Below are 43,488 nucleotides of genomic sequence, written 5' to 3' on the forward strand. Positions count from 1 at the left end.
GACGTCGGGGGTGTTGATCCGGTTGCTGGCGCACACCGGGATCGACACGACCTGCTTGAGGCGCAGCGTGCTGTCGACCCAGGCGCCGCGGGGCACGCTGGTGACGATCGTGGGCACCCGCGCCTCGTGCCAGCCGATGCCCGTGTTGATGACGCTCGCGCCGGCCTCCTCGATGCGGTGCGCGAGGTCGACCGTCTCCGCCCACGTCTGCCCGTCGGGGACCAGGTCGAGCAGGGACATCCGGTACATCACGAAGAGGTCCGGCAGCTCCTGCCGGACCCGGCGCACGATCTCGACCGGGAAGCGCATCCGGTTCTCGGCGGAGCCGCCCCACCTGTCGGTACGACGATTGGTGCGCGCCGCCAGGAACTGGTTGATCAGGTAGCCCTCGGACCCCATGATCTCGATGCCGTCGTAGCCGGCCTTGCGGGCCAGCTTGGCGGAGGCGACGAAGTCGTCGATCGTCCGCTCGACCGCGCGGGTCGACAGTGCGGAGGCCTTGAACGGCGTGATCGGCGACTTGGTCGCGCTCGCGGAGACGCTGAACGGCGTGTAGCCGTAGCGGCCCGCGTGCAGGATCTGCAGCGCGATCCTCCCGCCGTTCTCGTGGACGGCGTCGGTCACCCGCTGGTGGCGGTGCGCGTTGAGGCGGGTGGTCATCTGCGACCCGAAGGGCAGCAGCCAGCCGCGGATGTTGGGGGAGTAGCCGCCGGTGACGATGAGCCCGACGCCGCCACGGGCGCGCTCGGCGAAGTACGCCGCCAGCTCGTCGATGTGCCACGGCCGGTCCTCGAGACCGGTGTGCATGGAGCCCATCACCGCACGGGACTGGAGCTCGAGGCCGCCGACGACGGCGGGCGTGGTGAGGAGGGGATAGGCGGTCATCGGAGCGTCTCCTTGCCGGTGCTGGGGGCGGGGCGGGTGTGGGCGTCGAGGTACTCGGTCAGCCAGCGGATCCAGAACTCCTCCATGAGGAGGCCGCCGCGCAGCACCAGGTAGATGTCGAGGTCGGCATCGGCCAGCGCGTCGGGATCGGGGAAGTCGCGCGTGGCGAGGAACTCGTAGAGCGAGAGCCGTTTGGTGTGCTCGTCGAGCTGGCGGCGCAGGTCGTCGAGCAGCGCGGCGCGGTCGCCGTACGACGCCCCGCGCATCTTGACGCTGACGCTGCTGCGCATCGCGTCGGGTGTCGTCGGCTCGCCGATCCAGCGGGCCAGCTCGGCGCGGCCGGCGTCCGTGACGGCGTACAGCTTCTTGGTGGGCCGGTCGGCCTGGGCGATCGACGCGGACGAGATCCAGCCGTCGCCCTCCATCCGGCCGAGGACGCGGTAGATCTGCTGGTGCGTCGCGGACCAGAAGAAGCCGATCGACGCGTCGAAGCGCCGCACCAGGTCGGAGCCCGACGCGGCGCGCTCGCTCAGGGAAACGAGGATCGCGTGCTCGAGGGCCATGCCCCTCAGGATGCCCCAGCGACCGGGACTATGCAACTAGTTGCGCAACTCGTTTCAAGTGGCGGCGCTCACGCCGAATCCCATGCCGCGCCGTGGGATCAGTACGCGCGGAACTCCTTCATCCGCGCCAGGTAGCGGCGCAGCCGCACCGCCGGCACCGGCCGCGGCCAGTCGCCGGCCCGGAACCAGGCGTCGGAGCCGCCGTCGACGAACACCACGCTGCCGCACAGGAAGTCCGCGGCGTCGGACAGCATGAGCACCACCCACGCGGCGAGCTGGTCGGGGTCGCCGAAGCCGCCGACGGGGACGGGGAACGCCCTGATCCGCCGCGCCTCGGTGGGCGTCGCGAGCTGCTGCTCGAGCAGGGGCGTGCGGATCGCGCCCGGCGCGATGGCGTTGAGCCGGATGCCGGCACCCGCCCACTCCCGGGTCACCGCCTCGCGGCGGACCCACTGGCTGACAGCGATCTTGCTGGCGCCGTACGCGAAGGACGGTGCCATCCTCCCGAACCGGTCGAGGGTGCCGAGCGCCCTCGCGACGTCGCGGTCGAGGAGGGCGCGGACCGTGCGGCGCGGCACCATCGGCATCGTCGTGGTCGCGTTGCTGGAGAAGACGACGACCTTCGCCCGCTCGGCCGCGGCCAGGGCGGGGCGCCAGGCCTCGAGGAGCTCGACGACACCGAGGTAGTTGACCTCGGCGATCAGCCGGGAGCGCTCGCGCCCGGGAGCCGGCCCCAGGCCCGCCGCCAGGACGGCGCCGTCGAGCGTGCCGCCGGCCCGCGCGAGGACCGCGGCGGCCGCCGTACGCCGGCCGTCGGGGGTGGCGAGGTCGGCGACGACGTCGGCCTCCTTGAGGTCGACGCCGATGACGGTGTGGCCGTCGCCGACCAGCCGGCCGACGACCGCCGCGCCCATGCCGGAGGCGGAGCCGGTCACTGCGTAGGTACCCACGCCGCCGACTCTAGAACAGGTTCTATCTGGTGGGCGTGCGATCCGCCCGCTCCCGGGTGACGGCCGCCCACGGGCTCCACAGGAACCAGCGCGGCAGCGCGTCGAGGAGGCGGGGGAGGCCGGCGACCTGGATCCGGCCGGCATCGACCGCCTCGTGCCACGAGCAGTAGCCCTGGAACACGTCGGCCAGGGCCGGTGTCGTCGCGGTGACGGTCACGTCGATGTCGAAGCCGGGATGCTGCAGGCAGACCGAGGCCTCGCCCCGGCCCATCACCAGGTGCCGATCACCGAGTGAGCCCGGGCCGGCTGCTGCGTGGCCGGTCCCCGCCGGATCGGGCCCTGGACGATCGACCTGGATCCGATCAAAGGGGTTCATCGGATCGATGTCGATCACGCCTGCGCGGGGCTTGTCGGCAGATGCACCGGGTGCGGTCCTCCCCGTTCCCATTCCGGACGCCGCCGCCAGGCCGCGAGACTCGCGCCGGCCGGACGCTGCCCACGGACGGGGTGGGGCTTGCGGTACGCTGGCCGCACCACTGGATGCCGTCCTCCCGACGGGAACCGGTGACGTACGCCCGGTCGGCGCCCTCCCGCAGCAGCGCGAGCCGCCGGCGGAACCAGCCGAGGAAACCTGCGCCGCCGTCCGTCGGTGGCCGCTGGGAAGGACGCTTGTGGCTCGAGGAGGCCAGCGGGGCGCGACGCAGCAGCGTCGCAACCCGCAGTCGACGCGGACGCGTCGCAATGAAGAGGGCATCATCCCGCAGCTGGCGCGCGCCGTGCGCGAGGTCGAGGCGGCGGTCGCCCGCCGCTCGGCGATGCCGGAGGTGCGCGCGAAGTTCCAGGTCGTCGCGCTGCTGGCGCGTGAGGAGCGGGCCCGGGTCAAGACCGACCCGGCCCTCTCCGACAGCCGCCGTGGGGAGGAGCTCAAGCGACTCGACGGGATCGCGACGATCCTCGCCCAGACCGCGGCACGGGACAGCACGCTGTTCACGCTGCTCGACGAGAACGCCGAGGTCACGGAGTCGGCGAAGGCGATGCGGCGCGAGCTGCTGCGCAAGGCGGGCGTCGACGAGCCCGAGCCGGAGCCCGAGCCGGTCGTCGTCGACCCGGAGCTGGCCGCCCTCGCCGAGAAGCGGGTGGTGCCGATGTCGGTGCAGTCCTACCAGCTCTCGCACCCGTTCCTGACGCCCGACTTCACCCACGCCCAGGTCGTCGTGCCGCCGCGCCGGCTGGCCGGGTGGGAGCTGCTCGAGCCGTTGTTCCGCTCGTTCGAGCGGGCCGCGGCGGACACGCCGGCGTGCATGCCGCTGCCGGACGCCGACCAGCTGACCGCGCTCACCGGCCGGCATGCGCCGGTCGGCCGCGAGCTGATGGCCCACCAGGCACAGCTCATCGCCTCGGCAGCCGAGGGGCACCGGACCTATCTGCTCGCCGACGAGCCCGGCCTCGGCAAGACCGCCCAGGCGCTGCTCGCCGCCGAGGCGGCCGGCGCCTTCCCGCTGCTCGCCGTGGTCCCCAATGTCGTCAAGACCAACTGGGCCCGCGAGGTCGAGATCTGGACGCCCCACCGTCGCGCCACCGTGCTGCACGGCGACGGTGACGACGCCGACGGCTACGCCGACGTGTTCGTCGTCAACTACGAGATCCTCGACCGCCACGTCGGCTGGCTCGGCACTCACGGGTTCCGCGGGATGATCGTCGACGAGGCGCACTACATCAAGAACAAGACCTCGCAGCGCTCGCAGAACGTATTGGAGATCGCCGCGCGGATCCGCTCCCGGATCGCGCGGCCGCTGATGATGGCGCTGACCGGCACCCCGCTGATCAACGACATCGAGGACTTCCGTGCCATCTGGCAGTTCCTCGGCTGGATCGACGAGGTGGTGCCGCGCGGCGCGCTGATGGAGGCCCTGGAGGAGACCGGCCTGACGCCGGCCGACCCGGCGTTCTACCCGGCCGCCCGTCGCGCCGTCATCGAGCAGGGCATCGCGCGGCGCCGCAAGATCGACGTCGCCGCCGACATCCCCGCCCGGCGGATCGCCGACATCCCGGTCGAGCTCGAGGGCGAGGCCGGCCGCTCCATCCGCAAGGCCGAGCAGGAGCTGGCCCGCCGGATGGTGGAGCGGTACGACGCCGCGATCGCCACCCGCCGTACCGGAGCCGAGGTCGAGGGCATCGACCACCGCCTGGTCCGCCAGGTCGCCGGCTGGGAGCGTGAGGACAACTCGACCAAGACGGGCGAGAACGTCTTCACGATGATGCGCCGGATCGGCCAGGCCAAGGCCGGTCTCGCCGCGGACTACACCGCCCAGCTGGCCCGCAACGTCGGCAAGGTCGTGTTCTTCGCCAAGCACATCGACGTCATGGACACCGCCGAGCGGACCTTCGCCGAGCGCGGCATCCGCTACAGCTCGGTGCGTGGGGACCAGAGCTCGACGACCCGGCAGAAGGAGATCGACGCCTTCGTCAACGACCCCGACGTCCAGGTCGCGGTCTGCTCGCTCACCGCCGCCGGAGTCGGCCTCAACCTGCAGGTCGCCTCCAACCTGGTGCTCGCCGAGCTCTCCTGGACCGACGCCGAGCAGACCCAGGCGATCGACCGGGTGCACCGGATCGGCCAGGCCGAGCCGGTCACCGCCTGGCGGGTCATCGCGACCCAGACCCTCGACACTCGTATCGCGGAGCTGATCGACAAGAAGGCCGGGCTCGCCGCCCGCGCCCTCGACGGCGCCGGCGAGCAGGCCGAGGGCGGTGCCATCGACCTCCAGACCGAGGCGCTGGTCGCGCTGCTCACGGCGGCGCTGGAGGCCCGCGGGGACTGATGTCACATTCCGCCGACCCGTCTCGTCCTCCTGGCATGGAGATGAAGATCGCCGTGGCAGGCGGCACGGGACTGGTCGGCGCGATGGTGGTCGAGGAGGTACGCCGAGCGGGCGCGACGCCGGTCGTCATCGCCCGCTCCGCCGGGGTCGACCTCACCACCGGAGCGGGCCTGGCGACCGCGCTCGAGGGCGTGCACGCCGTCATCGACGCGAGCAATGTCGACACGATGAGGGCGAAGCGGTCGGTCGCCTTCTTCGGGGCGGCGACGGGGCACCTGCTGGCGGCCGGCGCGGTCGTCGGGGTGCGCCACCACGTCGCGCTCTCGATCGTGGGCTGCGACCGGGTCGACCTGCCCTACTACCTCGGCAAGCGCCGCCAGGAGGATCTCGTCGCGGCCGGACCGCTGCCCTGGACGGTGCTGCGCGCGACCCAGTTCCACGAGTTCGCCGGTCAGGTCATCGACCGCAGCCCGCGACCGCTCGCGCTGGGACTGCGGATGCGCACCCAGCCGATCGCCGCCCGCGAGGTCGCCGTCGAGCTCGTCGCGGCCGCCGTCGACCGGCCCTCCGGCCTGCTGCCCGACCTCGCCGGACCGCGGCCCGAGGCGATGGACGTCATGGTGCGGCGCGTGCTCCGTGCGCGCGGGTCACGGCGCCTCGTCGTCCCGGTGCCGATGGCCGGAAGGGCCGGGCGCCAGGCCAAGGCCGGCGGCCTGCTGCCGGGCGAGGGCGCCACGCTCGGCAGGGAGACCTTCGACGAGTGGCTCGCTCGTGCCTGACCCGCGCGAGGGGCTCGCCGAGGCGTACGACGCCCTCCGCCCGCGGATGGTGCGCGTCGCCTATGCCATCCTCGGCAGCCGCGCCGAGGCCGAGGACGTCGTCGCCGACTGCTGGCCCCGGCTGGTCGACGCCGACGCCCGTGGGCCGGTCCGCGACCTCACCGGCTGGCTGACCGTCGCCGTCGCCCGCGCCGCCACCGACGTGCTGCGCTCGGCGCGGGTGCGCCGCGAGGAGTACGTCGGCCCGTGGCTGCCCGAGCCCTATGTCGACGCCGCCCCCGACCCGGCCGACCGGGTCACCCTCGACGAGACCGTCAGCTACGCGCTGGCCGTCGTCCTCGAGTCGCTCTCCCCGGCCGAGCGCACCGCCTGGGTGCTGCACGACGTCTTCGGCATGGGCTTCCCCGAGGTCGCCTCCGTCGTCGGCCGCACGCCGGCGGCCGTCCGCCGGCTGGCCTCCCGCGCCCGCGCCCATCTCGCCGCCCAGCCGGCCCGGTTCGAGGTCGACCGGAGCGAGCACGAGGCCGTCCTCGGGCGCTTCCTCGCCGCCGCGGCCGGCGGCGACCTGGACGCACTCGTCGCCACCCTCGACCCCGACGTCGTCGTCACCTCCGACGGCGGTGGCGCCGTCAGCGCGGCCCGCCGTCCGGTGCACGGCGCCGAGCGGTCGGCGCGCTTCCTCGCCGGGCTCGTCGCCAAGTACGTCGGCGAGGTCGAGATCGAGCTGCTCGGCGTCAACGGGGCTCCCGCGATCGGGCTGCGCGAGCACGGCCTGCTGACCTCGCTGATCGTGCTCACCGTCGCCGGCGACCGGGCCACGCGCGTGGACATCCTGCGGGCGCCGGCGAAGCTGGCGGCCGTCGACCGCTGAGCGCCTAGGGTGAGGAGCCGCGCCCTACCGCTCCGGCACCGCGCCGGTCGTCGAGGGGGTGCCGGAGGGCGTGAGTCGCCGGTCGGCGTACCGGAGGCCGAGGATGACGGCACCGAACAGCGCGGTGATGCCGACGCAGACCACCGCCACCGAGCCCCAGCCCTCCTCGCGGAAGTCGAGGAACGGGTAGGGCACCCACCGGGTCAGCCCGGCGACGGCGAGGGTCACCGCGAGCCAGGCGATCGGCCAGCCGAACGCCACCCCGACGGCGCGCCCGTCGACTCGCGGCCGCGGCCCGAAGGCGAGCCAGCCGACGACCGCCACCAGCGGCACGACCATGTGCAGCATCTTGTCGGCGAGCCAGTCGGCGCCGTGCAGCTCGAGCAGCGGGCGGAGCAGGAAGAAGTGGACAAGGCCGGTGACCGTGATGCCCACGGTCGCGGCCAGGCGCAGGACGCGGAAGCCGGCGCCGTCGCGGAGCGGGTCGCGGGCCAGCATCGCCGCCGCGACGGCGACCAGCAGGTTGCTCTGGATCGTGAAGTAGGCGACGAACCGGGCCAGCCGCAGCCCGAGGCCCGGCGGCTGCGTCTCGTCGAGGACCCGGCCGCCCTGGACGACCAGGACGAGCTGGAGGACGAGCGCGGCGATCGCGATCGCCGCGGTCAGGGTGTGCCAGCCGCGGGCGCCGCGCATCAGGCCTCCTCGGGATCGGGTGGGGTGAGCAGCCGCTGGATCGCGTCGCCGTACGTCGCGATGACGACGTCGGGATCGGCGGCGGCGACGATGGGGTCGCGCTGGAGGAAGAGCAGGTTGAGCAGGCCGGCGAGCTGGGCGACGGCGAGCGCCACCCGCAGCTCGGGGTCCGCACCGCTCAGGCGGGGGGCCAGCGGGGCGACGTACGTCTCAGCGGTGTGCCGGTTCATCTCGTCGCGGACCTGGTCGTGCTGCGCCGCCTGGGCCAGCGCCACGTAGCGCTTGCGGATCACCGGCCGCGCGGGATCCATGAAGTAGGCCACCAGGCGGCGCCCGACGCTCTCGAGCGGTCCGTCGAGGACCGAGCCGATGCCCAGGGAGGTGTCGACGGTGCGCAGGAACAGGGCCTCCTTGGACCCGAAGTGGCGGATCACCAGGGCCGGGTCGACCCCCGCCTCCGCGGCGATCCCGCGCACCGATGCGCCGTCGAAGCCTCGCTCGGCGAACAGGGTGCGCGCGGCGTCCTCGATCGCGGCGCGAGTGGCCAGGCCCGCCGGCCGGAGCCGGCTCGCGTCGGGAGAGGGGTGCGTCACACCGCAACCGTAGGGCATGACCGAGATCCGTCAACGGTGTTGACACAGCCGCGTCAACGCCGTTGACTCAGCGGTCGTGACTGCGTCCTCCTCCGCTCCGACGACCGGCGCCCTCGGCACGACGGGCGCGGGTACGCCGGGCTCACCCCTCCTCACGGTGGCGGTCCTCTGCCTCGGCGGCCTCGTCGCCTCGCTCACCCAGACCATGGTCATCCCGATCCAGGGAGAGCTCGGCCGCCTGCTCCACACCTCCGAGGCCAACGCCTCGTGGGTGGTGACCGCGACCCTGGTCGCGGGCGCGGTCGCGATGCCGATCTCCGGACGGCTCGGCGACCTGTACGGCAAGCAGCGGATCCTGGTCGTCAGCGCCGTCCTGCTTGTGCTCGGATCCCTCGTCTGCGCGCTCAGCGGCACATTGGTGCCGATGCTGGCCGGGCGTCTGCTCCAGGGCTTCGCGATGGGCTTCATCCCCGTCGGCATCGCGCTGCTGCGTGAGGTCACCCCGCCGCGCCTGACCGCCACCGCGATGGCCGCCATGAGCGCGACCCTCGGCGTCGGCGGCGCGATCGGCCTGCCGCTGTCGGCCTGGATCGTCGAGGACTTCAGCTGGCACGCCCTGTTCTGGGTGTCGACCGGCCTCGCGGTCCTGGTCGCCCTGGCCGTCGTCCTGCTGGTGCCGCACGTGCGGGACGCCACGCCCGGTCGGTTCGACGCCGTCGGGGCCCTGGGACTGGCCGTCGGCCTGGTGGCCGTCCTGGTCGCCGTCTCCAAGGGCAACGAGTGGGGCTGGGGCCACGGCCGCACCCTTGGCCTGCTGATCACCGGCGTGCTGGTGCTCCTCGCCTGGGGCAGCTACGAGCTGCGCGTCTCCGACCCGCTGTGCGACCTCCGCGTCTCGGCCCGCCGCCCGGTGCTGCTCACCAACGTCGCCGCGATCGCGATCGGCTTCGGCATGATGGCCCAGGCGATCGTCGTACCCCGGTTGCTGCAGTCGCCCACCGCGACCGGCTACGGGCTGGGGCAGAGCCTGCTCGAGACCGGTCTGTGGATGGCGCCGGGAGGCCTCGTGATGATGGTGTTCTCGCCGGTCTCGGGGCGACTGATCCGGGTGGTCGGGGCGCGGGTGACGCTGATGGTCGGCGGCACCGTGCTCGGCCTCGGCTACCTCTTCGCGCTCTTCCTCACCGACGCGCCCTGGCAGCTGATGGTCGCCAGCTGCATCACCTCGGCCGGCGTCGGCATCGGGTACGCCGCCATGCCGACCCTGATCCTGGAGTCGGTCCCGCTCGCCGAGGCGGGCTCGGCCGTGGGCGTCAACGGGCTGATGCGATCCATCGGCACGAGCGCCTCCGCCGCGGTGATGGCCGCCGTCCTGACCGCCTCGACCATCGAGGTCGGCGGCTACGCCCTGCCGACCGAGAACGCCTTCGCGGTGTGCTTCGGGGTGGGTGCGGCCGCTGCCTTCCTCGGGGTGCTGCTCGCCGCGCTGGTGCCGCGGGCCCGGACTGCCGCGGCGTCCCGCTGAGCACCGGCCGATAGCCGTGACCACCCATCACAGGCAGGTCCGGAACCTCTCCGGAGCCCGATCGTTGAGCCGGGCGAACGAGGCACCGCGGTGACTGGGGGGTTCCGCCCGGCCTGGTGACGGCCCCGGGGCCTCGTGCCCCGGGGCCGTGATGCGTCCGCCGACCGAAGGGGCTCGCCCCGGTAGGCAAGGATGGGTGCGTGTCCGGCCCGCTGATCCCCTCCGACCCGACGGCCGACGCCGTCCGGCGCAGTGCACTGCGCCGGATGCGCACCGTCGCGGTGTCGCTGCTCCTGCTCGCCGCCGCCGTCTACGTCGCCACCCTCGGCCAGGAGGGTGCCTGGGGTTTCGTCAACGCGGGCGCGGAGGCGTCCATGGTGGGCGCCATCGCGGACTGGTTCGCGGTGACCGCGCTGTTCAAGCACCCCCTGGGCCTGCCGATCCCGCACACCGCGCTGATCCCGAAGCGCAAGGACGACCTCGGCAAGGGGCTCGAGGAGTTCGTGGGGGAGAACTTCCTCCAGGAGGACATCATCCGCGAGCGGGTGCTGGGTGTGCAGATCTCCCGGCGGGTGGGGGACTGGCTCGCCGTTCCCGCCAACGCGGAGCGGGTGGTCGCCGAAGGCTCCGAGCTCGCCGCCCTCGCGCTCGGCAAGGTCCGCGACGACCACATCGAGGCGCTGGTGACCGAGGCGCTGGTGCCCCGGTTCCGCGAGGAGCCGATCGCCCCGCTGCTGGGCGGGCTGCTCGCCGAGGCGATCCGCGACGACCTCCATCACGGGCTGGTCGACCTCATGCTCGAGGAGATGCACGGCTGGCTGCTCGCCAACCCCGACACCGTCCACGAGGTGCTGGGGGAGCGGGCGCCCTGGTGGGCGCCGGACTCGGTCAACACCTACGTCATCAACCGGCTGCACCTCGAGATGGTGCGGTGGGTGGGCGAGATCCGCGAGAAGCCCGACCACCGCGCCCGGCGGGCCCTCGACTCCATGCTCGAGCAGCTCGCCGACGACCTGCTCGCCAACCCCGCCACCCAGGAGCGGGCCGAGCGGCTCAAGGACCGCGTCCTCGACCACCCGGCCGTGATCGCCAGCGCGATCTCGCTGTGGCAGGCGCTGCGCAAGGCACTGCTCTCCTCGCTCGGCGACCCCCGGGGCGCCGTACGCCGCCGGCTGCTGGTCGAGATCGAGGGCGCCTCCGCCCGGCTCCGCTCCGACGCCGCTCTCCGTGAGCGCCTCGACGGGCTCGCCGCCGACGCCGCGGTGTTCGCCGTCGACAGGTACGGCGCCGAGCTGACCACCGTCATCACCCACACCATCGAGCGTTGGGACGGGAAGGAGGCCGCTCGCCGCATCGAGCTCCACGTCGGCCGCGACCTGCAGTTCATCCGGATCAACGGCACCATCGTCGGTGGCCTGGTCGGCGTCCTGATCCACACCGTGTCGGTCACGATCCACTGACCCGGCTCAGTTTGAACCCCAGGAGACGCCGACCCGGCTCAGACTGAACCGGATAGGGCGCCGACCCGGCTCAGATTGAACCGGATAGGGCGCCGACCCGGCGCAGACTGAACCGGATAGGGCGCCGACCCGGCTCAGACTGAACCGCAGCCGATGCGTAGGGTGAGGAGGTGCCCGAGCCGATGGACGTCCCGATCCGCGACCAGTCGATCCGGCTCGGCCAGTTCCTCAAGCTCGCCAACCTGGTGGAGTCGGGCGCCGAGGCCAAGCCGGCGATCGCCGACGGCCTGGTCCGGGTCAACGGTGAGGTCGAGACCCGCCGCGGCCGTCAGCTCGCCCTCGGCGATGTCGTGGAGCTGCAGGGACAGGCCGCCCGGGTGTCCGACGAGGACGTCCCGGACAACCTGCCCTGGTGAACTGGTGCGAGCGCGTCGCTCCTTCGTCGCGCCGCGCTGCCGCACGCGCGGTTGGCCTCCGTAGGCCCGCCCTCCGCCTGGCGGCAAGCCGCCGGCACGCAGAGCAGCGCCTCCCTCCGCCTCCGGTCGCTCGTTCCTCGCTCCCTTCGGCTCCGGGCCGACGCTGCTCTGCGGCGGCCGGGGCCGGGGCAGGGGCTGGCCGGAGCGACGTCAGCGGACCTCGAGCAGGTCGACGACGAAGATCAGGGACTCGCCCGGCTTGATGACGCCACCGGCACCGCGGTCGCCGTACCCGAGGTGCGGCGGGATGACGAGCTGGCGGCGCCCGCCGACCTTCATGCCCTGCACGCCGGTGTCCCAGCCCTGGATGACCTGGCCGATGCCGAGGCGGAACTGCAGCGGCGTGCCGCGGTTGTAGGACGCGTCGAACTCCTCGCCGCTGGACAGTGCCACGCCGACGTAGTGGACCGACACGGTGCTCCCGGCGGTGGCCTCGGCGCCGTCGCCGACGGTGAGGTCGGTGATGACGAGGTCGGTGGGCGGGGTGGGGTCGACGAAGTCGATCTCGGGCTTCTCGCTCATCCCGTCAGCCTAATGGGAGGCGTCCCTGGCGTCGGTCACGAGTGTCCCGTGGATAGGGTTACGACGCCCTGTGGCGGGTTAGGCTGCCCTCCAGCGTCCCAGCCGGTGGGTGGATGGGGCATGGGACGGTCTCCGGGGGTTCGAGCGGTGCGGGTCAGTGTGACGGGTGCCGAGTCCTGGTCGTCGCCGGGCCGAGCGACACGCCTGGTCCACGCGGCGGGCACCCATCCGGGGCGGGTTCGCAGCGTCAACGAGGACTCCTCGCTGGTCGCACCTCCGGTGTTCCTCGTCGCGGACGGCATGGGCGGGTATGCCCGCGGCGACGTCGCGAGCCGGCTGGTGGTCGAGTCGTTCGAGTCCCTGGCCTCGCTCCACGAGGTGCAGCCGGCCGACGTCGAGGCGGCGATCGTCACCGCGCAGCACCGGGTCGCGTCGCTGGCCGCCCAGTTCAGCTCCGCCCCCGGCTCGACGCTGGTGACGGCGGCCTACGTCCTGGAGGACGACCGCGGCTACTGGCTGCTCGCCAACATCGGCGACTCCCGCGCCTACACGTACGCCGACGGCGTTCTCGAGCAGATCTCCACCGATCACTCGGTGGTCCAGGAGCTCATCGACGCGGGCCACCTCACCCGCGACCAGGCGCTCGGCCACCCGGAGCGGCACGTGATCACCCGGGCGATCGGTGCGCTGACCCGGTCGGAGGCCGACTTCGCGCTGGTCCCCGCCGAGCCCGGCTCGCGGCTGCTGCTGTGCTCCGACGGCCTCACCTCGGAGCTGTCCGACACCGCCATCCTGCACATCCTCTCGGAGGGGATGTCGCCCGACCTCACCGTCCACACCCTCGTCGACGCCGCGGTGGCCGCGGGCGGGCACGACAATGTGACGGTGGTCCTCGTCGACGTCGTGGCCGAGGGCGGCGTCGCCCCCGCGTCCGAGAACACCGAGCCCTGTCCGCGGGGGATCGGATGAGCGGGGCGGCGATGACCTCCACCTACGTCGCGGGCGATCTCGCGACCCTCGTCACCGGCGAGGGCGTGGTCGTCAGCACGCCCGACCGGCTCGCCGAGGTCGCGTTGCTCCTCGACCGCGATCTCGAGGCGCCGACGATCGTCGAGGTGCTCTCCCGCGGCGACCTGCGCGCCCTTCCCGAGTTCGCCGCCGTGCGGGTCGACGGCGCCGAGGCGCGGATCCTCGTCCGCGGCGGGCTCGTCGTCCGCGTCGACGGGTTCTCGGTCGACGGTCGCGACGCGACGATGTGGACCGAGGCCTCCGCGACCCTGGCTCCGGGCGCGGTGGTCGAGGTCGTGCCCCTCGGTACGCCGGCTGTCGGCCCCGTGCTCCCCCTCACCGCGGGTGTGGTCCGCAGCGCCGGCGTGACCTGGCGTCCCGTCGTGCGTCCCACCAGCGCACCCACACCCGCGTCCGCGCCGGTGGCGGTGGCAGCGGCGCCCCGGGCTCCCGCACCTCCGGCGGCAGCGCTGCCGATGTCGCCGGCGTCCGACTACACGGTGGTCCGCGGCAGCCGGGCCACGCCGCCGACCCCGCCGAGTCCGCCGGCTCCGCCCCCGCCGTCCGCGCCCCTGCCGGCCACGCCGCCGCCGTCCGCGCCGCCGCCCGGCTGGCAGGCACCTGTCGCCGACCTGCTGCCCGAGTCCGCCGAGCACGACGGACGGACCATCACGCCCGCGCAGCTGCAGGCGCTGCGCGCGGCCACGGCCGCCCCACCGGCCGCCCCTCCGCCGGTCGTGCCCGAGCGGCCGGCGGTCGCCCTGGCGCTCTCGACCGGTCGGACCGTCCCGGTACGACGCCGGGTGCTCATCGGCCGCAGCCCCCGCATCCAGCAGGTAGGTGGCAGCCAGAACCTCCCGGCGCTGGTCACCCTGGACGACCCGTACGTCTCCAGCACCCACCTGGAGGTGTCCGCCGACGGCACCCGGGTCACCGTGACCGACAGGTCCACGAACGGCACGCTGCTGACCCGCCAGGGCCGGGTCCCCGTGCCGCTGGACCGCGGCGTGGCGACGGAGGTCGCGATCGGTGACGTCCTCACGCTCTCGAAGGGGCTGACAGCCACGGTCGTGCCCGCGCCGGAGGAGGTCTGAGTTGACGATGCACGCCCCGCAGATCCCGGGCTTCGCCTTCGTCGACCTCGTCGGCGAGGGCGGCTTCGCCGACGTCTTCCGCTACCAGCAGGAGCTGCCGACCCGGCAGGTCGCGATCAAGGTGCTGCGCAGTGGCAGCGACGTGGCCTCCATCGAGCTGTTCCGCGCCGAGGCGAACGTGATGGCGCAGCTGTCGAGTCACCCCTCGATCGTGCCGATCTACCAGGCCGGGGTGAGCTCCGACGGCCGGGCCTTCCTGGTCATGGAGTACTGCCCGCCGCCGCACGTCGCGCAGCGCTACCGGAGCCAGCCCCTGTCGGTCGCGGAGGTGCTCGACATCGGTGTGAAGATCGCCAGCGCCGTCGAGACCGCCCACCGGGCGGGGATCCTGCACCGCGACATCAAGCCGCACAACATCCTCACCAGCACGTTCGGCGTCCCGCTGCTCACCGACTTCGGCATCGCGTCGGTCGTGGGAGAGACCGGTGCGGGCGCCCAGGGCCTGTCGATCCCGTGGTCGCCGCCGGAGTCGTTGAGTGCCGACAGCCACGACGTGCGCAGCGACGTCTACTCACTCGCCGCGACCCTCTACTCGCTGCTCATCGGCCACCCACCCTTCGAGCGGCGCGACGCGCCCAACGACAACGCGAGCCTGATGACGCGGATCGAGCGCGGTCAGCTGACCCCGCTGCGCCGGCCGGACGTCCCGGCCTCGCTGGTCGACGTCCTGCGCCGCTCGATGTCGGTCGAGGTCGACAAGCGACCGGTGTCCGCGATGGTGCTCGGCCGTCAGCTCCAGGACGTCCAGATCGAGCTGCGGCAGTCCCCGACCCGGCTCGAGGTCATGGACGCCTCGCCGTCGGCGCTGGGCGAGGAGCACCCCAACGACGCCCGGACCCTGGTCCGCCCGGTCTCGGTCATCATCCCGGCCGCGGTCCAGGACCGGCCGGGACAGGTCCGGCCGGACCCCGGCGAGCACACGCTCGGTCCCGGTCGCGGGGGGCACAGGGCTCACGCGGACACGGGGGGCACGGGCGCGACCGGCGGCAGCTCCTCGCGGCGGCAGGGGCCGCGGCGTCCCGCCCCCCAACGCTCGGTCGAGCGCAGGCTCGGCCTGCCCGCCCGGATCGGCGTCGGTCTGGTCGCGGCCGCGCTGGTCGGTGGCGTCGGGTACGCCCTCATGGCCGGCGCCGCCGGCGACGACGGTCCCGAGGACGGCCCCCTGCGCGGCGAGGAGCCGCCGGATCCGGTCGAGCTGATCGACGTACCGCCTGCGCCGGTGGTGGCGAAGGCCGGCAAGGGCAAGCGCCTGACCTTCACCTGGACCCAGCAGGATCCCCGCGCGGGCGACGAGTTCAAGGTCCTGCTGACCGGCGACGGCGCCCAGCAGACCGAGCCCGAGTACACCGAGGCCACCAGCAAGACGCTCACCGTCGAGCGCGGCGCGACGGTGTGCATCCAGGTGGTCCTGTCCCGCGAGGGCAGCCCGCCGTCGGCTCCCTCCGACCAGGTCTGCGCGGTGGGCGGATGAGCACCTTCCGGAAGTGGCGCAAGACGGCGTCCGCGACGGCGCTGGCGCTGGGTCTCGGCACGCTCGTGGTGCTGGCCTACCAGCACGACGGCAAGCCCTTCACCGAGGTCGAGCTCAACGACGGCGGGGTGTGGGTCACCAACCGCGACCTCGGCCTCGTCGCCCGGCTGAACCCGCAGATCAAGGAGCTCGACCTCGGCGTCGAGTCCGGGAGCGTCGACTTCGACATCTTCCAGCGGGCGACCAGCCTGTACGTCGACGACGCGTCCGCCGACCGTGCGGTCAAGCAGGTCGACATCCCGCACGCCGCGGCGCTCGAGCCGACGAGCCTGCCGACCGGTGCCGTCGTCGCCAACGGCGGCTCCACCTTCGCGGTCGTCGACCCCGTCACCGGAAAGGCCTGGGTCCGCTCGGCCGAGCGGTTCCGTGGGTTCTCGGCGAAGACCACCCCGCCGGACCTGAAGGGCGCCCTGCGCGCGGCCGTCGGGGCCGACGGTCGTGCCTACGTGCTGGGGCGCGACGGCAAGGTCACGCCCTACACCCTCGACGAGACCGGCAACGCCGTGGCCGGTGACGAGATCGAGCTCGGCGAGAAGGTCGGCACCGACCCCGCGATGGTGGCGATGACCGTCGTCGGCGACACTCCGGTGCTCTACAACCGCAACAGCCTCGAGCTGAGCCGTCCCGGCACCGACCCGGTGGTCGTCGAGACCTCGGATCCGTCCCGACTCCAGCTCCAGCAGCCCTCCGGCGAGAGCGAGGACCTCTACCTCGCGACCGTCGAGGGCCTGCAGGTCACGCCGGTCCGCGGCGGCGACCTGGCCCGGGCGGGTCGCGGCGAGGTGTCCGGGGCGCCGGCCGCGCCGGTGCAGATGACCAACACCGGCTGCGTGTACGCCGCCTGGTCGGACCCGCAGTCGCCGAACAACTACCTGCGCGACTGCCCGGGCACGGCCGACGACGACAGCTCGCCGATCCCGGGGATGCAGGAGGGCGCCGACCTCCTGTTCCGGGTCAACCGCGACGTCGTGGTCCTCAACGACAGCCGCACCGGCGACAGCTGGCTCGTCCAGGACCCCGGCAAGGCCAAGATCGACAACTGGCCCGCGGTCGATCCGCAGAACCAGAACAAGTCGAAGCTCAAGGAGACGACCGAGGAGGTTCCCGACCAGGAGAACCGCCCTCCCGAGCCGCAGGACGACGACCTCGGCGCCCGCCCCGGCCGCTCGACCGTGCTGCCCGTCGTCGCACTCAACGACCACGACCCCGACGGCGACATCATCAGCATCGCCAAGACCCAGCACGTGAGCGGTCCGGAGCTCGAGGTGCGGATCGTCGGAGGCGGCACCCAGCTCCAGGTCGCGGTCCCCGCCGACGCCACGGGTGTGTCGACCTTCTACTACTACGTCACCGACGGTCGTGTGAACGAGGAGGTCCGGGCCGAGGTGCGGCTGCAGATCCGCACCGACGGCACCAACGAGCGACCGCGGCGGATGGACGACCGCGAGCCCCGGCTCCGGGTCGCCGAGGGGGCGTCCTCCAGCTACTACCTGCTCGCCGACTTCTACGACATGGACGGCGACGACCTCACGCTGACCGACGCGACCGCGCCCGGTGGTGAGGTCGAGTTCCGTCCCGACGGCACGATCACGTTCTCCGACACCGGTGCGGGCTCGCCGGTGAGCGAGATCGAGTACACCATCGACGACGGGGTCGACAGCTTCGTCGGCAAGCTCTCCGTCGACATCCTGGGTGACGCCGCGCCTCCCGAGCTGGTCCCGGACCTGACCTCCGGCGTCGCGGGCACCCAGGTCGTGGTCCAGCCGCTCACCAACGACCGCAACCCCGAGGGCACCGACCTCACGCTCAAGGGCGTGAAGGTGGTGGGTGACGACGAGGGCACCAAGGTCTCCAAGGACCTCGAGTCCGGCACCTTCACCTTCTTCTCCTCGAAGGCGAAGAGCTACTACCTGGAGTACTCCGCCTACAACTCCTCCGCCACCGAGTCGTCCTTCATCCGGCTCGACATCGAGTCGCCCCCCAAGGACAACCGCCCACCGGTCGCTGTCCGCGACAAGGCCGTGATCACCCCGGGTGGCACGGCGCAGGTCGACCTGCTGCTCAACGACCTCGATCCCGACGGCGACGTCCTGGTCGTCAAGCGGGTCGGCCGGCCGTCGATCCCCGGGGTCAAGGTGTCGGTCGTCGACAAGCGGCTCGCGGTGATCAGCTCCGCCACCGACATCGTGGGACAGCAGGCGACGGTCGAGTACGTCGTGTCCGACGGCCGCAGCTCCGCCCTGGGCCAGCTCGTCATCTCCCAGCGGCGCTCCACGCAGGAGAACCGTCACCCGGTCGCCAACAAGGACCAGGTGACCGTGCGCGCGGGCTCGGTCACCACCATCCCCGTGCTCGACAACGACTCGGACCCCGACGGCGGCAAGCCCCGCCTGTTCCAGTCCGACCTGGACCCCCAGGGCCTCGACATCTGGGTGGCCGGTGACACGCTGCGACTCCGGGCGCCCGACGAGCCGGGCACCTACTCGGCCATCTACGGCGTGCGCGACGCCGACGGGCTCAAGGCCACCGCCGAGGTGAGCGTCTACGTCGTGGCCGACTCGGCGAAGAACAACCACCCGCCCCTGCCGCAGCCCATCATCGACCGGGTGATCGCCGGGCGTCCCAAGGTGATCTCCGTCGACCTCGTCGGTGCCGATCCCGACGGCGACTCGGTGACCTTCCGCAGCATCCTCACCGCGCCGTCCTTCGGCCGGGTGCTCGACACCGGCGTCGACTGGATCCGCTACGAGGCGTTCGAGGAGAAGACCGGCACCGACTTCTTCCAGATCCTCGTGCAGGACAAGTACGGCGCCACGGGCGTGGCCGAGGTGCGCGTGGGCGTCGTACCCGAGGAGACGGAGAACCAGCCCCCGGTCGCGCTCGACGACAGCGTCCTCGTGCAGCCCGACCGCACCATCTCCTACAACGTCCTCACCAACGACGTCGACCCCGACGACGACCCGTTGCGCATCCAGAAGCTCAACAGCACGACCCCCGCCGAGCACGAGAGCGGCTTCATCGAGCTCGACGTCGGCAGCGCTCCGGACACCGGTGCCCAGGCGACCAACATCGGCTACACGATCGAGGACGCGGCGGGAGCCAAGGACAACGCCGTGCTCAAGGTGTCGGCGAGCAAGGACGCGCCGTTCTACGCGCCCATCGCCCGCGACGACGTCGCGGACCTGAGCGACATCATCGGCAAGGAGCCCGGCGCCTCCGTCGAGATCCCCGTTCTCGACAACGATCTCGACTTCGACGGCGCGAAGGCCGACCTACGCGTGAGCGCCTGCGACGCGGGCAAACGGGGCAGCTGCGAGGTCGTCGGCGAGGCAGCCGTCCGGGTGCGGCTCAAGGCCGAGGACCAGGTCGTGCTCTACAGCCTCGACGACGCCGATGAGGAGTCGACCGGCACGTTCGGCGTCATCTACGTCACCGGCACCGACAACGTCCCGCCGCAGCTGACGACCGACAAGGCGCGGGTCCCCGTCGAGGCGATCGCCGGGGAGCCGGTGGTCTTCGACCTCAAGGACCTCGTCGTCACCCGCGCCGGCCGGGAGCCGCAGATCGCCCCCGACTCCCTGCCCAGCGCCGTCAACGGCGGGGTGGAGCCCGTGGAGGGCGAGCCCACGTCGCTCCGGTTCGACCCGGCGCGCGGCCACGTCGGCCCCGCCTCGGTCACCGTCAAGGTCAGCGACGGCCGGACGGCCGCCGAGGACGCCGCCCTCACGTCACTGCTGACGATCCCGATCGACGTCAAGCCGTCGGGCAACGTGGCGCCGGTGATGCGCGGCGCCGCGGTTGACGTCACGGTCGACGGTGACGCCGCGGAGGTCGATCTCGCCGGCCTCACCCGCGACGCGAACCAGGACGACCTGGCCACCATGACGTGGACGGTGCAGTCCGCGGACCAGGGCCTGGACGCCCAGATCGGCGCCGAGAGCAGCATCTTGTCGATCAAGGCCGGCGGCGGACCCAAGGACGGCGACTCGCTGGCGGTCCAGATCGTCGCCGACGACGGCCACGGCGGGCAGGCCGAGGCGACCGTGACCGTGCACGTCGTCGACAGCGACCGACCGCTGCTGCAGGTCCCGGCCATCACGGTCGCGGCCACCAAGGGCAAGTCGATGGCGGTCGACCTCTCCGACTACGCCGTGAACCCCTATCCGGGGGAGCCGATCGAGGCGAGCAACCCGCGTCTCGAGGGCAACGGGCTCACCGGCCTCGAGACCGACGGCTCCGTCGTGACCTTCACGCCCTCCGCGACCGGGACGTCCACCATCAAGGTGACGGTCGCCGATGCCTCGGGCGACCGGGCCCGCGAGATCACGGCCCGGATCAAGGTCGAGGTCGTCGATGTGCCGGGCGCGCCGCAGCGGCCGACCCTGTCCTCGGTCGAGGCGTCCTCCGCGGTGCTCACCTGGCGCGAGCCGGAGGCCAACGGCGCTGTCATCGACGAGTACGAGGTCCGCGGCTCCCAGGGCTTCCGGCAGACCTGCACGGCGACGACGTGCCGCCTCGTCAACCTCACGCCGGGCAAGGCCTATACGTTCACGGTGCTGGCCCACAACAGCGAGGGGTGGGGCGAGGAGAGCCCGGCGTCGGAGGAGATCATCCCCAACAAGGCCCCCGACCTGATGACACCGCCCGTCATCGTGAACGAGTCCAAGCCGACCGGCGGCCGGATGGACCGGCAGCTCACCCTGCGCTGGACCCCGCCCCCCAACGAGGGATCGGCGATCACGGCGTACGAGATCAAGGAGGCCGGCAGCAACCGCACGCTGCAGGCGTCGGGCAACGCGACCTCGATGGTCATTCCGGGGCTGACCAACGGGACGCCGTACGCCTTCGAGATCCGCGCGGTCAACGACGTCGAGCCACGCCGGCAGTTCTCCGGGCCGTCCAAGGCGGTCGCGCCGTTCGGCGTCCCGATGCGCTCCGGGGCTCCGCCCCAGCTCACCGCGAGCGAGGACAGCCCCTACAACCAGCAGCCGTGGGTGCGGATCGACTGGTCGAAGTGGTCGGACTCGCAGAGCAACGGCAACGCGATCACCAGCTACACGATCACCTGCAACGGCTGCGGCCGTCCCCAGTACGTCGTGGACGCGTCGACCTCGTCCAAGACCTTCGACCCGGCCGACGGCATCCGGAAGGGCCAGACGTTCACCTTCACGGTGGCCGCCACCAACGACGCCGGCACCAGCGACCGCAGCCCGAGTGTCTCGGGCCGGCCGTGGACGAAGGCCGGCCCGGTGCGCAACCTGCGCGAGGTCGGCGATTCGCAGTCCGACAAGACGGCCACGCTCGCCTGGGACCCGCCGGCGGACGACGGTGGGCTCGCGATCCGCCACTACGTCGTCCAGTCGAACGACGGTCTGGCCACGACGGTGAACGCGGCTCCCAGCGGCGGCGCGAACTTCACCTTCCCGACCAACGGCAGTCACGAGGTCAAGGTCTGGCCCGTCACCTACAACGGCAACGACGCCGTCCCCGGCCAGTCGGACTCGGTGTCCGGGGTCGACACCTGGGGCAAGCCCGGCATCCCGGAGGTCGACTCGCTCCGGAGCGGGGACTACTACTGGGTCGTCCTCGACATCGAGCAGGGCACGGCCAACGGCAGACCGGTCACGGGCGTGCAGTACAGCCTCGACGGGACCAACTGGTTCGACAAGTCGCGCTTCCAGCAGCAGGTCCCGGAAGGGGACACGTCGGTCACCATCAGGGCGCGGACCGTCTCGGACGCGCCGGACGACAGCCGCCGCTACAGCGACGTCAAGACGTTCACGGGCATCTCGAAGGAGCGGGAGCTGAGCGTCAGCCTGAGCTGCTCGAGCGACGACGCCGACGCGTCCTGCGCGGTGCGGGTGACCGGGGCCGGCTTCGTGAACTCCGACCATCTCGCCCGCGTCACCCTCAACGGGCTGAGTGTCGTCAACGCCGACAACTGCCCGAGCTTCGATGCCACTGTCCGCGGCTCGTTCAACTACATCGCGGGCGGCCAGACCAACTGCCGGGTCACCGGTCGCGGCTACGCGACCATCACGACCGGCGGCATCAGCAGGAACTCTCCCGTGCGCTGAGCGCGCTCCGACCACGATCCGCCCGAACCCGCAAAGGACACCATGTCGCTCACCACCGAAGAGACCGAGTGGTTCTCGCAGACCTTCGCCCAGCTGGTCGCCAACGTCGAGCAGGCCATCGTCGGCAAGAACGAGGTCGTCCGGCTCGCGTTCGTGACGCTCCTGGCCGAGGGACACCTGCTCCTCGAGGACTACCCGGGCACGGGCAAGACCTCGTTGGCCCGGGCGATCGCCCAGACGATCCAGGGCGACCACCACCGGATCCAGTTCACCCCCGACCTGCTCCCGAGCGACGTGACGGGCGTGACGATCTTCGACCAGCGCAGCCAGGAGTTCGAGTTCCACCGGGGGCCGATCTTCTCCAACGTGGTCCTCGCCGACGAGATCAACCGCGCCTCGCCGAAGACCCAGTCGGCCCTGCTGGAGGTGATGGAGGAGAGCCAGGTCACCGTCGACGGCGTGACCCACCCGGTCGACCAGCCGTTCATCGTGATCGCCACCCAGAACCCGATCGAGCAGGCCGGCACCTACCGGCTGCCCGAGGCCCAGCTGGACCGGTTCCTGGTCAAGACCTCGCTCGGCTACCCCGACCATGAGAGCACCGTCCAGATCCTCGCCAACGCGCCGAAGGGCAAGGCCGCCACCGTGCTGCGCCCGATCATCAGTGGCGACAACGTGCTGCACCTGATCCGGCTGGCCCAGCAGGTGCACGTCGAGCCGGGCGTCTACGAGTACGTCTCGAGCATCACCGAGGGCACCCGCGAGGCGTCGGAGGTCGTCCTCGGCACCAGCGTGCGTGCCGGCCTCGCCCTGGTCCGCGCGGCCCGCGCCTGGGCCCTGTCCTACGGCCGCAGCTATGTCGTCCCCGACGACGTCAAGACGCTGGCGGTCCCGGTGCTCGCGCACCGGATGGTCCTCGACCCCGAGGAGGACTTCCGCGGCACGACCACCGAGGAGGTCGTCCGCCGGGTCCTCGAGCGCGTCTCCGTCCCCCTGGAGCCCGCCGGCCGATGAACCGATGAAGGGTCCCCGCTCCTGGGCGGCCGGCGCGCGCCGGGTGCTCACCGACCTCTCCCGGCGCCGGCAGGCGCTGGGCGGTCGGCTGCGCGACGACGTCGCCGAGCGCACCCGGCGGGTCCGGCACGCCGTGGCACCGGTGACCGGCGCGGTGACCGCGGCCGGCTGGGTGGTGGCGGTGATGGCGGTGGCGCTGCTGGTGGCCGGGCCGCTGCTGCGCTGGCGCGAGCTGCTCGTCGGCGGCATCTTCCTGGCCCTGGTGCTGCTGATCGCGATCGTCTTCGTGGTTGGGCGGCTCCCGCTGCTGGCGCGTCTGGACCTCGCCCGGGACCGGGTGATCGTGGGGGAGCGGGCCAACGGCTACCTCACCGTCGCCAACCCGAGCGCACGCAGGTCGCGGTCGCTGGTCGTCGAGTTCCCCGTCGGTGCGGGACGGGCCGCCTTCGAGCTCCCCGGCCTGGCACCGGGCGCCGAGCACGAGGAGCTGTTCGCCGTCCCGACCGCGCACCGGGCCGTCCTCGACGTCGGGCCGGTCACGGCCGTGCGGTCCGACCCGCTCGGTCTGCTGCGACGGGAGCGCCACCTCAGCGAGATGGACACGCTCTACGTGCACCCCAAGACCTTGCGCGTCGACGGCTCGGCCGCCGGCCTGATCCGTGACCTCGAGGGCCGCACGGTCCCCAAGGTCTCCGACAACGACGTCTCCTTCCACGCGCTGCGCGGGTACGTCGCCGGTGACGACCGGCGCCACATCCACTGGAAGTCGAGCGCGAAGACCGGCACGCTCATGGTCCGCCAGTTCGAGGAGACCCGGCGCTCCCACCTGCTCACGATGGTGAGCTCCCGGTTGGAGGACTACTCGAGCGACGACGAGTTCGAGCTGGCCATCTCGGTCGCGGGCTCCCTCGGCACCCAGGCGCTCGCCGACGGTCAGCAGCTCAGCGCCGTGACGTCACACGCGTCGCTGCCCGCGACCGGCGCCCAGCGGTTCCTCGACGGCCTGTCCGGCCTCACCTACGACTGGCAGGCGCGGCGGCTGGTCGACGTGACCCGTCATCTCAGCGTCGACGAGCTCGCCGCCAGCGTCATGGTGCTGTGCATCGGCTCAGGTGTGACGATCACCGACCTGCGCCGCGCGCGGCAGTACCTCCCGGTCGACACCCGGGTGATCGCGGTGCGCTGCCTGGTCGGCCACGAGCCCTCCGTGCGCTGGCTCGGAGACCTCGGTGTCGCCACGGTCGGCCGGCTCGAGGAGCTGGGCGTCGCCGTACGACGGGTGTCCGCATGACGTCGCCGCCCATGAGTCACCCCCAGCACCCACCGGCGAGCGGGCCGATCGCGCCCCCGGTCCGCTCGGCCAGCCAGAGCGGACCGGTGCTCATCGTCCCAGACCGGCGTCGGGGCCGCGGGGCCCTGCCGCCGTGGTGGCTGATCCTGGTCGACGCCGTGCTCGTGGTGGGCCTCGGGACGCTCTGCGCGTGGCCGCTGGGAGAGGCCTACACCGGGCAGCGCTGGCTGCTCGCGGTCACGGTCGGGCTCGGTCTCGGTGTGGTGATCGCCTTCCTGGGCGCCCGGTGGCGGTGGGGGCCCTGGCTGACCGCGCTCGCCGCCGCTGCGGCGTACCTCGGCGTCGGATCGGCCGTGGTGGTCCCCGACCGGGCCCGCAACGGCCTGCTCCCCACGGCCGACTCGCTGCACGACCTCGTGGTCGGCCTGGTCCACACCTGGCGGGAGTCGCTGACGCTGCCCGTACCGCTCGGCGAGAACGGCGTCGTGCTGATCGTCCCGTTCGCGACCGGGCTCGTCGGCGGCCTGCTCGCCGCCGTCCTGCTCTGGCGGTCGCGGTGGTCCGGGCTCGCCGGGCTGGTCCTCGGGCTGGTGCTCGTCCTGGCGTCGGCCTTCGGCGACATCACGGCCCAGGCGACGCTGACCCGCGGTCTCGTCGTCGCGGTGGTCGGGGTGGTGTGGCTGCGCTGGCGCTCGCTGCGTCACGTGCGCCAGCGCTGGGGGCGCCGCGTGCTCGCGACGCTCGTCGTGGTCGGTGTCGCCGGAGGCGCCGCGGCGGGGCTGGGCGCGACGGCCGATCCCGACGCCACCCGGGTGGTGCTGCGCGACCACGTGGACCCGCCGTTCGACCCGCACGACTACCCGAGCCCGCTGGCGAAGTTCCGTGCGTACAAGAAGGAGCCGCTGCGGACCGGCACGTCCCTGTTCACCGTCGACGGGCTCGAGAGCGGGTCGCTCGTCCGGCTCGCGGTCATGGACACCTACGACGGCATCGTGTGGAACGTGTCCGGCGGCCCGGGCTCGGTCCATGACTCGGGGACCTTCCGGCGGTTGCGCAACGACCCGGACGCCAACGCGAGGGCGACGGTCCACGGCTCCATCACCATCAACGACTACACCGGTGTCTGGGTGCCGAGCGTCGGCGACACGCTGTCGCTGACGCCGATCAAGGACGGCCGCCCCGACGGCGACGCCGCCGGGGAGCTCGTCATCAATCGGCAGACCGGCACCGTCGCCCAGATCGGCGGGGTCGAGCGTGGCACCACCTTCGAGGTCGAGGCCGTCGCTCCGCCGAGCCTGGCCGACGAGGAGACCTCGGTCCTCGACGCCGACGGCTCGGTCTCGCTGCCGCCGCCCGCGATCGTGCCGGAGGAGCTGGTCGACCGGGTCCAGCGGTGGCAGACGGAGGACGGCTTCGGTGGGGGCACCGGCGGCGAGCTCGCCCAGTTCCTGCGCGACTCCTTCCGCGAGCACGGCTTCTACTCCGACGGCATCGACGACGACGTACCCGCCGGTCACGGTGCCAGCCGGCTGGCGGTGCTCGCCAAGACGGCGACGCCGGTCGGCAACGCCGAGCAGTATGCCGCCGCGATGGCGCTGATCGGGCAGCGGATGGACCTGCCGATCCGCGTGGTCATGGGCTTCAAGGTGCCGCCCGGGGGAGGGGAGGTCCGCGGTGAGAACGTCACCGCCTGGACCGAGGTCAAGCTCGAGGGCGCCGGCTGGGTGCCCCTCGACCCGACCCCGCCGGAGGACAAGAAGCTCCGCCGCCCCAACGACGACCCCAACGAGGACCCGCAGCCGCAGGTGCTCCAGCCGCCGCGGGTCCCGGGCGAGCCCAAGGAGGCGAGTGACAACCTTCAGCAGGGCGACGGCCAGCGCAAGGAGCTCGACGTCCTCGCCGTGCTCGGCACGATCCTCGGCATCGTCGTCGACGGACTGTTGGTCGCGCTGCTGCTCTCGCCGCTGTGGGGCGTGCTCCTCTACAAGTTCCTGCGCCGACGCCGCCGCCGGAAGGCCGGCGACCCGGCCACGCGCCTCAGCGGTGCGTGGCGTGAGCTCGCCGACCGGATGCGCGACCTCGGCGTCCGGCCCACCCCGGGCGCGACCCGCCGCGAGAGCGCCTACGCCGCCACCGAGCGGTACGACGCCGTCGGCGTCGTCACCCTGGCGCACACCGCCGATCGCCACGTGTACGGCGAGGGGGAGCCCACCACGGAGGAGGCCCGTGCCTACTGGGCCGATGTCGACACCGCGCTGCGCCGGATGCGCCGGGCGACCCCCTGGTGGCGCCGGCTGCTGGCCCGGTTCTCGCTGGCCTCGGTGCCATGGCGATCAGGCCTCGGCCGGGTCCGCTCGGCCCTGGGACGCCGCGCCCGCCGCGCGGGCCGGTGGCTGCTCGGCCTCGGACCGGTCGTGCGGGTCCGGACCCTCCTGCGCCGCGTGCTGGCCTTCAGGCGACGCTGACCCGGCGCAGTCTGAGTCTCGAACAACGCTGACCCGGCGCAGTTTGAGTCTCGAACAACGCCGACCCGGCGCAGTTTGAACTCTTCAAACCGCGCCGGGCCGGCGTGTTGCCGAGTTCAATCTGCGACGGGTCGCGGGGTCTAGGACTGGTGCACGTAGTTGTCGAGCTGGTCGCGCTCGAACTGCAGCTGGTCGATCTTGTGCTTGACCAGGTCGCCGATGCTGACGATCCCGACCACCTGGTCGTCCGCCACGGTCGGGATGTGCCGGAACCGGCGCTCGGTCATCAGCTGGAGGACGTCGTCGAGGTCGTCGTCGGGGGAGCAGGTGCTCACCTCGGTGGTCATGATCGCCGAGACGACGTTGTTGATCACCGTGCCGTCGCTGTGGAGGTGGCGTACGACGTCGCGCTCGGACACGATGCCCTCCAGCGAGGTGCCGTCCGTGCTCACCACCACGGCACCGATGTTGTACTCCGAGAGCGTGGCGAGCAGCTCGCGCACACCTGCCTCGGGACTGATGGTGACCACGTCGCGAAGCGACTTCGAACCGAGCACGTCAGCGATGCGCATGTGACGCAGGCTACTCAACTGTGTGGCCGGTGTCAGCGTCCTTCGTCGTCGCTCTCGTCGGCTGGACGGTGCCGGTGGGACCGGAGGTCCGAGACGCTGCCGCGTCCGGTGCGTGGCCAGTCGGGGTCGTCGCCGCTGTCCGGGACGCTGCCGAGGTACGACAGCGCGGCCTCGTGGAGGTGGCCGTTGCTGGCCAGGGCGTTGCCTCCCCACGGGCCGTCGTGCCCCTCGAGCGAGGTGAACCGGCCGCCCGCCTCGCGCACGATGATGTCGAGGGCGGCCATGTCGTAGACCTCGAGCTCGGGCTCGGCCGCGATGTCGACGGCCCCCTCCGCGAGGAGCATGTAGGACCAGAAGTCACCGTACGCCCGCGTCCGCCAGACCCGGCGCATCAGCGCGAGCAGGTCTTCGCCGAGCCCCCGGTCCTCCCAGCCGCTGATCGAGGAGTACGAGAGCGACGCGTCCTCGAGGCGTCGTACGTCGGACACGTGGCACTCGGTCGCCTTCATGAGCGACTTCCCGGTCCAGGCGCCGTGGCCGGTCGAGGCCCACCAGCGACGCTGCAGCGCGGGCGCGGACACCACGCCGAGCACCACCTCGTCGTCGACGGCGAGCGAGATGAGGGTGGCCCAGACGGGGACGCCGCGCACGTAGTTCTTGGTGCCGTCGATGGGGTCGACGATCCAGCGGCGCTGGGAGTGCCCGGAGGTGCCCTGCTCCTCGCCGGTGACGGCGTCGCGGCTGCGCGCCTTGGAGAGGGTACGGCGGATCGACTCCTCGACGGCCTGGTCGGCGTCGGTCACCGGGGTCAGGTCCGGCTTGCTCATGACGTGGAGGTCGAGCGCGCGGAACCGGGCCTGGGTGAGCGAGTCCGCGTCGTCGGCGAGCAGGTGCGCCAGACGCAGATCGTCGGTGTAGTCGGGGGCAGCCACAGGGGCACCCTAGCCGTCCGGTGCTGCCCGACCCGCGTGGGTCTGGCCCCGATGACCATCGCTCGTGCAGGATTCAACCATGGAGATCAACGGCGTCCCGCTGCATCCGCTCGTCGTCCACGCCGCCGTGGTCTTCACCCCGTTGGCCGGTCTGGTCGCCGTCGCCTACGGCGTGCCCGCGTGGCGCGACCGGCTGCGCTGGCCGCTCGTCGTGCTGGCCGCGGTGTCGGTCGCCAGCGTCTGGGTGGCCTTCCTGTCGGGGGAGGATCTCCGGGAGGAGCGGTTCGCCACGGCCACGGGGACCTTCGCCGAGCGGTTGGAGGACCACGAGACGTGGGCCGAGCGGCTCCGCATCGGTGCCAGTGTGTTCGCCGTCCTGGCCTTCGCGACCGCGTGGTTCCACACCCGGTCCGGGCCGGTCCGCGCCGGGCTCACCGGGCTCACGGTGCTCGGTGGCGTCGCGACCCTCGTCCTCGCCTTCCTGACCGGCGACGCCGGCGCCCAGGCGACCTGGCGCATCGACGGCTGATCTCCAGGCTCGGTTGAGTCGTCGCTTCTGACCCCTTGAGTCGTCACCTCTGACCCGTCGAGTCGTCAGTTCCGATCGGACGAAAGTGACGACTCAAGGAGTCAGAACCGCCGACTCAACAGGTCAGAAGTGACGACTCAACGTCAGTAGTCCGTCACCGAGCGGGCGGCCAGCAGCCGCCGGAAGGAGGCGACCCGCTCCGGGTCAGCCTCACCGGCGGCGAGGGCGGCGTCCAGCCCGCACTCCGGCTCCTCGTCCCCGTGGGTGCATCCGCGGGGGCACTCCTCGGTCATCTCGTCGAGGTCGGGGAAGGCCTCGATGAGGTGCTCGGGCTGCACGTGCGCGAGCCCGAACGAGCGGATGCCGGGAGTGTCGATGATCCAGCCGTCACCGTCCGCGAGGGGCAGCATGAGCGCGGACGTCGATGTGTGCCGGCCCTGGCCGGTCACCGCGTTCACGTGACCGGTCTCGCGGCGCGCGTCGGGGACCAGCGCGTTGACGAGGGTCGACTTCCCGACGCCACTGTGCCCGATCAGCACGCTGGTCTGCCCGCGCAGCCGCTCGTGCAGCGCTTCCAGTCCGATGATCCTGCGGTCCGGACCGCGACGGGTGACCTCCCACAGCACCCCGAGCGACCGGTACGTCGACAGCAGGGTCTCGGGGTCCTCCAGGTCGGCCTTGGTGAGGCAGAGCAGCGGCGACATCCCGCCGTCGTACGCCGCCACCAGGGCGCGGTCGATCCACCGGGGCCGTGGCTCGGGGTCGGCGAGGGCGGTGACGACGACGAGCTGGGTGACGTTGGCGACGATGACGCGCTCGACCGGGTCGTCGTCGTCGGCGGTACGCCGCAGCGTGCTGCTGCGCTCGAGGACCTCCACGATCCGCGCGAGCGAGCCGTCGGCGCCCGACACGTCGCCGACCACGCGCACGCGGTCGCCCACGACCACGCCCTTGCGGCCCAGCGGCCGTGCCTTCATGGCCATCACGGTGCGCCCGTCGACGAGCAGCGTGAACCGGCCGCGGTCGACGGTGACGACGAGGCCCTCGACGGCGTCGTCGTGGGCGGGGCGCTCCTTGGTGCGGGGGCGGGTACGCCGGCGCGGACGGTCGTAGTGCTCGACGTCGTGCTCGTCGTACCGGGGCATCAGGACCTCAGAGGAGCCCGGACCAGAATCCGGCGAAGTCGGGGAAGGTCTTGCTGGTGGTGGCGACGTTCTCCACCAGGACGCCCGGGACCGCGGCGCCGATGATCACGGCCGCGTGGGCCATCCGGTGGTCGGCGTAGGTGTGGAAGACGCCGCCGGTGAGTGCGGCCGGACGCAGCGTCAGCCCGTCGGGGTGCTCGACGACGTCGGCGCCGAGCCCGCCGAGCTCCTTGGCCAGCGCGGCCAGCCGGTCGGTCTCGTGCCCGCGGATGTGCGCGATGCCGGTCAGCCGGGAGGGGGTCCGGGCGAGAGCACAGAGGGCCGCGACCGCGGGCGCGAGCTCGCCGACGTCGTGCAGGTCGGCGTCGAGGCCGTGGAGCCCGCGCCATCCGTCCGCGGGCCCGCTCACCCGGAGCCCCGCAGGAACCCGCTCGACCCGGCAGCCCATCCGGGGGAGCAGGTCGCGCAGCGCGTCGCCGGCCTGGGTCGTGGCCTCCGGCCAGTCCCGGACGGTGACCGAGCCGCCGGAGATCGCGGCCAGGGCGAGGAAGGGCGCGGCGTTGGAGAGGTCGGGCTCGATCGCCTCGTCGTACGCCGCGATCGGGCCAGCCGCGACGACCCACCGGTCCGCGACGCTGTCGTCGACAGCAACCCCGCGGTCGCGCAGCATCGCGATGGTCATCTCGACGTGGGGGAGCGAGGGGATGGCTGCCCCGCTGTGGCGCACGTCGACACCCGCCTCGAACCGCGGCCCCGCCAGCAGCAGCGCCGACACGAACTGCGACGACGCCGACGCGTCGATCACCACGGACCCTCCAGGGACCGCGCCGGTGCCGCGCACCGTGAACGGCAGCGCCCCGTCGCTGTCGTCGATCGTCATCCCGAGCCCGCGCAAGGCGGCCAGGATCTCGCCCACGGGCCGCTTGCGCATGTGCTCGTCGCCGTCGAACGCCACCTCGCCGCGCACCAGCCCGGCGGCCGGCGGCACGAACCTCATCACGGTCCCGGCCAGCCCGCAGTCCACAGACGCCCGGTCCTCCGGCACCGACCCGTCGAGCGGTCGCACCGCCCAGTCCTCGCCGTCGGTGTCCACCGACGCCCCGAGCGCGGTCAGCGCCTGTGCCATCAGCAGGGTGTCGCGCGAGCGCAGTGCCCGTCGTACGACGGAGGGGCCGTCGGCCAGCGCGGCCAGCACGAGCGCCCGGTTGGTCAGCGACTTGCTGCCCGGCAGGGTCACCGTCGCGTCGAGCGGCCCGGTCGTGGTGGGCGCGGGCCAGAGGTCGGCGTGCGGGGCGGGAGTGGTCATCTCCCGCGTGAGTCTAGTAGCCCGTCGCGGCTGAACCGTGGGCTGGGAGCCGCCCGGGCACGCACCTCGCCGCGTCGGCGAGGCTCGACGGACAACCCGCTATGCCAGCGCTCCGCCGCCTCGCGATGCACGCACCTGGGCGCCGCTCCCCACCATGCTTCAGCCGCGACACGCTACTGGTGGATCCGGGCCCGCACCTTCGCGCCCGCCAAAGCCGCCTCGCGGCGGGCGTCGTGGGTGGCGTGCCGCGCGCGCCAGGCGACGCCCGGCTTCCCTGCGGTGTCGAGCGACGCGATGAGCAGGCCGCCGGCCAGCGCGGTGTTCTTCACGAAGTGGGTGAGCTGCTCGCGGCGCTGCTCCTTGTCGGTCGCCTCCCAGAACCGGTACCGCGCCGCCGTCGACGGCACGAGGGTGCCGCCGAGGAGCGCGGCCGAGAGCCGCGGGAAGTGCCCGGTGGCCAGCGCGAGCCCGGCCACGACCTGGACGGCGCCGCTGGCGCGCACCCACAGCACGGGGTCGCGCGACACGGCGACGCGGTCCGGCGTCGCGTTGTCGAGGACGGGCGCCATCGCCTCGGTCACAGGCGCTGCCTGGGCGGCGAGGGCGGGCGCGTCCTTGAGGTCCTGCACACCGTTGGCGAGGAAGTACGACGCCAGCAGCGGCCGGGCGATCAGTCTGCTCAGTGCCATGGTCGGCCGGTACCCGGCTCCGCACCGGCCAGACCGATGGCCGGACCGATAGATTGAGCGACATGTGCGGGCGCTACGCCTCCAGCCGGAGCCCGGAGGACCTTGCCGAGGAGTTCGAGGTGCTCGACCCGCGCCTCGAACGCGCCATCGCGCCGTCCTGGAACGTCGCTCCCACCGACGAGGTCTACGCCGTCATGGAGCGGGTCCCCCGAGGCCGCGACGACGAGCCGGCCGGGGAGCCGGTCCGCCAGCTCCGAGCCCTGCGCTGGGGCCTGGTGCCGTCGTGGGCGAAGGACGCGAGCGTCGGCAGCCGGATGATCAACGCGCGGATGGAGACGGTCGCCGAGAAGCCGTCCTTCCGCCGGGCGTTCGCGGCCCGGCGCTGCATCCTGCCCGCCGACGGCTACTTCGAGTGGTACGAGACCCGGCAGCGGACCGCGAACGGCAAGCTGAGGAAGCAGCCCTTCTTCATCACCACTGGCGACGGGTCCAGCCTGGCCATGGCCGGCCTCTACGAGATCTGGCGCGACCCGTCGAAGCCCGAGGACGCCGCCGACAGGTTCCGCTGGACCTGCACCGTGCTGACCACCGAGGCCACCGACGACCTCGGCCGGATCCACGACCGGATGCCGCTGCTCGTCGAGTCGGAGCGACGCCACGAGTGGCTCGACCCGGGCACGCCCGCCGGTGACCTGCCCGGCCTGCTGCGGCTGCTGCGGCCCGCGCAGCAGACCGGTCTGACGGCGTACCCGGTCTCGACGGCGGTGGGCAATGTCGCCAACAACGGGCCCGAGCTGGTCGAGCCGATCCCGCTCGACGACACCGGGCCCGACGACGAGCCCGACGAGCCCGACGGACAGGGGACCCTGCTGTGAGCACCGGCCGCGACGAGCGCCTCGTCGAGACGGAGTACGGCGAGGGCCGGCTCGTCGTGCGGAGGGCCCGCAAGCCGATCGCGACCCTGCTCGTCAGCCACGGCGCCGGGGGCGGCATCGACGCCCGCGACCTCGAGGCCCTCGCCGCGCAGCTGCCGGGGCAGGGGATCACCGTGGCCCGGTTCGAGCAGCCCTGGCGCCGGGCCGGTCGCAAGGTCGCCAGCCCGCCGGCCACCCTCGACGTCGGCCTGCGCGCCGCCGCCGCTGCCTTGCGCAGGCGCACGCCCCTGGTCGTCGGCGGCCGGTCCGCCGGTGCCCGCTCGGCCTGCCGGACCGCCGAGGAGCTCGGCGCCGCCGGCTGCCTCGCGCTGTCCTTCCCGCTGCACCCGCCGGGCAGGCCGGAGCGCTCCCGCCTCGACGAGCTGGCCGGCGCCGGGGTTCCCACGCTGGTCGTGCAGGGGGAGCGGGACCCGTTCGGCCGGCCCGAGGAGTTCCCCGACCCGCTCCCGGGGCGCACCGACCTGGCCGTCGTCCCGGGGGCCGACCACGGCCTCGCGGTGCCCAAGCGGGGCCCGCTCACCGAGGACGAGGCGATGGGCATCGTCGTGGAGTCGGCCCTGGAGTGGATCGTGCGCGAGGTCGTGGGGAATGCCGCTCGCCCTTGAGGCGTTCTGGCTTCCATGATCGCGACGCTGGAGCGCTCCCGGACCGGGAGCACCGTAGTCTGGGACGCGATGACCGAGACTTCCGATCTTTCGTCCCTCGACGCCGACCTCTCCCCCGAGGAGCTGGTCGACGTCGCGTCGGAGACCCCCGAGGACCGGGCCGCGCGGTTCGAGCGCGACGCCCTGCCCTTCCTCGACCAGCTCTACGGCGCCGCGATGCGGATGACCCGCAACCCGGCCGACGCCGAGGACCTCGTCCAGGAGACCTTCGCCAAGGCGTTCTCCGCGTTCCACCAGTTCCGGCCCGGCACCAACCTCAAGGCCTGGCTGTACCGGATCCTGACCAACACCTTCATCAACTCCTACCGCAAGAAGCAGCGGCAGCCGCAGCAGGCGCTCGCCGGTGACACGGGAGACGTCGAGGACTGGCAGCTGGCCCGGGCCGAGTCGCACACGTCCAGCGGCCTGAAGTCCGCAGAGATGCAGGCGCTCGAGCACCTCCCCGACAGCCAGGTGAAGGACGCTCTGCAGCGCCTCCCCGAGGAGTTCCGCCTCGCGGTCTACCTCGCCGACGTCGAGGGCTTCGCCTACAAGGAGATCGCCGAGATCATGGACACGCCGATCGGGACCGTGATGTCCCGCCTCCACCGCGGCCGGCGCCAGTTGCGCGACATGCTCTCCGACTACGTCCGCACCGGCGGCGACGCGCCGCTCGAGGGAGGCAAGTGATGTCCGACCACACGGGCCACGAGCACATCCACGTCTCGGACGACCCCAGCAACGCGGAGTGTGCCGACTTCCTCGAGCGCATCGTCCGGCTGATCGACAACGAGCTCGAGGCCGGCGACTGTGCCGTGGTCCGGGCCCACATCGACTCGTGCAGCCCCTGTCTGGAGCGCTACGACCTCCAGCGCACGGTCAAGGCCGTCGTCGCCCGCTCCTGCGGCGAGACCGCCCCGGCCGACCTGCGTGAGCGGGTCCGGATCCAGATCCAGCAGATCCAGGTCCGCATCACCGAGCGCTGACGGCTGGACCACGGATCCGGGCCTGGCCGCAGAAGCGACGAACCCCCGGACCTCGTGGTCAGGGGGTTCGTTGGACGCGCTGTGCTGGCCCGACGGGCTCAGCTGTTGGGGCGCTTGCCGTGGTTCGCGCCCTTCTTGCGGCGCGCGCGGCGCTTGCGGCCGGTCTTGCCCATGGTTCCTCCTGAAGTCGTGAATCGAGCCATTCTCTCAGCCTCGGCACTCAGCCGGAAATCCGGGCCAGGAAGCGCTCCGCGTCGACCACGACGCGGGTGACCTCGCCCGACCCGACCAGCTTGCCGGGCCGGCCCCCGGGACCGACCTCGCGCGCGGACACGGCGAAGCGCCGCAGCCGGCCGTCGGCGTACACCTGGCGGGCGGTGACCTCGACCGTCCCGCCGACCGCGGTCGCGGCGAGGTGCTCCAGGTCGACGCGGGTGCCGACGCTCGTCTCGCCCGCGCCGAGGGACGCCTCCACGGCGGCGCACGTGGCCGCCTCGCACCAGGCGAGCAGGCGGGGTGTGCCGAGGACGGGCAGGCTGCCGGAGCCGACGGCGAGCGCGGTGTCGGCGTCGGCGACCGTGAAGCGGAGGGCCGTCTCGGACACGTCAGATCCCGAAGGTGCTGCGCGGGTAGGCGGCGTCCACGTCGGTGATCACGTTGACGAGGTAGGGCGCGTTCGCGGCGAACGCCCGGTCGAGGGCCGGGCCGATCTGCCGCGGGTCGGTGACCGTCTCGCCGGCACCGCCGAGCGCCGACACGACCTGGTCGTACGCCGTGCGCGGGGCCAGGTCGGCCGCGACGTCGTACCCGTAGAGCATCTGCATCGGGCCCTTCTCCAGCCCCCAGGCGGAGTTGTTGCCCATCACCATCACGACAGGGAGACCGTGGCGCACGAGCGTGTCGACGTCCATCAGCGAGAAGCCGGCGGCGCCGTCGCCGAGCAGCAGCACGACCTGGGACGACGGCCGGGCGATCCGGGCGGCCACAGCGGCGCCGAGGCCGGCACCGAGGCAGCCGTAGGGGCCGGGGTCGAGCCAGCAGCCGGGCCGCTTCGGCTCCACGAACTTGCCGGCGAAGGAGACGAAGTCGCCGCCGTCGCCGATCACCACGGCGTCGTCGGCCAGCCGGGGGACCAGCTCGCCGTAGATCCGGGCCGGGTGGACCGGGTCCGCCTCCGCGCCCAGCAGCTCGGCGTCCTTCGCGTTCGCGGCGGCGACGGTGTCCCGCAGCAGGGTGAGCCAGGCCGAGCGGTCGGGCTGCTGGGCGCGGGCCAGCGCCGCCAGCAGGCCGTCGAGGACGCTCGTCAGGTCGCCGCTGACCGATGCCGTCAACGTGGCGTGGCCCGACAGCTGGCCGGGGGAGTCGGCGATGTGCACGACGGCGGCAGGCTCGGTGCCCTCCTTGCCTCCGAAGACGCCGTACCCCAGCCGGAAGTCGAGTGGCGTGCCGACCACGACGACGAGGTCGGCGCCGTTGATGGCCGTGCCGCGTGCCTTGGTCACGAGCAGTGGATGGCCGCCGGGGACCACACCACGGCCCATGCCGTTGGTGATCGCGGGCAGCCGCATCTCCTCGACCAGGCGCAGCGCGGCCTCCTCGGCGCGGTCGGCCCACACATCGGTGCCGAGGATCAGCACCGGTCGCTGCGCCGCCGCGATCAGCGCGGCGATCCGCACGACGGCGTCGGAGTCCGGCTCGGCGCCGCGGTAGCTTCCGATCACGGGGACGGCACCGGTCCCGGCGTTGAAGAACTCGTCCATGGGTACGTCGACGTAGGTCGGGCCGCGGTGCGAGGAGCGGGCCTCGGCGAACGCCGTGTCGAAGCCGGCTGCCACGTCGTCGGCGGTCATCAGGGTCGCGGCGTGCTTGGTCACCGGGCCGACGATCGGCAGGTGGTCGATCTCCTGCAGCGCGCCCGTGCCCCAGCGGTTGTTGGGCGCCCGGCCCCCGACGACCACCATCGGCGACCCGGCGAAGCGGGCCTGGGCCATCGCGCTGACCCCGTTGGTGACGCCCGGCCCGGCGGTCAGTACCGCAAGGCCCGGCACCCGGGTCAGCTTGCCCGTCGCCTCGGCCGCGAAGGCCGCGGTCTGCTCGTGGCGGACGTCGACCAGGCGGACCGGCGGCCTGCCGTCCTGGTCGGCCCCCTGCTGTTGGCTCCGCACCGCGCCGTCGTACATCGGGAACACGTGGGCCCCCGAGAGCGTGAACATCGTCTCCACGCCGTGGGCCCGGGCGACGGCGACGGCGATCTCGCCCGCGTGGCCGGTGAGCTGGCTGTTGTCGGGGGTGCTGTCCGGGTTGGTGTCCGGGTTGGTGGTCACTCCGGCACCCTAGCCAGCCGGGCTGCCCCGGTCAGCAAGGTGAGCCCGATCAGCCGACGTCGTCGAGGAAGTACGGGTGCACCCGCCGCAACGACGCCACCAGCGCCAGCAGCAGGTCGGGTCGGACCGAGGGGTGGCGCGGCGAGATCGACAGCTGGAGGTAGAGCGCGCGCAGCACCGCCTGGGCGTTGCCCGTCCCGCGGTAGGGGTCGCGGCCGCCGCTGGCCTTGGCCCGGGCGCCCCGCTCGAGACGGACCACCCACGGCTCCAGGACGTTCAGCGGCACCCGGTCGCGGCGCAGCACCTCCATCACGGCGTGCGCGATCCGGTCCGGCTCGCCGTGGACCAGCGGGGGCGTGTCGGGGTTGAGGACGCGGTCGGCGATCACGTCGAGGAGCACGGTCAGCTCGGTCATTCCGAAATGGCGGGAGGCGGCCAGCGCCGCGAGCGCGTCGGCTCCGTTGGCCGCGGCGTGTGCCCAGCCCTTGCCGGGCACGAATCCGCGCAGGTCGCGCTCGCGGACGTACCAGGCCGCGATCCGGTCGCCCCAGCGCAGCACCTTGCTCGGGGGGAGCCGGCGGATCCGGGTGTCGCGCTGGATGCACTCGGCCAGCAGCAGCACCGAGAAGCTCCGCCGGAAGACCGAGTCGGTGTCGCGCTCGCCGACGCAGCTGTCGAGGCCGGCGCACATGCCGTCGCCGAGTCCGGCCAGGAGGTCGTCGTAGGCGCCGTGCTCGATCCAGGTGGCGAGGAAGGAGTAGGCCATCCCGTCGCGGACCTGGGGGTCCGGGTCGCCCAGCATCTGGGTCAGCTGGGCGGTGAGATCGCCGATCGGGTGGTCGGCAGGGGGTTGCCGCTCACCGTCGCGGAGGGCCTGCTGGAGGCGCGCCCAGTCCACCGACACCATCAACCCACACCCTCCGGAGCAGCCGAGCCTTCTTCCCCCAGACCCCTATCCTGCCAAACGACCTGAAGCGACCTTAATCGGGACGCTCGGGCGACGGCCGGAGGCGGCTCGGGCGATAGGTTGGGCGCCGTGCCCTCCCTGTCCGCGATCGCCCGGCGTCACACCGACCTCGACGACGCGGACATCGCCTGGCTGCAGCTCATCCAGGCCGACTGGCAGGTCATCGCCGACCTCTCCTTCGCCGATCTGGTGCTCTGGCTGCCCGCCAGCGACGGCACGGGCTTCTGGGCGGGGGACCAGATGCGGCCCACGACCGGCCCGACGGCGTACGTCGACGACATCGTCGGCAGCTTCGCCCCGGCCGGTCGCAAGGTGCTGGTCGACGCCGCCTTCGAGCTCGGCCGGATCGCGCGCGAGGGGGACCCCGAGTGGCGCGACGACGTCCCGGTGCGGGTGGAGGCGATCCCTGTCCGGCGGGACGGGACGGTGATCGCGGTCATCAGCCGCAACACGAACCTGCTCGGTGTGCGCACGCCCAGCCTGCTGGAGATCAACTACCTGCAGGCCGCGACCGACCTGTCCCAGATGATCGCCGCGGGGCTGTTCCCGACCACCGCGCAGCGCAGCGACCACGCGGACTCGCCGCGGGTCGGCGACGGCTTCCTGAGGGTCGACGCCGAGGGCCGGGTGATCTACGCCAGCCCCAACGCGCTGTCGACGTACCGGAAGCTGGGTCTCACCGGCGACCTCACCGGCCACCGGCTCACGGACCTGACCAGGGAGCTGATGCCGTCGCGGCTGCGCCCCGACGAGGAGACGCTCAGCGCGGTCCTCGGGGGACGCGCGCATCGCGATGTGGAGCTGGGCGCCTCCGGCGGGCCGGGGGAGGGCACCGCGCTGATCGTCCGGGCCATCCCGCTGCGGCCGAAGGGCGAGCACATCGGCGCGATCATCCTGCTGCGCGACGTCACCGACCTGCGCCGCCGCGACCGCGAGCTGGTCACCAAGGACGCCACCATCCGCGAGATCCACCACCGCGTGAAGAACAACCTGCAGACGGTCGCGGCCCTGCTGCGTCTCCAGGCCCGCCGGATCGACTCGCCGGAGGCCACCGCCGCGCTCGAGGAGGCGGTGCGGCGGGTCGGATCGATCGCGATCGTCCACGAGACGCTCAGCCACGCGGTCGAGGAGACGGTGGAGTTCGACGACATCGCGGACCGGCTGGCCCGGCTGGTCACCGACGTCGGAGCGACGACCGCCCAGGTCGGGGTCCGCCGGGAGGGCAGCTTCGGCGTCCTCGTCTCCGAGGTCGCGACGCCGCTCGCGATGGTCGTCATGGAGCTGATGCAGAACGCCGCGGAGCACGGGTACGACGCCGGCGGGTCCGGTCAGATCGTGCTGCGGGCCGTGCGGCACGGAGCGGTGCTCGAGGTCGCCGTCGAGGACGACGGCCGCGGGCTCCCGGCGGACTTCGACCTCGACGCCGCGACCAGCCTCGGGCTGTCGATCGTGCGCACGCTCGTCGAGTCCGAGCTCGGTGGCCACCTCAGCCTGGGCCAGGCGCCAGACGGCGGCACGCGCGCCGGGATCAGCATCCCGGTCGAGTGAGGCTCAGCGTGGCGGGGCGAAGCGACGATGTGCTCGCGCCACCACGCGGACACACTCGCGCCGTCAAACGGGCGTGCGGACGCGGGCCCGGGCGTTGCGGCGCTTGAGGGCGCGGCGCTCGTCCTCGCTCAGACCGCCCCAGACACCATGATCCTGTCCCGCCTCGAGCGCCCACGCGAGGCATTGCTCGCGCACGTCGCAGCGTCGGCACACGGCCTTGGCCTCCTCGATCTGGAGGATGGCCGGGCCGGTGTTGCCGATCGGGAAGAACAGCTCCGGATCCTCGTCGAGGCATGCGGAACGGTGTCGCCAATCCATGGGTGGAGATACCCTCTTCTTTCGCTACCGGAGGTGCCAGCGTAGGGGCACGCGTGAGACCGCAAAAGTGAACGGCTTCACGATCGCTTCGGCAAGGTTTCCAAGGATTGCTCCACGAATCAAGCAATTCGCGTGGTCTCTTGGGTCACAACCGGATGCTGGACACCGTCGAGGGCCGGCCACGACCTAGGCTGCGGCCGTGACCGAAGGCCCGACCGACGACTCGACCGCCCCCTCCTCCGGTGCCGACGGCACCCCTCCGCCGCTGACCGTCGCCGCCTCGCTGGCCGGCGTGCAGGGTCTGGTGCTGCTCATCCTGGCGGTGCTGGAGCTGGCCAGCGTCTCCGCGAGCCGCCCGGGTGTCGGCCTGTCGGCGGCGGCCTTCTTCGCGGCGTACGGAGCGGTCCTGACGGGTGCCGCCGTGGCCCTGTGGCGCCGGCACGGCTGGGCGCGGGGGCCGGTGCTGATCACGCAGCTGATCGTGCTCGGCCTCGCCTGGAACCTGCGGGACCAGGTCCTGGCCGCGGCCGGATTGGCCGTCGTCGGCGTCGTGGTGATCGCCGCCGTGATCCACCCGGACACGATCGCGGCCCTCGACGGCCGGGCGGAGGACGACGACTCCGAGGCCTGAGTCGCCAGCTAGCTCTCCGCCTCCAGCGAGTCACGCAGTTGCGCGAGGGTCCGGCTGAGCAGCCGGGAGACATGCATCTGGGAGACGCCGATCTCCTCGGCGATCTGCGACTGGGTCATGTTCTTGAAGAACCGCAGCAGGAGGATCTTCTTCTCCCTCGGCGGCAGGTTCTCGAGCAGCGGCTTGACCGACTCGCGGATCTCGACGTGCTCGAGGCCGGCGTCGTCGACGCCCATCGCGTCGAGCATGCTCTGGCCGCTGCCGCCGTCGGAGTCGTCGTCGGTGGCGTCGAGGGACAGGGTGGAGTAGGCGTTGCTCGACTCCATGCCCTCGATGATCTCCTCGACGGTGCAGCCGATCGCCTCGGCGAGCTCGCGGGGAGTGGGGGAGCGACCCAGCGACTGGGTCAGCTCGGCGGTGCTCGCGCTGATCTGCATGCGCAGCTCCTGCAGCCGCCGTGGCACCCGGATCGCCCAGCCCTTGTCGCGGAAGTAGCGCTTGATCTCGCCGATGATGGTCGGCGTCGCGTACGTCGAGAACTCGACCCCACGCTCGGTGTCGAACCGGTCGACGGACTTGATCAGGCCGATGGTGCCGACCTGGACCAGATCCTCGTAGGGCTCGCCGCGGTTGCGGAACCGGCGGGCACAGTGCTCGACGAGGGGCAGGTGCAGGTGGACGAGGGACTCGCGGGCGACGTCGCGCTCGGCCTGCGCGGCGTGCTCGTCGCGGAACACCACGAAGAGCTCCGCACTGCGGCGGCGGGTCAGCTCGATGTTCGTCGGCGGCGCGCTCTGGGCGCCGCCCCGAGGCGGCTCGGAGGTCATGACGCCAGCGACGACCGAACGAGCAGGCGGACGGTGTAGCGCCCGGCGACGGCGTCGATCGCGGCCTCGTCGGCCAGGGTCGCGAGGACCTGCCAGCCGAAGCTCTCGTAGTCCGGCGCGGTCGGCGCCTGGGCGTCGGCGGCGATGGTGAGGGACAGCTGGTCGCCGCCGATCCGGAAGGTGCAGTCGAGCACCGCGCCCGGGTCGGCCTCGTCGAGGACCATCGCCGCGGCCTCGGAGACCGCGATCCGGAGGTCCTCGATGTCGTCCATGGTGAAGTCGAGGCGAGCGGCGAGCCCGGCGGTCAGGGTCCGCAGGACCGAGGCGTAGGCCCCGTCGGCGGGGAGCCGCAGCTCGACCTCGTCCGGGCGGCCGGCGGCCGTCGTACCTCCGACAGCTGGGCTGCTCGTCTCGGACATGCCGCATCCTCCGATGGCGTGGGAACAGGTGGGACGAGCCTACGACAACGGCCGTGCCCCGAGGGGCACGGCCGTTGGATGTGACGGATCGGGTTGCGACCGTCAGTTGCGCAGGTCGCCGAGACCGAGCAGGTCGAGCAGCCCGAGCGAGTCGAGCAGGTCGAGCACGCCCTCGAGGCCGAGCGACTTGAGCAGGAAGCCCAGGCCCAGGCTGTCGAGCAGGTCCCCGACGTAGTCGAGCAGGTTGTCGTTGTCCGGCGGCCTGATCGGCAGCGGGGCGGCGTTGCCGGCCTGGCAGGCGGCGTACAGCGCGGTGGTGCCGCTGACGGCCTTGGCGGCGCCGGCGCGCAGCACCTTGGTGTGGCGGAGGTTCCGCTTGACCTTGTTGAGCTTCTTCTCCAGCTTGGCGACCCGCTTCGTCGCGTGCGCCTTCTTGGCCTTCTTGATCTTCTTCTTCAGCTTGATGACCTTGGCCTTGAGCTTCTGGACCTTGATCTGGGCTGCCGAGCGGGTCTGGGTCGCGACGTCGAGGGCCTTGGCCTGGACGGTGCAGTTCACCGCCGCCCGCTCGGTGGTGGCGGCGGCCACGGGGGTGGCCGAGGCCACCGGAGCAGCGGTCAGCGTGAGGCCGAGCGCGACCGCGAGGCCGAGAATGAACTTGATCGGAGCATGGTGCATGCCGGTTTTTCTCCCTCAGGATGTACCGGCCGTCGCTTTCCCCCCATGGGGACGACCGGTGATGGCACCGGGCGCATGGGATGCCCGGCTCGAAGGTCACCCTAAGGCATTTGGTGCGGTCTCAACGGCCAAGGGCCCCGGGACGTTCATCCCGGGGCCCTCGAGCGCGTGGTCGGCCTGCGTCGTCGCGGTCAGCAGACGAGCGGCAGCGGGAGGATGGCGCACAGCGGGTTGCCGCCACCGGACGGCAGACCCGGCAGGCCCGGGAGGCTCGGCAGGCCGGGCAGGCTCGGCAGGCCACCGGCCAGGGCGCCCAGGAGGGTGTCCAGGAGCCCCCAGACCGGGTCCAGGGTGGCGACCACGTCACCGAGGCCCAGGTTGGTGAGGGTCGACTTGAGGACGTCGACCAGGCCGGCGGGGTTGGTGAAGCCCGCCTTGAGCGCGTCGCAGAGGCCCTTGGCCTGCACGGGGAACTGCGCGCAGATCTGGTCGAAGGTGGTCATCAGCGGGTCGACCACGCCGACGATGGCCGTGCACAGCGGCTGCAGCTGCGGGACGGCGTCGCACAGCGCCTGGATCGGCAGCTGCGGGGAGGACGGGGCGGGCGGCGGCGTGACGCCGGGGTTCTTGCAGGCGTAGTAGGCGCCGTAGGCGGCGTTGTACTGGCTGACGTAGGCGTTGCGGACCGCGATGCCGGAGCTCTTCGCCTTCTTCGCCTTCTTGGCCTTCTTCTTGAGCTTCTTGACCTTCTTGGCCGGCGCGTCGTGCTTCTTGGCCTTCTTGAGCTTCTTCTTGAGCTTCTTGACCTTGGCGTCCGCGGCGCCGGCGTAGGCGTTGGCCGCCTGGTAGTTGTTGTAGGCCTTGGTCAGGTTCTGGCCCTCGGTCGTGCAGGCGGGCGCTTCGGCCCGCTGCGCGGGTGCCTGGGCCGGCGCCTGCGGGGCGGCCGAGGCGACCGGTGCCGCCGTGAGCGTGAGGCCGAGCGCGACGGCCATGCCGACGAGGATCTTGCTTAGGGCGCGATACATCGCGGGATGTCTCCCTCCGGTTGGATCGGGCCGTCGTCGCCGGTTCCCTCCCGGACGACGTCCCGATGTGGTCCGGACCCGCTGGCCCGGTTCTCCAGGAGGCTAGGTCAGTTCACCCCGGTGAGGGACCCGCAAAGACGAACCGCACGCCCGAAATGGACGTGCGGTTCGTGATGCTCGGGCCCCATGGCCCGAACGGACTAGTCCGTTCGGGTCAGGCCTTCTTGGTGGCCCAGAAGATCTCGGCGATCTCGTCGATCTTGGCGAGGAGCTCGTCGGCCTTGGCCGGGTCGAGGGTGCCCTTGGTGCCGCTGGCGCCGGCGAGCTTGGTGGC

42 protein-coding genes (1 of these 42 running past the window's edge) are annotated in these 43,488 nt (G+C 72.5%); 20 read left to right on the forward strand and 22 right to left on the reverse strand.

What is annotated here, in order from left to right; genetic code table 11:
- The 4 genes from KVF89_RS24830 to KVF89_RS24845 all read right to left on the reverse strand — a co-directional run.
- A protein-coding gene (locus KVF89_RS24830) for an NADPH-dependent 2,4-dienoyl-CoA reductase (RefSeq protein WP_257429542.1) crosses the window boundary here: on the reverse strand, window positions 1-885 show its 5' portion. It extends 1,119 nt beyond the left edge of the window; the window shows 885 of its 2,004 coding nt (coding positions 1-885); the start codon lies at window positions 883-885; its stop codon lies off the left edge, out of view.
- Complete coding sequence (locus KVF89_RS24835; protein WP_257429544.1) at window positions 882-1,448, reverse strand: PadR family transcriptional regulator; 567 nt, start codon at window positions 1,446-1,448, stop codon at window positions 882-884. The genes KVF89_RS24830 and KVF89_RS24835 overlap by 4 nt, the downstream gene beginning before the upstream one ends.
- 98 nt (window positions 1,449-1,546) lie before the next feature.
- Window positions 1,547-2,398, reverse strand: a complete 852-nt coding sequence (locus KVF89_RS24840; RefSeq protein ID WP_257429545.1) for an SDR family oxidoreductase — start codon at window positions 2,396-2,398, stop codon at window positions 1,547-1,549.
- 22 nt (window positions 2,399-2,420) lie between these two features.
- Entirely contained in the window at window positions 2,421-2,774 is a 354-nt protein-coding gene (locus KVF89_RS24845; RefSeq protein ID WP_257429546.1) for a hypothetical protein, read from the reverse strand.
- A gap of 295 nt (window positions 2,775-3,069) precedes the next feature.
- Between KVF89_RS24845 and KVF89_RS24850 the strand changes: the two genes are divergently transcribed.
- From KVF89_RS24850 to sigJ, 3 genes are read left to right on the forward strand one after another with little or no spacing between them, the layout of a single operon-like run.
- Complete coding sequence (locus KVF89_RS24850) at window positions 3,070-5,220, forward strand: DEAD/DEAH box helicase (protein ID WP_257429548.1); 2,151 nt, start codon at window positions 3,070-3,072, stop codon at window positions 5,218-5,220.
- Window positions 5,221-5,255: 35 nt separating this feature from the next.
- Window positions 5,256-5,999 (forward strand): SDR family oxidoreductase, encoded by a 744-nt coding sequence (locus KVF89_RS24855; RefSeq protein WP_257429549.1) that lies wholly within the window; start codon window positions 5,256-5,258, stop codon window positions 5,997-5,999.
- A complete protein-coding gene (gene sigJ / locus KVF89_RS24860; protein ID WP_257429551.1) occupies window positions 5,992-6,870 on the forward strand; it encodes an RNA polymerase sigma factor SigJ in 879 nt (292 codons plus the stop codon). The genes KVF89_RS24855 and sigJ overlap by 8 nt, the downstream gene beginning before the upstream one ends.
- Window positions 6,871-6,894: 24 nt before the next feature.
- Here sigJ and KVF89_RS24865 read toward each other — a convergent pair whose 3' ends face one another.
- Both KVF89_RS24865 and KVF89_RS24870 read right to left on the reverse strand, forming a co-directional pair.
- A complete protein-coding gene (locus KVF89_RS24865; protein WP_257429553.1) occupies window positions 6,895-7,563 on the reverse strand; it encodes a Pr6Pr family membrane protein in 669 nt (222 codons plus the stop codon).
- Complete coding sequence (locus KVF89_RS24870) at window positions 7,563-8,156, reverse strand: TetR/AcrR family transcriptional regulator (RefSeq protein WP_273475585.1); 594 nt, start codon at window positions 8,154-8,156, stop codon at window positions 7,563-7,565. The genes KVF89_RS24865 and KVF89_RS24870 overlap by 1 nt, the downstream gene beginning before the upstream one ends.
- Window positions 8,157-8,232: 76 nt before the next feature.
- On the opposite strand from KVF89_RS24870, the gene KVF89_RS24875 reads away from it, so the two are divergent.
- The 3 genes from KVF89_RS24875 to KVF89_RS24885 all read left to right on the forward strand — a co-directional run bounded on the left by KVF89_RS24875 (window position 8,233) and on the right by KVF89_RS24885 (window position 11,557).
- Complete coding sequence (locus tag KVF89_RS24875; RefSeq protein WP_257429557.1) at window positions 8,233-9,681, forward strand: MFS transporter; 1,449 nt, start codon at window positions 8,233-8,235, stop codon at window positions 9,679-9,681.
- A gap of 200 nt (window positions 9,682-9,881) precedes the next feature.
- Window positions 9,882-11,141: a DUF445 domain-containing protein gene (locus KVF89_RS24880; RefSeq protein WP_257429559.1), complete on the forward strand. Its 1,260-nt coding sequence runs from the start codon at window positions 9,882-9,884 to the stop codon at window positions 11,139-11,141.
- Between the two features lie 182 nt (window positions 11,142-11,323).
- The gene (locus tag KVF89_RS24885; protein ID WP_257429614.1) at window positions 11,324-11,557 is read left to right on the forward strand and encodes an RNA-binding S4 domain-containing protein; all 234 of its coding nucleotides are present in this window, start codon (window positions 11,324-11,326) and stop codon (window positions 11,555-11,557) included.
- Window positions 11,558-11,767: 210 nt separating this feature from the next.
- On the opposite strand, the gene KVF89_RS24890 is transcribed toward KVF89_RS24885, so the two are convergent.
- Window positions 11,768-12,139, reverse strand: coding sequence for an FKBP-type peptidyl-prolyl cis-trans isomerase (locus KVF89_RS24890; protein WP_257429561.1), 372 nt, complete (start codon window positions 12,137-12,139; stop codon window positions 11,768-11,770).
- Between the two features lie 147 nt (window positions 12,140-12,286).
- Here KVF89_RS24890 and KVF89_RS24895 point away from each other — a divergent pair, with 147 nt between their 5' ends.
- The 7 genes from KVF89_RS24895 to KVF89_RS24925 are packed head-to-tail and all read left to right on the forward strand — an operon-like array spanning window position 12,287 to window position 26,679.
- Window positions 12,287-13,108, forward strand: a complete 822-nt coding sequence (locus tag KVF89_RS24895; RefSeq protein ID WP_257429563.1) for a protein phosphatase 2C domain-containing protein — start codon at window positions 12,287-12,289, stop codon at window positions 13,106-13,108.
- 11 nt (window positions 13,109-13,119) lie between these two features.
- Window positions 13,120-14,241: an FHA domain-containing protein gene (locus KVF89_RS24900; RefSeq protein ID WP_257429566.1), complete on the forward strand. Its 1,122-nt coding sequence runs from the start codon at window positions 13,120-13,122 to the stop codon at window positions 14,239-14,241.
- 7 nt (window positions 14,242-14,248) lie between these two features.
- Window positions 14,249-15,772 (forward strand): serine/threonine-protein kinase, encoded by a 1,524-nt coding sequence (locus KVF89_RS24905; RefSeq protein WP_257429617.1) that lies wholly within the window; start codon window positions 14,249-14,251, stop codon window positions 15,770-15,772.
- A complete protein-coding gene (locus KVF89_RS24910; protein ID WP_257429567.1) occupies window positions 15,769-21,909 on the forward strand; it encodes an Ig-like domain-containing protein in 6,141 nt (2,046 codons plus the stop codon). Before KVF89_RS24905 ends, KVF89_RS24910 begins: the two co-directional genes overlap by 4 nt.
- Window positions 21,910-21,951: 42 nt before the next feature.
- Entirely contained in the window at window positions 21,952-22,923 is a 972-nt protein-coding gene (locus KVF89_RS24915) for an AAA family ATPase (protein ID WP_257429569.1), read from the forward strand.
- 4 nt (window positions 22,924-22,927) lie between these two features.
- A complete protein-coding gene (locus tag KVF89_RS24920) occupies window positions 22,928-24,214 on the forward strand; it encodes a DUF58 domain-containing protein (protein ID WP_257429570.1) in 1,287 nt (428 codons plus the stop codon).
- Window positions 24,211-26,679 (forward strand): transglutaminase-like domain-containing protein, encoded by a 2,469-nt coding sequence (locus KVF89_RS24925; RefSeq protein ID WP_257429572.1) that lies wholly within the window; start codon window positions 24,211-24,213, stop codon window positions 26,677-26,679. Before KVF89_RS24920 ends, KVF89_RS24925 begins: the two co-directional genes overlap by 4 nt.
- A gap of 140 nt (window positions 26,680-26,819) precedes the next feature.
- Here the strand turns inward: KVF89_RS24925 and KVF89_RS24930 are convergent, their stop codons facing one another.
- Both KVF89_RS24930 and KVF89_RS24935 read right to left on the reverse strand, forming a co-directional pair.
- A complete protein-coding gene (locus KVF89_RS24930; protein ID WP_257429574.1) occupies window positions 26,820-27,251 on the reverse strand; it encodes a CBS domain-containing protein in 432 nt (143 codons plus the stop codon).
- Between the two features lie 32 nt (window positions 27,252-27,283).
- Window positions 27,284-28,183 (reverse strand): inositol monophosphatase family protein, encoded by a 900-nt coding sequence (locus KVF89_RS24935; RefSeq protein ID WP_257429575.1) that lies wholly within the window; start codon window positions 28,181-28,183, stop codon window positions 27,284-27,286.
- Window positions 28,184-28,262: 79 nt separating this feature from the next.
- On the opposite strand from KVF89_RS24935, the gene KVF89_RS24940 reads away from it, so the two are divergent.
- A complete protein-coding gene (locus tag KVF89_RS24940) occupies window positions 28,263-28,712 on the forward strand; it encodes a DUF2231 domain-containing protein (RefSeq protein WP_257429577.1) in 450 nt (149 codons plus the stop codon).
- Window positions 28,713-28,855: 143 nt separating this feature from the next.
- Here the strand turns inward: KVF89_RS24940 and rsgA are convergent, their stop codons facing one another.
- From rsgA to KVF89_RS24955, 3 genes are all read right to left on the reverse strand, one after another.
- A complete protein-coding gene (gene rsgA, locus KVF89_RS24945; protein WP_257429578.1) occupies window positions 28,856-29,857 on the reverse strand; it encodes a ribosome small subunit-dependent GTPase A in 1,002 nt (333 codons plus the stop codon).
- Window positions 29,858-29,864: 7 nt separating this feature from the next.
- On the reverse strand, window positions 29,865-31,163 hold the full coding sequence (gene aroA / locus KVF89_RS24950) for a 3-phosphoshikimate 1-carboxyvinyltransferase (RefSeq protein ID WP_257429579.1): 1,299 nt from the start codon (window positions 31,161-31,163) through the stop codon (window positions 29,865-29,867).
- A gap of 173 nt (window positions 31,164-31,336) precedes the next feature.
- Window positions 31,337-31,852 carry a DoxX family protein gene (locus KVF89_RS24955; protein ID WP_257429580.1) on the reverse strand — a complete coding sequence of 172 codons (516 nt, stop codon included), beginning with the start codon at window positions 31,850-31,852 and terminating at the stop codon, window positions 31,337-31,339.
- Between the two features lie 62 nt (window positions 31,853-31,914).
- Between KVF89_RS24955 and KVF89_RS24960 the strand changes: the two genes are divergently transcribed.
- The 4 genes from KVF89_RS24960 to rsrA are packed head-to-tail and all read left to right on the forward strand — an operon-like array spanning window position 31,915 to window position 34,417.
- Window positions 31,915-32,727 carry an SOS response-associated peptidase gene (locus tag KVF89_RS24960; protein WP_257429582.1) on the forward strand — a complete coding sequence of 271 codons (813 nt, stop codon included), beginning with the start codon at window positions 31,915-31,917 and terminating at the stop codon, window positions 32,725-32,727.
- Window positions 32,724-33,392: an alpha/beta hydrolase family protein gene (locus KVF89_RS24965; protein WP_257429584.1), complete on the forward strand. Its 669-nt coding sequence runs from the start codon at window positions 32,724-32,726 to the stop codon at window positions 33,390-33,392. Before KVF89_RS24960 ends, KVF89_RS24965 begins: the two co-directional genes overlap by 4 nt.
- A 15-nt stretch (window positions 33,393-33,407) precedes the next feature.
- Entirely contained in the window at window positions 33,408-34,121 is a 714-nt protein-coding gene (locus tag KVF89_RS24970) for a sigma-70 family RNA polymerase sigma factor (RefSeq protein ID WP_257429586.1), read from the forward strand.
- On the forward strand, window positions 34,121-34,417 hold the full coding sequence (gene rsrA / locus KVF89_RS24975; protein WP_257429591.1) for a mycothiol system anti-sigma-R factor: 297 nt from the start codon (window positions 34,121-34,123) through the stop codon (window positions 34,415-34,417). Before KVF89_RS24970 ends, rsrA begins: the two co-directional genes overlap by 1 nt.
- A 98-nt stretch (window positions 34,418-34,515) precedes the next feature.
- Here rsrA and KVF89_RS30655 read toward each other — a convergent pair whose 3' ends face one another.
- From KVF89_RS30655 to KVF89_RS24990, 4 genes are read right to left on the reverse strand one after another with little or no spacing between them, the layout of a single operon-like run.
- The gene (locus KVF89_RS30655) at window positions 34,516-34,590 is read right to left on the reverse strand and encodes a 50S ribosomal protein bL37 (protein WP_370249596.1); all 75 of its coding nucleotides are present in this window, start codon (window positions 34,588-34,590) and stop codon (window positions 34,516-34,518) included.
- Between the two features lie 47 nt (window positions 34,591-34,637).
- The gene (locus tag KVF89_RS24980) at window positions 34,638-35,021 is read right to left on the reverse strand and encodes a thioesterase family protein (RefSeq protein WP_257429593.1); all 384 of its coding nucleotides are present in this window, start codon (window positions 35,019-35,021) and stop codon (window positions 34,638-34,640) included.
- A gap of 1 nt (window position 35,022) precedes the next feature.
- Window positions 35,023-36,741, reverse strand: coding sequence for an acetolactate synthase (locus KVF89_RS24985; protein WP_257429595.1), 1,719 nt, complete (start codon window positions 36,739-36,741; stop codon window positions 35,023-35,025).
- Window positions 36,742-36,790: 49 nt separating this feature from the next.
- Window positions 36,791-37,648: a DUF2785 domain-containing protein gene (locus KVF89_RS24990; protein WP_257429596.1), complete on the reverse strand. Its 858-nt coding sequence runs from the start codon at window positions 37,646-37,648 to the stop codon at window positions 36,791-36,793.
- A gap of 129 nt (window positions 37,649-37,777) precedes the next feature.
- Between KVF89_RS24990 and KVF89_RS24995 the strand changes: the two genes are divergently transcribed.
- Complete coding sequence (locus tag KVF89_RS24995) at window positions 37,778-39,256, forward strand: sensor histidine kinase (protein WP_257429597.1); 1,479 nt, start codon at window positions 37,778-37,780, stop codon at window positions 39,254-39,256.
- A 63-nt stretch (window positions 39,257-39,319) separates the two neighbouring features.
- On the opposite strand, the gene KVF89_RS25000 is transcribed toward KVF89_RS24995, so the two are convergent.
- Entirely contained in the window at window positions 39,320-39,574 is a 255-nt protein-coding gene (locus KVF89_RS25000) for a WhiB family transcriptional regulator (RefSeq protein WP_038678054.1), read from the reverse strand.
- A 199-nt stretch (window positions 39,575-39,773) separates the two neighbouring features.
- Between KVF89_RS25000 and KVF89_RS25005 the strand changes: the two genes are divergently transcribed.
- The gene (locus tag KVF89_RS25005; RefSeq protein ID WP_257429599.1) at window positions 39,774-40,205 is read left to right on the forward strand and encodes a hypothetical protein; all 432 of its coding nucleotides are present in this window, start codon (window positions 39,774-39,776) and stop codon (window positions 40,203-40,205) included.
- A gap of 8 nt (window positions 40,206-40,213) precedes the next feature.
- Here the strand turns inward: KVF89_RS25005 and KVF89_RS25010 are convergent, their stop codons facing one another.
- From KVF89_RS25010 to KVF89_RS25030, 5 genes are all read right to left on the reverse strand, one after another.
- Window positions 40,214-41,032 (reverse strand): RNA polymerase sigma factor SigF, encoded by an 819-nt coding sequence (locus KVF89_RS25010; RefSeq protein ID WP_257429600.1) that lies wholly within the window; start codon window positions 41,030-41,032, stop codon window positions 40,214-40,216.
- Window positions 41,029-41,451 carry an ATP-binding protein gene (locus tag KVF89_RS25015; protein WP_257429603.1) on the reverse strand — a complete coding sequence of 141 codons (423 nt, stop codon included), beginning with the start codon at window positions 41,449-41,451 and terminating at the stop codon, window positions 41,029-41,031. Before KVF89_RS25015 ends, KVF89_RS25010 begins: the two co-directional genes overlap by 4 nt.
- A gap of 102 nt (window positions 41,452-41,553) precedes the next feature.
- Window positions 41,554-42,129 carry a hypothetical protein gene (locus KVF89_RS25020; protein WP_257429606.1) on the reverse strand — a complete coding sequence of 192 codons (576 nt, stop codon included), beginning with the start codon at window positions 42,127-42,129 and terminating at the stop codon, window positions 41,554-41,556.
- A 191-nt stretch (window positions 42,130-42,320) separates the two neighbouring features.
- Entirely contained in the window at window positions 42,321-43,154 is an 834-nt protein-coding gene (locus tag KVF89_RS25025; protein ID WP_257429608.1) for a hypothetical protein, read from the reverse strand.
- Window positions 43,155-43,368: 214 nt separating this feature from the next.
- On the reverse strand, window positions 43,369-43,488 hold a 120-nt coding region (locus KVF89_RS25030; RefSeq protein ID WP_306810062.1), incomplete at its 5' end, for a superoxide dismutase [Ni].

Source organism: Nocardioides carbamazepini, from assembly GCF_024614185.1.
Classification (GTDB): domain Bacteria; phylum Actinomycetota; class Actinomycetes; order Propionibacteriales; family Nocardioidaceae; genus Nocardioides; species Nocardioides carbamazepini.

Coding starts and splice junctions, on each gene's coding strand:
- KVF89_RS24960 (WP_257429582.1), top strand. CDS start 31,915: ATGTGCGGGCGCTACGCCTCCAGCCGGAGCCCGGAGGACCTTGCCGAG.
- KVF89_RS25020 (WP_257429606.1), bottom strand. CDS start 42,129: ATGCACCATGCTCCGATCAAGTTCATTCTCGGCCTCGCGGTCGCGCTC.
- KVF89_RS24835 (WP_257429544.1), bottom strand. CDS start 1,448: ATGGCCCTCGAGCACGCGATCCTCGTTTCCCTGAGCGAGCGCGCCGCG.
- KVF89_RS24970 (WP_257429586.1), top strand. CDS start 33,408: ATGATCGCGACGCTGGAGCGCTCCCGGACCGGGAGCACCGTAGTCTGG.
- KVF89_RS24930 (WP_257429574.1), bottom strand. CDS start 27,251: ATGCGCATCGCTGACGTGCTCGGTTCGAAGTCGCTTCGCGACGTGGTC.
- KVF89_RS24885 (WP_257429614.1), top strand. CDS start 11,324: ATGGACGTCCCGATCCGCGACCAGTCGATCCGGCTCGGCCAGTTCCTC.
- KVF89_RS24915 (WP_257429569.1), top strand. CDS start 21,952: ATGTCGCTCACCACCGAAGAGACCGAGTGGTTCTCGCAGACCTTCGCC.
- KVF89_RS24845 (WP_257429546.1), bottom strand. CDS start 2,774: ATGAACCCCTTTGATCGGATCCAGGTCGATCGTCCAGGGCCCGATCCG.
- KVF89_RS24940 (WP_257429577.1), top strand. CDS start 28,263: ATGGAGATCAACGGCGTCCCGCTGCATCCGCTCGTCGTCCACGCCGCC.
- rsgA (WP_257429578.1), bottom strand. CDS start 29,857: ATGCCCCGGTACGACGAGCACGACGTCGAGCACTACGACCGTCCGCGC.
- KVF89_RS24990 (WP_257429596.1), bottom strand. CDS start 37,648: ATGGTGTCGGTGGACTGGGCGCGCCTCCAGCAGGCCCTCCGCGACGGT.
- KVF89_RS24900 (WP_257429566.1), top strand. CDS start 13,120: ATGACCTCCACCTACGTCGCGGGCGATCTCGCGACCCTCGTCACCGGC.
- aroA (WP_257429579.1), bottom strand. CDS start 31,163: ATGACCACTCCCGCCCCGCACGCCGACCTCTGGCCCGCGCCCACCACG.
- KVF89_RS25025 (WP_257429608.1), bottom strand. CDS start 43,154: ATGTATCGCGCCCTAAGCAAGATCCTCGTCGGCATGGCCGTCGCGCTC.
- KVF89_RS24905 (WP_257429617.1), top strand. CDS start 14,249: ATGCACGCCCCGCAGATCCCGGGCTTCGCCTTCGTCGACCTCGTCGGC.
- KVF89_RS24865 (WP_257429553.1), bottom strand. CDS start 7,563: ATGCGCGGCGCCCGCGGCTGGCACACCCTGACCGCGGCGATCGCGATC.
- KVF89_RS24955 (WP_257429580.1), bottom strand. CDS start 31,852: ATGGCACTGAGCAGACTGATCGCCCGGCCGCTGCTGGCGTCGTACTTC.
- rsrA (WP_257429591.1), top strand. CDS start 34,121: ATGTCCGACCACACGGGCCACGAGCACATCCACGTCTCGGACGACCCC.
- KVF89_RS25010 (WP_257429600.1), bottom strand. CDS start 41,032: ATGACCTCCGAGCCGCCTCGGGGCGGCGCCCAGAGCGCGCCGCCGACG.
- KVF89_RS25000 (WP_038678054.1), bottom strand. CDS start 39,574: ATGGATTGGCGACACCGTTCCGCATGCCTCGACGAGGATCCGGAGCTG.
- KVF89_RS24855 (WP_257429549.1), top strand. CDS start 5,256: ATGGAGATGAAGATCGCCGTGGCAGGCGGCACGGGACTGGTCGGCGCG.
- KVF89_RS24890 (WP_257429561.1), bottom strand. CDS start 12,139: ATGAGCGAGAAGCCCGAGATCGACTTCGTCGACCCCACCCCGCCCACC.
- KVF89_RS24920 (WP_257429570.1), top strand. CDS start 22,928: ATGAAGGGTCCCCGCTCCTGGGCGGCCGGCGCGCGCCGGGTGCTCACC.
- KVF89_RS25015 (WP_257429603.1), bottom strand. CDS start 41,451: ATGTCCGAGACGAGCAGCCCAGCTGTCGGAGGTACGACGGCCGCCGGC.
- KVF89_RS24910 (WP_257429567.1), top strand. CDS start 15,769: ATGAGCACCTTCCGGAAGTGGCGCAAGACGGCGTCCGCGACGGCGCTG.
- KVF89_RS24925 (WP_257429572.1), top strand. CDS start 24,211: ATGACGTCGCCGCCCATGAGTCACCCCCAGCACCCACCGGCGAGCGGG.